Source organism: Ruegeria sp. AH3, assembly GCF_056536265.1.
Genome location: NZ_JBQFJL010000001.1, coordinates 2358074 through 2411846, shown reverse-complemented (window position 1 = coordinate 2411846; position 53773 = coordinate 2358074). Strand labels below are relative to the sequence as shown.

Annotated in this window: 60 protein-coding genes (2 of these 60 cut by a window edge); 32 read left to right on the top strand and 28 right to left on the bottom strand. The window is 59.8% G+C overall.

Features of this window, described 5'->3' with window-relative positions; all coding sequences use genetic code 11:
• From ACR3EM_RS12175 to ACR3EM_RS12145, 7 genes are all read left to right on the top strand, one after another.
• Nucleotides 1-1677, top strand: the 3' portion of a protein-coding gene (locus ACR3EM_RS12175; RefSeq protein ID WP_480470952.1) for an acyl-CoA dehydrogenase family protein. It extends 27 nt beyond the left edge of the window; 1677 of the gene's 1704 nt are visible here — the last part of the coding sequence; its start codon lies beyond the left edge, outside the window; it ends in the stop codon at nucleotides 1675-1677.
• Nucleotides 1677-2723 carry an MBL fold metallo-hydrolase gene (locus ACR3EM_RS12170; RefSeq protein ID WP_480470951.1) on the top strand — a complete coding sequence of 349 codons (1047 nt, stop codon included), beginning with the start codon at nucleotides 1677-1679 and terminating at the stop codon, nucleotides 2721-2723. Before ACR3EM_RS12175 ends, ACR3EM_RS12170 begins: the two co-directional genes overlap by 1 nt.
• 4 nt (nucleotides 2724-2727) lie before the next feature.
• Nucleotides 2728-3180, top strand: a complete 453-nt coding sequence (locus ACR3EM_RS12165) for a DUF6173 family protein (protein WP_480470950.1) — start codon at nucleotides 2728-2730, stop codon at nucleotides 3178-3180.
• Nucleotides 3181-3244: 64 nt separating this feature from the next.
• Nucleotides 3245-5083 carry a glycerophosphodiester phosphodiesterase family protein gene (locus ACR3EM_RS12160; RefSeq protein ID WP_480470949.1) on the top strand — a complete coding sequence of 613 codons (1839 nt, stop codon included), beginning with the start codon at nucleotides 3245-3247 and terminating at the stop codon, nucleotides 5081-5083.
• Nucleotides 5070-5624 (top strand): hypothetical protein, encoded by a 555-nt coding sequence (locus tag ACR3EM_RS12155; protein WP_480470948.1) that lies wholly within the window; start codon nucleotides 5070-5072, stop codon nucleotides 5622-5624. The genes ACR3EM_RS12160 and ACR3EM_RS12155 overlap by 14 nt, the downstream gene beginning before the upstream one ends.
• 68 nt (nucleotides 5625-5692) lie before the next feature.
• The gene (locus ACR3EM_RS12150; protein ID WP_480470947.1) at nucleotides 5693-5827 is read left to right on the top strand and encodes an aa3-type cytochrome c oxidase subunit IV; all 135 of its coding nucleotides are present in this window, start codon (nucleotides 5693-5695) and stop codon (nucleotides 5825-5827) included.
• A gap of 21 nt (nucleotides 5828-5848) precedes the next feature.
• The gene (locus ACR3EM_RS12145; RefSeq protein WP_480470946.1) at nucleotides 5849-6481 is read left to right on the top strand and encodes a hypothetical protein; all 633 of its coding nucleotides are present in this window, start codon (nucleotides 5849-5851) and stop codon (nucleotides 6479-6481) included.
• On the opposite strand, the gene ACR3EM_RS12140 is transcribed toward ACR3EM_RS12145, so the two are convergent.
• Both ACR3EM_RS12140 and ACR3EM_RS12135 read right to left on the bottom strand, forming a co-directional pair.
• Complete coding sequence (locus tag ACR3EM_RS12140; RefSeq protein WP_480470945.1) at nucleotides 6470-6802, bottom strand: AzlD domain-containing protein; 333 nt, start codon at nucleotides 6800-6802, stop codon at nucleotides 6470-6472. The genes ACR3EM_RS12145 and ACR3EM_RS12140 overlap by 12 nt on opposite strands.
• The gene (locus tag ACR3EM_RS12135; RefSeq protein WP_480470944.1) at nucleotides 6799-7509 is read right to left on the bottom strand and encodes an AzlC family ABC transporter permease; all 711 of its coding nucleotides are present in this window, start codon (nucleotides 7507-7509) and stop codon (nucleotides 6799-6801) included. The genes ACR3EM_RS12140 and ACR3EM_RS12135 overlap by 4 nt, the downstream gene beginning before the upstream one ends.
• Between ACR3EM_RS12135 and ACR3EM_RS12130 the strand changes: the two genes are divergently transcribed.
• From ACR3EM_RS12130 to ACR3EM_RS12115, 4 genes are read left to right on the top strand one after another with little or no spacing between them, the layout of a single operon-like run.
• Entirely contained in the window at nucleotides 7508-8449 is a 942-nt protein-coding gene (locus ACR3EM_RS12130; protein WP_480470943.1) for a formate dehydrogenase accessory sulfurtransferase FdhD, read from the top strand. The two genes, ACR3EM_RS12135 and ACR3EM_RS12130, sit on opposite strands and share 2 nt — an antisense overlap.
• Complete coding sequence (gene mobA, locus ACR3EM_RS12125; protein WP_480470942.1) at nucleotides 8442-9098, top strand: molybdenum cofactor guanylyltransferase MobA; 657 nt, start codon at nucleotides 8442-8444, stop codon at nucleotides 9096-9098. The genes ACR3EM_RS12130 and mobA overlap by 8 nt, the downstream gene beginning before the upstream one ends.
• The gene (gene mobB / locus ACR3EM_RS12120; protein WP_480470941.1) at nucleotides 9095-9586 is read left to right on the top strand and encodes a molybdopterin-guanine dinucleotide biosynthesis protein B; all 492 of its coding nucleotides are present in this window, start codon (nucleotides 9095-9097) and stop codon (nucleotides 9584-9586) included. Before mobA ends, mobB begins: the two co-directional genes overlap by 4 nt.
• Nucleotides 9583-10848 carry a molybdenum cofactor synthesis domain-containing protein gene (locus ACR3EM_RS12115; RefSeq protein WP_480470940.1) on the top strand — a complete coding sequence of 422 codons (1266 nt, stop codon included), beginning with the start codon at nucleotides 9583-9585 and terminating at the stop codon, nucleotides 10846-10848. Before mobB ends, ACR3EM_RS12115 begins: the two co-directional genes overlap by 4 nt.
• 5 nt (nucleotides 10849-10853) lie before the next feature.
• On the opposite strand, the gene ACR3EM_RS12110 is transcribed toward ACR3EM_RS12115, so the two are convergent.
• From ACR3EM_RS12110 to ACR3EM_RS12100, 3 genes are all read right to left on the bottom strand, one after another.
• On the bottom strand, nucleotides 10854-11846 hold the full coding sequence (locus ACR3EM_RS12110; protein ID WP_480470939.1) for a hypothetical protein: 993 nt from the start codon (nucleotides 11844-11846) through the stop codon (nucleotides 10854-10856).
• Between the two features lie 16 nt (nucleotides 11847-11862).
• Nucleotides 11863-12333 (bottom strand): transcription elongation factor GreA, encoded by a 471-nt coding sequence (gene greA, locus ACR3EM_RS12105; RefSeq protein WP_480470938.1) that lies wholly within the window; start codon nucleotides 12331-12333, stop codon nucleotides 11863-11865.
• Between the two features lie 237 nt (nucleotides 12334-12570).
• Entirely contained in the window at nucleotides 12571-12951 is a 381-nt protein-coding gene (locus ACR3EM_RS12100) for a VOC family protein (protein WP_480470937.1), read from the bottom strand.
• Nucleotides 12952-13036: 85 nt separating this feature from the next.
• On the opposite strand from ACR3EM_RS12100, the gene soxR reads away from it, so the two are divergent.
• From soxR to ACR3EM_RS12080, 4 genes are all read left to right on the top strand, one after another.
• Complete coding sequence (soxR, locus tag ACR3EM_RS12095; protein ID WP_480470936.1) at nucleotides 13037-13492, top strand: redox-sensitive transcriptional activator SoxR; 456 nt, start codon at nucleotides 13037-13039, stop codon at nucleotides 13490-13492.
• 136 nt (nucleotides 13493-13628) lie between these two features.
• Nucleotides 13629-15275, top strand: coding sequence for an electron transfer flavoprotein-ubiquinone oxidoreductase (locus tag ACR3EM_RS12090; protein WP_480470935.1), 1647 nt, complete (start codon nucleotides 13629-13631; stop codon nucleotides 15273-15275).
• 154 nt (nucleotides 15276-15429) lie between these two features.
• The gene (locus tag ACR3EM_RS12085) at nucleotides 15430-17085 is read left to right on the top strand and encodes a tetratricopeptide repeat protein (RefSeq protein ID WP_480471922.1); all 1656 of its coding nucleotides are present in this window, start codon (nucleotides 15430-15432) and stop codon (nucleotides 17083-17085) included.
• On the top strand, nucleotides 17075-17896 hold the full coding sequence (locus ACR3EM_RS12080) for a 4-(cytidine 5'-diphospho)-2-C-methyl-D-erythritol kinase (protein ID WP_480470934.1): 822 nt from the start codon (nucleotides 17075-17077) through the stop codon (nucleotides 17894-17896). The genes ACR3EM_RS12085 and ACR3EM_RS12080 overlap by 11 nt, the downstream gene beginning before the upstream one ends.
• Here the strand turns inward: ACR3EM_RS12080 and ACR3EM_RS12075 are convergent.
• On the bottom strand, nucleotides 17889-18887 hold the full coding sequence (locus tag ACR3EM_RS12075; RefSeq protein WP_480470933.1) for a polyprenyl synthetase family protein: 999 nt from the start codon (nucleotides 18885-18887) through the stop codon (nucleotides 17889-17891). The two genes, ACR3EM_RS12080 and ACR3EM_RS12075, sit on opposite strands and share 8 nt — an antisense overlap.
• A gap of 56 nt (nucleotides 18888-18943) precedes the next feature.
• Here ACR3EM_RS12075 and ACR3EM_RS12070 point away from each other — a divergent pair, with 56 nt between their 5' ends.
• The 3 genes from ACR3EM_RS12070 to ACR3EM_RS12060 all read left to right on the top strand — a co-directional run bounded on the left by ACR3EM_RS12070 (nucleotide 18944) and on the right by ACR3EM_RS12060 (nucleotide 20212).
• A complete protein-coding gene (locus ACR3EM_RS12070; RefSeq protein ID WP_480470932.1) occupies nucleotides 18944-19159 on the top strand; it encodes a putative signal transducing protein in 216 nt (71 codons plus the stop codon).
• Nucleotides 19156-19923 (top strand): tRNA1(Val) (adenine(37)-N6)-methyltransferase, encoded by a 768-nt coding sequence (locus ACR3EM_RS12065; protein WP_480470931.1) that lies wholly within the window; start codon nucleotides 19156-19158, stop codon nucleotides 19921-19923. Before ACR3EM_RS12070 ends, ACR3EM_RS12065 begins: the two co-directional genes overlap by 4 nt.
• 124 nt (nucleotides 19924-20047) lie before the next feature.
• Nucleotides 20048-20212, top strand: coding sequence for a YdcH family protein (locus ACR3EM_RS12060; protein WP_010443648.1), 165 nt, complete (start codon nucleotides 20048-20050; stop codon nucleotides 20210-20212).
• On the opposite strand, the gene yddG is transcribed toward ACR3EM_RS12060, so the two are convergent.
• From yddG to ACR3EM_RS12010, 10 genes are all read right to left on the bottom strand, one after another.
• Nucleotides 20209-21075, bottom strand: coding sequence for an aromatic amino acid exporter YddG (yddG, locus tag ACR3EM_RS12055; RefSeq protein ID WP_480470930.1), 867 nt, complete (start codon nucleotides 21073-21075; stop codon nucleotides 20209-20211). The genes ACR3EM_RS12060 and yddG overlap by 4 nt on opposite strands.
• The gene (locus ACR3EM_RS12050; protein WP_480470929.1) at nucleotides 21072-22019 is read right to left on the bottom strand and encodes a transcriptional regulator GcvA; all 948 of its coding nucleotides are present in this window, start codon (nucleotides 22017-22019) and stop codon (nucleotides 21072-21074) included. The genes yddG and ACR3EM_RS12050 overlap by 4 nt, the downstream gene beginning before the upstream one ends.
• 303 nt (nucleotides 22020-22322) lie before the next feature.
• On the bottom strand, nucleotides 22323-23045 hold the full coding sequence (phbB, locus tag ACR3EM_RS12045) for an acetoacetyl-CoA reductase (protein ID WP_170353550.1): 723 nt from the start codon (nucleotides 23043-23045) through the stop codon (nucleotides 22323-22325).
• A 187-nt stretch (nucleotides 23046-23232) separates the two neighbouring features.
• Complete coding sequence (locus tag ACR3EM_RS12040) at nucleotides 23233-24408, bottom strand: acetyl-CoA C-acetyltransferase (RefSeq protein WP_480470928.1); 1176 nt, start codon at nucleotides 24406-24408, stop codon at nucleotides 23233-23235.
• Nucleotides 24409-24598: 190 nt separating this feature from the next.
• Nucleotides 24599-25432, bottom strand: coding sequence for an EAL domain-containing protein (locus ACR3EM_RS12035; protein WP_480470927.1), 834 nt, complete (start codon nucleotides 25430-25432; stop codon nucleotides 24599-24601).
• 94 nt (nucleotides 25433-25526) lie between these two features.
• Nucleotides 25527-25709 carry a hypothetical protein gene (locus ACR3EM_RS12030; protein WP_480470926.1) on the bottom strand — a complete coding sequence of 61 codons (183 nt, stop codon included), beginning with the start codon at nucleotides 25707-25709 and terminating at the stop codon, nucleotides 25527-25529.
• A gap of 91 nt (nucleotides 25710-25800) precedes the next feature.
• A complete protein-coding gene (locus ACR3EM_RS12025) occupies nucleotides 25801-26772 on the bottom strand; it encodes a sterol desaturase family protein (RefSeq protein WP_480470925.1) in 972 nt (323 codons plus the stop codon).
• Nucleotides 26769-27155, bottom strand: coding sequence for a hypothetical protein (locus tag ACR3EM_RS12020; protein WP_480470924.1), 387 nt, complete (start codon nucleotides 27153-27155; stop codon nucleotides 26769-26771). Before ACR3EM_RS12020 ends, ACR3EM_RS12025 begins: the two co-directional genes overlap by 4 nt.
• Before the next feature lie 60 nt (nucleotides 27156-27215).
• The gene (locus tag ACR3EM_RS12015) at nucleotides 27216-27545 is read right to left on the bottom strand and encodes a hypothetical protein (RefSeq protein WP_480470923.1); all 330 of its coding nucleotides are present in this window, start codon (nucleotides 27543-27545) and stop codon (nucleotides 27216-27218) included.
• A 90-nt stretch (nucleotides 27546-27635) separates the two neighbouring features.
• Nucleotides 27636-28202: a TlpA disulfide reductase family protein gene (locus tag ACR3EM_RS12010; RefSeq protein WP_480470922.1), complete on the bottom strand. Its 567-nt coding sequence runs from the start codon at nucleotides 28200-28202 to the stop codon at nucleotides 27636-27638.
• A gap of 21 nt (nucleotides 28203-28223) precedes the next feature.
• Between ACR3EM_RS12010 and argH the strand changes: the two genes are divergently transcribed.
• From argH to ACR3EM_RS11990, 4 genes are all read left to right on the top strand, one after another.
• Nucleotides 28224-29612 carry an argininosuccinate lyase gene (gene argH / locus ACR3EM_RS12005; RefSeq protein ID WP_480470921.1) on the top strand — a complete coding sequence of 463 codons (1389 nt, stop codon included), beginning with the start codon at nucleotides 28224-28226 and terminating at the stop codon, nucleotides 29610-29612.
• Nucleotides 29612-29794 carry an argininosuccinate lyase gene (locus ACR3EM_RS12000; RefSeq protein WP_170395762.1) on the top strand — a complete coding sequence of 61 codons (183 nt, stop codon included), beginning with the start codon at nucleotides 29612-29614 and terminating at the stop codon, nucleotides 29792-29794. Before argH ends, ACR3EM_RS12000 begins: the two co-directional genes overlap by 1 nt.
• 295 nt (nucleotides 29795-30089) lie before the next feature.
• Nucleotides 30090-31355 (top strand): diaminopimelate decarboxylase, encoded by a 1266-nt coding sequence (lysA, locus tag ACR3EM_RS11995; protein WP_480470920.1) that lies wholly within the window; start codon nucleotides 30090-30092, stop codon nucleotides 31353-31355.
• 35 nt (nucleotides 31356-31390) lie between these two features.
• Nucleotides 31391-33928 carry a TIGR02302 family protein gene (locus ACR3EM_RS11990; RefSeq protein ID WP_480470919.1) on the top strand — a complete coding sequence of 846 codons (2538 nt, stop codon included), beginning with the start codon at nucleotides 31391-31393 and terminating at the stop codon, nucleotides 33926-33928.
• A gap of 5 nt (nucleotides 33929-33933) precedes the next feature.
• Here the strand turns inward: ACR3EM_RS11990 and ACR3EM_RS11985 are convergent, their stop codons facing one another.
• Nucleotides 33934-34638, bottom strand: a complete 705-nt coding sequence (locus ACR3EM_RS11985; protein ID WP_480470918.1) for a zinc-ribbon domain-containing protein — start codon at nucleotides 34636-34638, stop codon at nucleotides 33934-33936.
• Between the two features lie 182 nt (nucleotides 34639-34820).
• Here ACR3EM_RS11985 and ACR3EM_RS11980 point away from each other — a divergent pair, with 182 nt between their 5' ends.
• Genes ACR3EM_RS11980 through ACR3EM_RS11965 form a run of 4 tightly spaced genes read left to right on the top strand, consistent with a single transcriptional unit; the run spans nucleotide 34821 to nucleotide 37726 of the window.
• Nucleotides 34821-35498 (top strand): cell division ATP-binding protein FtsE, encoded by a 678-nt coding sequence (locus tag ACR3EM_RS11980; RefSeq protein WP_480471921.1) that lies wholly within the window; start codon nucleotides 34821-34823, stop codon nucleotides 35496-35498.
• Nucleotides 35495-36394, top strand: a complete 900-nt coding sequence (locus ACR3EM_RS11975; protein WP_480470917.1) for a cell division protein FtsX — start codon at nucleotides 35495-35497, stop codon at nucleotides 36392-36394. The genes ACR3EM_RS11980 and ACR3EM_RS11975 overlap by 4 nt, the downstream gene beginning before the upstream one ends.
• Nucleotides 36394-37134 carry a lysophospholipid acyltransferase family protein gene (locus ACR3EM_RS11970; RefSeq protein WP_480470916.1) on the top strand — a complete coding sequence of 247 codons (741 nt, stop codon included), beginning with the start codon at nucleotides 36394-36396 and terminating at the stop codon, nucleotides 37132-37134. The genes ACR3EM_RS11975 and ACR3EM_RS11970 overlap by 1 nt, the downstream gene beginning before the upstream one ends.
• Nucleotides 37121-37726, top strand: a complete 606-nt coding sequence (locus ACR3EM_RS11965; protein ID WP_480470915.1) for a pyridoxamine 5'-phosphate oxidase family protein — start codon at nucleotides 37121-37123, stop codon at nucleotides 37724-37726. The genes ACR3EM_RS11970 and ACR3EM_RS11965 overlap by 14 nt, the downstream gene beginning before the upstream one ends.
• A 150-nt stretch (nucleotides 37727-37876) precedes the next feature.
• Here ACR3EM_RS11965 and lpdA read toward each other — a convergent pair whose 3' ends face one another.
• From lpdA to mdh, 10 genes are all read right to left on the bottom strand, one after another.
• Nucleotides 37877-39265 carry a dihydrolipoyl dehydrogenase gene (gene lpdA / locus ACR3EM_RS11960; protein ID WP_480470914.1) on the bottom strand — a complete coding sequence of 463 codons (1389 nt, stop codon included), beginning with the start codon at nucleotides 39263-39265 and terminating at the stop codon, nucleotides 37877-37879.
• 49 nt (nucleotides 39266-39314) lie between these two features.
• On the bottom strand, nucleotides 39315-39707 hold the full coding sequence (locus tag ACR3EM_RS11955) for an MAPEG family protein (RefSeq protein ID WP_480470913.1): 393 nt from the start codon (nucleotides 39705-39707) through the stop codon (nucleotides 39315-39317).
• A gap of 131 nt (nucleotides 39708-39838) precedes the next feature.
• Nucleotides 39839-40108: a hypothetical protein gene (locus ACR3EM_RS11950; RefSeq protein ID WP_480470912.1), complete on the bottom strand. Its 270-nt coding sequence runs from the start codon at nucleotides 40106-40108 to the stop codon at nucleotides 39839-39841.
• Nucleotides 40109-40110: 2 nt separating this feature from the next.
• A complete protein-coding gene (gene odhB, locus ACR3EM_RS11945) occupies nucleotides 40111-41628 on the bottom strand; it encodes a 2-oxoglutarate dehydrogenase complex dihydrolipoyllysine-residue succinyltransferase (RefSeq protein ID WP_480470911.1) in 1518 nt (505 codons plus the stop codon).
• Between the two features lie 3 nt (nucleotides 41629-41631).
• Complete coding sequence (locus ACR3EM_RS11940) at nucleotides 41632-44589, bottom strand: 2-oxoglutarate dehydrogenase E1 component (protein ID WP_480470910.1); 2958 nt, start codon at nucleotides 44587-44589, stop codon at nucleotides 41632-41634.
• Nucleotides 44586-45125: a DUF805 domain-containing protein gene (locus ACR3EM_RS11935; protein ID WP_480470909.1), complete on the bottom strand. Its 540-nt coding sequence runs from the start codon at nucleotides 45123-45125 to the stop codon at nucleotides 44586-44588. Before ACR3EM_RS11935 ends, ACR3EM_RS11940 begins: the two co-directional genes overlap by 4 nt.
• 91 nt (nucleotides 45126-45216) lie before the next feature.
• On the bottom strand, nucleotides 45217-45936 hold the full coding sequence (locus tag ACR3EM_RS11930) for a hypothetical protein (RefSeq protein ID WP_480470908.1): 720 nt from the start codon (nucleotides 45934-45936) through the stop codon (nucleotides 45217-45219).
• The gene (gene sucD, locus ACR3EM_RS11925) at nucleotides 45936-46823 is read right to left on the bottom strand and encodes a succinate--CoA ligase subunit alpha (protein ID WP_480470907.1); all 888 of its coding nucleotides are present in this window, start codon (nucleotides 46821-46823) and stop codon (nucleotides 45936-45938) included. The genes ACR3EM_RS11930 and sucD overlap by 1 nt, the downstream gene beginning before the upstream one ends.
• 83 nt (nucleotides 46824-46906) lie before the next feature.
• Nucleotides 46907-48100: an ADP-forming succinate--CoA ligase subunit beta gene (gene sucC, locus ACR3EM_RS11920; protein ID WP_480470906.1), complete on the bottom strand. Its 1194-nt coding sequence runs from the start codon at nucleotides 48098-48100 to the stop codon at nucleotides 46907-46909.
• A 310-nt stretch (nucleotides 48101-48410) separates the two neighbouring features.
• Nucleotides 48411-49373 (bottom strand): malate dehydrogenase, encoded by a 963-nt coding sequence (mdh, locus tag ACR3EM_RS11915; RefSeq protein WP_010442827.1) that lies wholly within the window; start codon nucleotides 49371-49373, stop codon nucleotides 48411-48413.
• Between the two features lie 161 nt (nucleotides 49374-49534).
• Between mdh and ACR3EM_RS11910 the strand changes: the two genes are divergently transcribed.
• Nucleotides 49535-50290 carry a sulfite exporter TauE/SafE family protein gene (locus ACR3EM_RS11910; protein WP_480470905.1) on the top strand — a complete coding sequence of 252 codons (756 nt, stop codon included), beginning with the start codon at nucleotides 49535-49537 and terminating at the stop codon, nucleotides 50288-50290.
• On the opposite strand, the gene ACR3EM_RS11905 is transcribed toward ACR3EM_RS11910, so the two are convergent.
• Nucleotides 50287-50586 (bottom strand): hypothetical protein, encoded by a 300-nt coding sequence (locus tag ACR3EM_RS11905; protein ID WP_480470904.1) that lies wholly within the window; start codon nucleotides 50584-50586, stop codon nucleotides 50287-50289. The genes ACR3EM_RS11910 and ACR3EM_RS11905 overlap by 4 nt on opposite strands.
• 177 nt (nucleotides 50587-50763) lie before the next feature.
• Between ACR3EM_RS11905 and ACR3EM_RS11900 the strand changes: the two genes are divergently transcribed.
• The 5 genes from ACR3EM_RS11900 to ACR3EM_RS11880 all read left to right on the top strand — a co-directional run.
• Nucleotides 50764-51621 carry an HpcH/HpaI aldolase/citrate lyase family protein gene (locus ACR3EM_RS11900; protein WP_480470903.1) on the top strand — a complete coding sequence of 286 codons (858 nt, stop codon included), beginning with the start codon at nucleotides 50764-50766 and terminating at the stop codon, nucleotides 51619-51621.
• A gap of 7 nt (nucleotides 51622-51628) precedes the next feature.
• Nucleotides 51629-52183, top strand: a complete 555-nt coding sequence (locus tag ACR3EM_RS11895) for an NnrU family protein (protein WP_480470902.1) — start codon at nucleotides 51629-51631, stop codon at nucleotides 52181-52183.
• Nucleotides 52184-52195: 12 nt separating this feature from the next.
• Nucleotides 52196-52402 (top strand): DUF1737 domain-containing protein, encoded by a 207-nt coding sequence (locus ACR3EM_RS11890; protein WP_480470901.1) that lies wholly within the window; start codon nucleotides 52196-52198, stop codon nucleotides 52400-52402.
• Nucleotides 52402-53430 (top strand): MaoC family dehydratase, encoded by a 1029-nt coding sequence (locus ACR3EM_RS11885; protein ID WP_480470900.1) that lies wholly within the window; start codon nucleotides 52402-52404, stop codon nucleotides 53428-53430. The genes ACR3EM_RS11890 and ACR3EM_RS11885 overlap by 1 nt, the downstream gene beginning before the upstream one ends.
• Before the next feature lie 63 nt (nucleotides 53431-53493).
• Nucleotides 53494-53773 carry the 5' portion of a DUF1194 domain-containing protein gene (locus ACR3EM_RS11880; protein WP_480470899.1) on the top strand. 395 nt of this gene lie beyond the right edge of the window, so 280 of the gene's 675 nt are visible here — the first part of the coding sequence; its start codon is at nucleotides 53494-53496; its stop codon lies off the right edge, out of view.

Below are 53773 nucleotides of genomic sequence, written 5' to 3'. Positions count from 1 at the left end.
TATGAATTCCTGTTCCGCAACGTGATCGGATTTGACCAGATCGCCGCGACCGAGAAATTCTTGGAAGCCAGCGAGGACGTGGTCAGCGCCATCCTGACCGAAGCGGGGAAGATGTGCGAAGAGATCATGGCACCGCTTCAACGCCCCGGTGATCTGGAACCCGCCCGGTTGGAGAACGGTGTATTGCGCACCTCTCCGGGCTACGCGGAAGGGTGGAAAGCAATCGCCGAAGGCGGTTGGATCGGGATGAGCGGTGACCCCGAATATGGCGGCATGGGCCTGCCCATGACCATGACCACCGCCGTGAATGAGATGATGAGCGCCGCCTGCCTGTCGCTGCAGCTGGCTCCGTTGATGACCCAGGGCCAGATCGAAGCGTTGGAGCATCACGCAAGCGACGCGTTGAAAGCGCTCTATCTGCCCAAGATGATGGCGGGCGAATGGTCAGGTACCATGAACCTGACCGAACCGCAGGCCGGATCGGATGTCGGCGCGCTGACCTCGAAGGCCGAGGATAACGGTGACGGCACCTATTCGGTGACCGGCCAGAAGATTTACATCTCATGGGGCGACAACGACTTTACCGAGAATGTCTGCCATCTGGTTCTGGCCCGCCTGCCGGACGGCGTGCCGGGGACCAAAGGCATATCGCTGTTTCTGGTGCCCAAGTACATCCCTGATGAGAACGGCAATCCCGGCGTGGCCAATGACCTGAAGGTGGTTTCGCTGGAACACAAGATGGGTCTGCACGGCTCGCCCACCTGCGTGATGCAATATGACGGGGCCAAAGGCTGGCTGGTCGGTAAAGAGCATGGCGGGATGGCCGCGATGTTCACCATGATGAATAACGCGCGCCTTGGCGTCGGCGGGCAAGGCGTGGGGGCCGCCGAAGGAGCCTATCAGCACGCGCTGGCCTATGCGTTGGAACGCAAGCAAGGCAAGACGCCCTCAGGCACGATTATTGACCACGCAGATGTGCGACGGATGTTGATGAGCATGCGGGCAGATGTATTTGCGGCGCGGGCGATCATGTTGGCCAATGCCGCCGCGATCGACATGGCGCAGGCCACCGGTGAGGCCGATTGGGCAGCACGAGCGGCGCTTCTGACGCCGATCTGCAAGGCGTTCGGCACCGAGACCGGTATGCGCGTATCCGAGACCGGGGTGCAGGTGCATGGCGGTATGGGGTTCATCGAAGAAACCGGTGCGGCACAGTATTACCGCGATGTCCGTGTGACCGCGATCTATGAAGGCACCAACGGCATTCAGGCCATGGATCTTGTGGCGCGCAAGATGATAGACGGGGGTGAGGCGGCCTCGAACCTTCTGGATGAGATCGAGGATCAGGCCGAAAAAGCCCGCGCCACCATGCCGGAACTCGCCGGTCCGGTGTGGGAGGCCACTGAGTCACTGCGTGAAGCCACCGAGTGGATCGTCGCGCAATCAGACATGAACAACCGCTTTGCCGGGGCGGCGGCCTATCTCAAGGCTTTCGCGCGGGTGTTGGGTGGGCACTACCATTTGTCTGCCGCTTTAGCCGACCCCGATGGACCGCGCGCCAAACTGGCAAGGTTCTACATCAACGCGTTGCTACCCGAACATACCGGCCTTCTGGCACAGGCGCAGAACGGGGCGGATGACCTATACGCACTTAGCGCAGAGGAGTTGGCGGTCTGATGGATGGCGAGGCTCCAAAAGTGATGCGATACCCGTGGGAGGAACCACCTGCTCCCGGCGAATGGGTCGAGGTTGCCGAGGGGGTTTTGTGGATCAGGCTGCCTCTGCCTATGGCGCTGGATCATGTGAATGTCTACGCGCTGGATGATGGTGACGGTTGGACAATCGTCGATACCGGGCTTTCTTCGAAGAAAACGCGTGCCATCTGGCAGAACCTGATGGCAGGGCCTCTGGCCGGTAAGCCTGTCCACAGGGTTGTGGTCACCCATCACCACCCCGACCATGTGGGCAACGCGGGCTGGTTCCAGTCCGAACATAGCGCCGAACTGGTTACCAGCCGCACCGCCTGGCTGTTCGCCCGAATGCTGACGCTGGACGTGCAGGAGAACTGGCCGAAGGAAACGCTCGATTACTATCGCAGCGCCGGAATGGACGCGGATGTGTTAGCGGGTCGGATGGCCGAGCGGCCCTTCAACTTTGCCGACACCGTCTACCCTATGCCGCTGGGCTTTACCCGGATCAAACAGGGTGATGTGATCCGCATGGGGGGGCGTGATTGGGATGTCCACATGGGCAATGGTCATGCGCCGGAACACTGCACGTTCTGGAGCCGCGACGACAATCTGGTGCTGACCGGCGATCAGATTCTCAGCTCGATCAGTTCCAATCTGGGCGTCTATGCGACCGAGCCCATGGCCGATCCGGTGGCCGACTGGTTAGAGGCCTGCGAACGCCTGCAACCATTGGCCCGGCCTGATCATCTCGTTCTGGGTGGTCACAAGCTGCCGTTCACCGGATTGCCCACCCGCATGCGTCAGTTGATCGACAATCACCACGGCGCATTGGAACGTTTGCTAAACGACCTCGACCACCCCAAAACCGCCGCCGAGTGCTTTCCCCCGCTGTTCAAGCGCCAGATCAAGGGCGGTGAATACGGCCTCGCGCTGGTCGAAGCGGTTGCACATGTGAACCATCTCTACCACATTGGAGCTGTCACCCGGACGCGCCGCGCGGACGGGGCGTGGGAGTATCAGCGCAAAGGGTAGAGCGATGCAGGACCAGATCGAAACCTCGGCCGAAGCGGCGGAATCCGCAGCTTTACCACGATGCTACGAGGTGCATGCCAACCCCGAGGCGGCCTCGGGCAACAAGGATCTGCCCAAAACTTTGCAAGCGCCGGTCGAAACCAAAAGCCCGGCGCAATGGGCCTATGAGCGGCTGATCATGTATATCCAGAACTTCGAAAAGACGCTGGATGGCGATCAAGAGGTCGCCATGGGCTTTACCGGCGGCGATGCCGGTGTGATGCGGATTGAAGGCATGGGTTATTTTGATCCCGATGTGATCACCTTCTATGGCTCGGATGGCGGTGGGGCGAAGACCCAGCTTGTTCAGCATGTCAGCCAGTTGAACGTGATGCTGCGCGCTCTGCCCAAAACGGTCGAGGATAAACCGGCCAATCGCATCGGGTTCCGACTGGCGGCTGATCTGGAAGACAACTAACGCACACTCTTGCAATTCATGCTTTCGCAGCCTTGAATGAGATCATCATTCAGGAGGGTGCTGCGTGACCAATTTCTCAGCCGTTACAACCGCCTATCGCGGCGCATGGGCGCGGCGGCGCGTCTTTGTGCCGATCTATCTGGCGGTGCGGTTGCTGCTGGTGGCTTTGATCGCGCCGGGGGTGGCCATCGCGGTCAATCTGGCCGTCTCCCTGTCGAATCAATCGGCGCTGACCGATCAGGACATCGCCATGTTCCTGCTGTCGCCTGCGGGCTTCATCGCGGCAATTGCGGTGCTCAGCCTGTTTCTGCTGGCCGAAGTCTTTGTGTTCTCGGTTATGGCCGGTTCATTGCGGATGGGTGAGAGCGATCCGTGGCGGGCAGGCAGTGCCTCCATCCGTTTGATCCTGACCCGCTTGCCTGCGCTGTTCGGCTTTGCGGCGCGTTTCATCCTGCGCGTTTTGCTTCTGGCGCTGCCTTTCGTGCTTGTGGCCGGAGCAATAGCGTGGTGGACGCTGACGGAATACGACATCAATTATTACCTCACATTCCACCCACCTTCATTCTGGGTCGCGGTGGTCCTGATCGGCTTCGTGGTTCTCTGTCTGGCGTGGGTTCTGATCCGCAAGCTTTCGGCCTGGGCCTTGGCGCTGCATCTGGTGCTGTTCGAAAGCTGCACGCCGGCGCAGGCCTTTGATCGCAGCGCCGAGCGGATGGAAGGGCGCCGTGGCCGCCTCAAGATCGAACTTGCCCTGTGGCTGGTCCTGCGTATCGTCATCGCATCGCTGATCGCAATCGTTGCCGGGTTCTTCTTCGATCTGGTGCCGCTACAAGAGGGTACGAACCTGCGCCTCGCCCTGATCCTCAGCCTGATCGTTGCTGGTCTCTGGTCGCTGGCCGGGTTGGTGCTGGCCGCGATCGCGCTGGGCGCGCTGGCGGTTCTGTTGGATGGGTTCTTTGATGCAAAGGGCAAAGAAGTGCCCCATCCCGAACCCGGTAATCTGCGTGCGCCGCTATATGCCGTGGTTGGGGGCGCGGTCGCCGCTCTGCTCATCGGGCTCTGGTTCGGGCAGGAACTGCTGGAACGGGTGCAGGCTCCGGATCATGCGGATGTCATTGGCCATCGGGGCGCGGCGGCGTTGCGACCCGAGAACACGATGGCGTCGGTTCTGAAAGCGATCGAGGATGGCGCCGACTGGGTTGAGATCGACGTGCAGGAAACCGCAGACGATGTGGTCATTATCGCCCATGACAGCGATTTCATGAAACTGGCGGGCGTGCCGCTCAAGGTTTGGGACGCGACCATGGAAGACGTGGCCGAGATCGATATCGGCAGTTGGTTCGGCCTGGAATATGCCTCGGAACGTACGCCCACGCTGCGCGATGTTCTGGAAGCTGCTAAAGGCAAATCCAAGGTCATCATCGAGTTGAAATACTATGGTCACGACGTTGATCTGGAAAATCGCGTTGCTGCGATTGTCGAAGAGCTAGGGATGCAGGACGACATCGCCACCATGTCGCTGAAATACCCGGCAGTGCAGAAGATGAAAGCGCTGCGCCCCGATTGGCGGGCGGGGGTTCTGGCGGCAACAGCGATTGGCGACTTGTCGGGGCTGGAGGGCGATTTCGTGGCCGTGAACGCGGCAACTGTTTCGCCAGGCCTCATCCGCTCGGTCCACGAGGCGGGCAAAGATATCTATGTGTGGACGGTGAATGATCCGCTGCAAATGTCGGCCATGGCTTCAATGGGGGTCGACGGGCTGATTACCGACCGTCCGGCGATAGCCCGCGAAGTGCTGCGTGTTCGGTCCGAGATGGGACCGGGTGAACGGCTCATGCTGTGGCTGGCGACCACCTTTGGTCTGTCGGTTGACACTGCCGAGATGCGCGATGAAAGCCCTTAAGCTTGCCACCTTTCTGGCCTGCTGCGCGCTGCCCGCTGCCGGACAGGACCTGATGCGCAACGTGGAAATGCCAGCGCACCGGGTGTTGATGAGCTCCATCGAAGGGGCCGAACTGATCCCGTTCGAAACCGATGGCTGTTCGGGCGGGTTATCATCAAGCTGGCGTCTGGTCGCCGAGACTTTCCCCAAGTTCAGCCTGCTCTATGAAGAGCATCCGCCCTGGGAATATTGCTGTGTCACCCATGACCGCGCCTATCACAACGCAGGCGGCGCATCACAGGCCGAGGCCAGCTTTGACGCCCGCCTCGCGGCTGATGACGCCCTGCGTGCCTGCGTCAAAGCCCACGGTGTGACCCATGCCAAGGACTATGCCGAACGCTACGACATGACACCGGAGCAGATCAAATCCGTCCATTCCATCACCTCCGAGGCGATGTTCCTGGCGGTGCGTTTTGGGGGCGGTCCCTGCAGTGGGTTGCCCTGGCGCTGGGGGTTCGGTTATCCGGGCTGCACGATCTTTGGTTCAACTGCGCGCGATTGACGTCGTGACAGGCCCTGAATTTTGCATTATCCAACATCTCAAACACGCGAATTGGGATTCTTACGAACATGGCTGATCACAAGCACGGCGAGATGGACATCACCGTTCAGACCAAAACCTTCGATGGTTTCGTCAAATTCACCACCTGGTGCGTGGTGGCGATTGTCTTCCTTTGCATTTTCCTGGCGGTTTTTGCGTCCTAATCGGTCCCCGAGGCGCGTTCCGTGTTCAGGTTTCTGATAGCCTGCCTGTTGGCGGTGACCGTCGCGGGTTGCGCCGGTTCGCAGCGCCCGCAGGCAGATTCGTCTGAGATTGTGGCCCGATCCTATCGTGATCCGGGGCCATCGACGTTGACGCTCTATACCATGATCAGCACGCGCACCGGGTCAGGCGCGCATACATCGTTGATGATCAGCGGCAGCGAACGCGTGATCTTCGATCCTGCCGGGTCCTTCCGGGCGGATGTGGTTCCGATCAAGAACGATGTGCTTTATGGCATCACCCCGAATGTCGAACGGGCCTATCGCAGCAGCCATGCGCGCGAAACCCATTATGCCCGCATCCAGACCATCGAAGTGACCCCGCAACAAGCCGAGATTGCGCTGCAACTGGCCAAACAGATGGGGCCAGTGGCAGGGGCGTTCTGCGCGAACTCAACCTCGCAGCTGTTGCAGCAGGTACCGGGATTCGAGCAGATCAGCACGACCTTCTATCCGGTGAAACTGTCGGACCAATTCGGGCAGGTCCCGGGGGTTGTCACCACCGAGTATCGTGAGAGTGACTCGGCTGATCTGCAGCAGGGGCTGGCAGAAAACAACGCGCGGCTCAATCAGCTCGAAGCGACCTCAACCAACTAGATAAAGCAGACCATAGAGCGTGGCTGCGCCGGTAAAGATCGCCGCCAGCACATTCTTGGTAACGTACCCGACTGTCAGCGCCACTGCGGCTGCGGCCATGCGCGGCAAGTCCGGTTGCCCGTCGGTTGCCGATGGCCAGACCACAAGCGGCGCGATCAGGGCAGGGATAATCGCAACGGCGGTGTAACGCAGGTGGCGCAGCAGCCAGGGCGGCATCGGGCGATCTCCGACTAACCCGATGAAGGTGAATCGCAGAAGATAGCTTCCAACTGCCAGACCGATGATGATGATCCAGATAGTCACGTTGTCGATCTGGGTCATGGCTTGCTCCGCTCCAGCATCAGTTCGGCTTGCGCGCCGGCAATCATCCCGGCGGCACCTGCGATCAGAAGGCCAAGGTTAAACGGCACTGCGACGGTGAGCAGAGCAACCACAATCGCAACAAGTGCGGCAACCACATGCGCAAAGGTGCGCATCATCGGCCCGATCATGGCCAGAAACGTGATCGGCAAGGCAAAGTCCAGGGCCCAGCTTTCCGGGATCTGCGTGCCCAGCACCGCCCCCAGATAGGTGCCCAGAATCCAAAGTGGTGTGATCGGTGTGACCGAACCGACGAAATAGATCATGCGTTGGGGCACAGACATATCAGGTTCTTTTTCAAACCGGACCATCGAGCAGGCATAGGATTGATCGACAATCAGATAGGCTGCACAGGCGCGCTGCCACAATGGTGCCGCGCCCAAGTAAGGCGTCAGCGAGGCCGAATACATCGCGACCCGCAGGTTCACAGCCAGCGCTGAGATCAGGACGATCATTGTGGGGGTATTGTCCTGCAGCAATTGCAGCGCCGTGAATTGCGCCGCCCCGGCAAAGACGGTGGCGGAAAAGGCCAGTGTTTGAACGACATTAAACCCCGCCTCGGTCGCGAAAACGCCGAACAACAGACCAAAGGGCATCGCGACAAAGACAAACGGCGTTCCGTCGCGAAAACCTTTCCAGAAGTATGACTTGGATGTGGCAGAGGTCATGGCTAAATCCTATGGTGTTGCGAGCAGCAGTAGCCGTCTTGGGAAGGGGTTGCAATTGGCCACGGAATTGGACCTGTCAGACTATCTCATCGCGCCCGATCCGGGATCGGCCCGCCTGACCCGTGCCGTGGAAGGCGTGGATCAGAATGGTGAGGTCAGCCAGATCTCGGTGGTCGAGGAACGCCCGCTGACGATCTTTCTAAACTCGCAGGAAATCGTGACGGCGATGACCATTGGCGACTATCCCGAATATCTTGCGCTGGGGTTCCTGCGCAATCAGGGCATGCTGCTTGCGGATGATGAGATCACTCAGGTCGACTATGACGACGATCTGGAAACTGTGGTTGTGCGCACCGCGCGTGAAACCTCGTATGAAGACAAGCTGAAGAAAAAAACCCGCACGAGCGGATGTGCCGTGGGCACGGTCTTTGGTGACATGATGGAGGGGCTTGAGGGCGTGCGTCTGCCGCAGGTCTCGGTGCGCACTTCGTGGCTGTATGATCTGGCCGCCAAGATCAATCGCACTCCGTCGCTGTACCTTGAGGCCGGGGCGATTCATGGCACCGTGCTGTGCCGTGAAAACCGCCCGCTGGTCTATATGGAAGATGTGGGCCGCCACAACGCCGTCGACAAGATCGCGGGCTGGATGTTGTCCGAGGGTGAGGGGGCCGCGGACAAGATCCTTTATACGACCGGTCGTTTGACCTCGGAAATGGTGATCAAAACGGCGATGATGGGCATCCCGGTTCTGGCCTCGCGTTCCGGCTTCACCGCTTGGGGCGTCGAGATCGCGCGCGAGGTCGGCCTGACTCTGATCGGTCGGATGCGCGGGCAGCGGTTCGTGTGTTTGTCGGGTGAGGATCGTCTGGTGCGTGATGTGGACCCGGCGACTGTAGCGGTCGAGGATAAGAAACATCGCAGGAAGAGTGCCAATGGCTGAACAACTGCAAAAGCCGTTGGGCGTTATTCTGGCTGGTGGCCTCGCGACCCGCATGGGAGGAGGCGATAAGGGACTGTTGCAGATCGGCGGAATAAGCCTGCTGGATCGCGTGATAGACAGGCTGCGGCCTCAGGTGGACGGTCTGTCGCTCAACGCGAACGGGGACGCCTCTCGGTTCTCCGAGTTGGGCTTGCCCGTGATCGCAGATTCGATTGAAGGGTTCGCAGGACCGCTGGCCGGTGTTCTCGCAGGTCTCGATTGGGCCACTGAACAAGGCGCGCAATCCATCGTGACGGTTGCCGCGGATACACCGTTCTTTCCGCGTGATCTGGTGAGACAGTTGGTACGGGCTTCCGATGGGCAGAAATATCCCCTTGTACTTGCCACAACTCCGCGCACTGGCGATGAAGCATTGAAATCCGGCGGCGGCAAACGCGTGAACCGGCACCCGACCTTCGGCCTCTGGCCCGTCGCGTTGCGCGATGATCTGCGGGCGGCGCTGAAGGACGGGCTGCGCAAGGTGGTGCTTTGGACCGATCAGCACGATGGGCGCGAAGCCCTGTTTCCGGCCGAGCCCTTTGACCCCTTCTTCAACGTCAACACTCCCGATGATCTTGCCCGCGCCGAGACACTGTTGGAGCAGGCATGAGGATCTACGGCGTCACCGGCTGGAAAAACGCGGGCAAAACCGGGTTGATGGAGCGGTTGGTGGCTGAAATCACCGGTCGTGGTCTCACCGTTTCCACCGTGAAACACGCGCATCATTCCGTTGACGTCGACCAACCCGGCACCGACAGTTATCGCCACCGCGCGGCAGGCGCATCAGAGGTGCTGCTGGCCTCGGGGCAGCGCATCGCAGTGATGCAGGAACTGCGCGGCGCGCCGGAGCCGTCTTTGGCAGATCTGCTGGGCCGCCTCTCGCCGGTTGATCTGGTATTGATCGAAGGCTTCAAACGCGAATCCCATCCCAAGGTCGAGGCGTTTCGCGCTGTTGCGGACAACCCGCTGATCGCCCCCGGTGATCCATCCATTCGAGCGATTGCAAGCGATACTCTATTGGACACGGATCGTGTGGTTTTCGATCTGAACGACACCACCGCCATCGCGGATTTCATACTGAAAGAGGTCGGGTTATGAGCAAACCGGATATCACGCCTCCGCCCCTGCGCGACGATTGTTTTGCGCTGCCCGCCGGGGTGAAATGGACACCGGTCGATGACGCCTTGGCGCTATTGCGCGACCGTTTGACGGTGGTGACCGGGGTAGAAACCGTGCCTTTGATGCAGACCGTTGGGCGCATTCTGGCAGAAGATGTGATTGCCAAACGCTCCAATCCCCCGCTGCCGAATACGGCGGTGGATGGCTATGGCTTTGCCGGGGCCATACCCGAAGGCCCCTGCGTTATGCCGTTGATTGAAGGGCGGGCGGCCGCAGGCGTTCCGTTCGAAGGGGTAGTGCCGCAGGACCACGCGATCCGGGTTCTGACCGGGGCCGCTCTGCCAGAGGGTGTGGAGACAGTCATTCTGGAAGAGGACGTGACGGTTCAGGACGGTCACATTGCCTTTCACGGCCCGCTGAAACAGGGGGCCAATGCGCGAAAGGCGGGCGAAGACGTCGCCGAGGGTGACGTCGCGTTGGCCGCGGGGCGGTATGTCACGCCGGCGGATCTGGCGTTGATGTCGGCGGTAGGCATTAATGAGGTCCCGGTCCGTAAGGTCCTTCGCGTGGGTATTCTGTCCACAGGCGATGAATTGGTCGAACCGGGCGGCGCTGTGGGACCCGGGCAGATTTACGATGTCAATCGCCCGATGTTGCTGTCTCTGATGGCGCGTATGGGCTTCGATGCGGTCGATTTAGGGCGTGTGCCCGATGACCGGGACGCGTTGAAACAGCGACTGGACGACGCAGCGACGCAAGCTGACGTGATCCTGACCAGCGGCGGGGCTTCGGCGGGGGATGAGGACCATGTCTCGGCCCTGCTGCGTGAGGCGGGGGCGATGCAGGAATGGCGCATCGCGTTGAAACCGGGGCGGCCTTTGGCGCTGGGTATGTGGCAGGAAACTCCGGTATTTGGTCTGCCCGGCAACCCCGTGGCCGCGCTGGTCTGCACGCTGATCTTCGCCCGCCCCACATTAAGCCTGATGGCTGGTGCAGGATGGCAGGAACCGCAGGGCTTTGATGTGCCCGCCGCGTTCGAGAAACGCAAGAAACCGGGCCGTCGCGAGTACTTGCGCGCGCGAATTCGAGAGGGCCGAGTCGAGGTGTTCCGGTCCGAAGGCTCTGGCCGGATCAGCGGGCTCAGCTGGGCCGAGGGGCTGGTCGAGATCGAAGACGGCGCGCGCCATATTCAGCCGGGTGATCCAGTGCGGTTTTACCCCTACGGAAGCTTCGGTCTCTAAACGCCTTAGTCAAACGTCCCCGCCACGCGACCAACCAGCATGAAGGCTCGCGCCGTTCGGGTCTCACCCAGTGCAGTCAGTTCGGCGTCGCTGGCCTCGGGTTCGAAATCGGCGATCATGTGATCGAATCGGCGCAGGAAGTGATGGGCCGCATCGCGAAAGATCGGGTCCTGCTTCATCCGCGCCGCCGTCAGCGCCAGCGAGGACCGGTCGCGGATGCCGCCCAACGTGGCCACCGCCCGCCCGCGCTCGCCATGCGCAAACTGTCGCCAGACTTCAGGCCGGGCCATGTCGGGGCGCAAATCGTCCATATAGATCCCCTCCTGGCTGAGGAGGGTCAGAACGTCTTGCGAGGCCTGCACCAGCTTTGCCGCCTTGCGATCCTTCAGCGCAACGCGCAGAGCGTTGAAGCCTTCCTTGTCATCCTGGGTTTCCGGAAAGTTCAACGCACGGATGAATACATCCCGGGCCAGCGGCGGCGTGATCTCTTCCGCCGATGTGCCCAGCTCCAGCGAAGTCTGATTGGCAGGCTCAGACGATCGCTTGCCGGGCCGCGTCGGCTCGGCGCGGTTGGTCGAGAATGTGGCCAATGCACTTTCGGTTTTCTTGGCGGTCTCGGCAATTTCGTCCAGTTTTTTGCCAACCGTCGGCTCATAGGTGCTGGCCGCGCGCTGTTGCTGCGTGACATAGCTGTTGCGGATGGCATCGATCGCAGTCTGAAGCCGGGCGCTTTCCTCGCGCATGATCCGGCTGGCACGCATCGCCAGCGCCGCGACCCAGATCATCGCGACCGGCAGGAACACGGCCAGAGCCGTAACGATAAATCCGCCCTGTCCGGCGCCGGGCAGCACCAGAAACACCACGGCCACGACCAGCCACAACAGGCTGAGCGCACCTGCCGCGATTTCGATCCCGGTCACCGAAGGGGAACCGGGTCGGTCATAGATGCCCAGAGAGGTCGGTTTCTTATCTTCCGGATCAGGGTCGGTGTCGGACATGACGTGACGCTCCGGATCAGGCGTATTCGATGCTCAGAATTTCGTATGAGCGCACACCGCCGGGGGTGCGGACCTCGACGCTGTCGCCTTCATCCTTGCCGATCAGGGCGCGGGCGATAGGGGATTTGATATTCAGAAGGCCCGCTTCGATATTGGCCTCATATTCACCCACGATTTGCCAGGTCTTTTCCTCGTCGGTGTCTTCATCGACCAAAGTGACCTTGGCCCCGAACTTCACCGCGCCGGACAGCTTGGTCGGATCGATCACATCAACCAGCGACAGCACGCCCTCAAGTTCTTTGATGCGACCTTCGATAAAGCCCTGCTTTTCACGGGCCGAATGGTATTCGGCGTTTTCCTTCAGGTCGCCGAGTTCGCGCGCCGAGGCAATCGCCTCGATGATCGCCGGTCGCTCGACCGATTTGAGGTTCTTCAACTCTGCCTCGAGCGCGGCATTGCCCGCAGGCGTCATGGGGATTTTTTCCATAGTCTTGTCGTCCACGCAGAAATTGTGACGCCCCGCCGCAGGGTGATAGCGTCGGGGCGAAAGATGGGTCAGCAATTACCTGACCCAAATGAGGCGTGAATTGCAAGAGGGCAGGCGCGCCTTCTGGCGCAACCTGCAACTTAGCGCCGTTTTGGCGGCGGCATAGCTCGCCTATGACGGTGTCTCAGAAGGTCACCGCGCCGCCAGCGATGGGCGTCGGTTCCGAGCCAGAGCAGCTCAATCATACTGGACCACTTCGAATTCGATGCCATTGTCGTCGCGGAAATAGAACCTGCGGCCTGGCTCGTAATCGGCGTGATTGTGCGGCTCGAACCCGGCCTTTTTGACCTTCGCCTCGGTGGCATCCAGATCTTCGACCAGCACCCCCACATGGTTCAGGCCACCAACGATGTCATAGCTGCTGTTGTTCAGTGGCTTTGGATTGCCCGGGTTATAAAGCGCAAGGTAGGTGTGGGGCCCGCCCACATGCACGGTATAGCCGCCGGCTATGGCCGGACCCTCCCACCGCGTTTTCCAGTCAAAGACGTCCTGCATCCACGCCGCCGACGCCTTGGGGTCGCGGACCGTGAAGTTGGTGTGTTCAAGCGTTGCAATCATGGGAGCTCCTTTACGATTTGGCTTGTCCCGACTCACCGTAATTTCTAAACCTAACTTTAGGTCAAGGATTATTTATGAGGATGAGATGGCGGTTTCCGAGGGGCTTGCAATTGGCGCATTGGCCCGGCGCACTGGGCTGGCTGTTTCAGCTATCCGGTACTATGAGGCGCAAGGTCTGATCGCGCCCTGGCGCAATGCCGGAGGGCAACGCCGATACCAGCGGGCTGATATCCGGCGGCTGAGCTTCATTATGATTGCGCAACAGTTCGGCCTGACCCTGCCTGAGATACGTGAAGTGCTATCAGGCCTGCCGGGCAATCGAACACCCACACCACAGGATTGGAAAGACATCAGTCAGGGATTGCGCGCTCATCTCGACGCGCGAATCGATATTTTGATAAGGTTGCGCGACAATCTGGACGGATGCATCGGCTGCGGGTGTCTCAGCTTGCCCAAATGCAGGCTTTACAACCCCGATGACCGGGCCAAAACCCATGGCAGCGGCCCCAGATACCTGATGGGTGATGCGCCAGAGGCGTGAAGTGTCGAATAGAGGCATTGTTACGCCGTGTTTCGATTGACCTATGTCTTTCTCAGCATGTAATCAGCCGTGAAACAATATTGCGCCGACCACGCAGTGAAAGCGCCAATTCGGAAAGTTAGCTAGGGAGCCCGCGATGGCCGAGATTGAACGCGAAGCGATGGAATATGACGTGGTGATCGTGGGTGCAGGCCCCGCGGGCCTGTCAGCGGCCATCCGTCTGAAACAGCTGGATGCCGACTTGAATGTCGTGGTGCTGGAAAAAGGCTCGGAAGTGGGGGCGCATATCCTGTCGGGTGCGGTGCTGGACCCTTGCGGTCTGGACGCGCTGATCCCGGATTGGAAGGAAAAGGGCGCGCCGCTGAACGTGCCGGTGCATGAAGATAACTTCTACATGCTGGGTGAGGCCGGTAAGCTGCGCATCCCCAATTTCCCGATGCCGCCGCTGATGAACAACCACGGTAACTACATCGTGTCGATGGGCAATGTCTGCCGCTGGATGGCTGAACAGGCCGAAGAGCTGGGTGTTGAGATTTTCCCCGGCATGGCTTGCTCTGAAATGGTGTATGGCGAAAACGGCGAAGTCAAAGGCGTCGTGGCTGGTGTGTTTGGTCTGGAGCCCGATGGCTCCTACGGTCCCAACACCGAGCCGGGCATGGAGTTGCACGGCAAATACGTTTTCCTGTCGGAGGGCGTCCGGGGCTCTCTATCCAAGGAGGTTATCGCCAAATACGACCTGTCTGCGGGCAAAGAGCCGCAGAAATACGGCGTCGGCATGAAAGAGATCTGGGAGATCGACCCGGCCAAGCACAAAGAAGGCAGCGTCACGCACACCATGGGTTGGCCGCTGGGCAGCAATGCAGGCGGCGGGTCGTTCATCTATCATCTTGAAAACAATCAGGTCTATGTCGGTTTCGTGGTTCACCTGAACTACAAAAATCCGCATCTGTACCCTTACATGGAATTCCAGCGCTTCAAGCATCACCCGATGGTGGCCGAGCTGTTGAAAGGCGGAAAGCGCGTGGCTTACGGAGCGCGCGCAATCACCGAGGGTGGCTATCAGTCGATGCCGAAACTGGTTGCGCCGGGCGTGGCGCTGCTGGGCTGTTCTGCGGGCATGGTCAACGTGCCGCGCATCAAGGGCAACCACAACGCCATGCTGTCGGGTAAAGCCGCGGCTGAGGCCGCCTATGACGCCATCAAGACCGAGCGTTCGGGTGATGAGCTGACCGCTTATGAAACTGACGTGCGCGATGGTGCCATCGGCAGCGATCTGAAGAAGGTGCGCAACGTTAAACCGCTTTGGTCGAAATACGGCCTGACCGCCTCGCTAATGCTGGGCGGCATGGACATGTGGACCAACACGCTGGGCTTCTCTCTGCTGGGCACTCTGGGCCATGGCAAGAACGACGCGGAATCGACCGAGGATGCCAGCAAGCACCAGCCTATCGACTACCCGAAACCCGACGGCGTGTTGTCCTTCGACCGGCTGACCAACGTATCTTTCGCGGCGACCAACCACGAGGAAAGCCAGCCCTGCCATCTGCGGCTGGCCGACCCGGAAATCCCGGTCAAAGTGAACCTGCCCAAGTTCGATGAACCGGCGCAGCGTTACTGCCCCGCAGGCGTGTACGAGATGGTCGAGGATGAGAACGGTCCGCGATTCGTCATCAACTTCCAAAACTGCGTCCACTGCAAAACCTGCGACATCAAGGATCCCAGCCAGAATATCACCTGGACCACGCCGCAGGGCGGGGATGGCCCGAACTATCCCAACATGTAAGCGAAAAGACGGGCTCTGGCAGGGTCGTGAAGGCTCTGCCATTGCCTCTTGCCTGCCGAAGCCCTAGCTTATCGTACATTCAATGATAGCAAGGCAGATATCGGTGGTTTCCCTGGTTCGACGCACGGCACTGGCCGTGATCCTCAGCTCCGCAATGACGCTTCCCGCGATGGCGGATACGGGTTCGTATCTGGCCGGTCGGCAGGCGATCTATCAGAGCGACTATCCTGCGGCAGAACGCTATTATTCTCAGGCGCTGAAGACCGACCCCCAAAACGCCAAGCTGCTTGAGAATGTCGTGGTGGCACGGCTTGCTCTTGGCCAGATCAAGCGCGCGCTGCCCGTGGCAGAAACCATTGAGGCCAACGGCCTGCCGAGCCAGGCGGCGCGGATGGTCATTTCCGCCAACCTGATTGCAGATGGCGCGCTCGAAGAGCTTCTGGCCCGTGATCCCGAGACGCAAGGCGTTGGCCCACTGGTTGACGGGCTGATGGCCGCCTGGGCCTATATGGACCAGGGTGCCATGACCAAAGCGATGGAGCAGTTTGATCTTGTTTCAACGCAGGAAGGTCTGAAGGATTTCGCGCTTTATCACAAAGCCGTGGCGCTGGCATCGATTGGCGATTTCGAAGGGGCCGAGGCGATCTTTGCGGCCAATGACGGAACCGTCGCCCGGCTGTCGCGCCGCGCCGCGCTGGCACGGGCCGAGGTTCTGTCACAGCTGGATCGGAACACGGATGCGCTGCAATTTCTTGACGATGTCTTTGCTGCGGGAAGCGACCCAACCATTGAAAACTATGTCGCGCAGCTGACCGACGGGCAAACTCTGCCCTTTACCCATGTGGGCTCGGCGCAGGATGGCATGGCCGAGGTGTTCTTCTCGGTTGGCGCCGCGCTCAGCGCCGAGGCGTCGCCGGATTATGTCCTGCTCTATGCCCGTATCGCGATGTTCCTGCGCCCCGACCATATTGACGCCATTCTGCTGAGCGCTGAACTGCTGGACGGGCTTGAGCAATATGATCAGGCTGTTGACGTCTATCGTCAGGTGCCGCCGGAAAGCAGTGACTATCACGCCGCTGAGCTTGGTCGCGCCGAAGTGCTCAGCCGATCAGAGCGCAAAGACGCAGCTGCAGAGGTGCTGCAGAACCTGGCCGCGCAAAACCCCGATCTGCCCGGTGTACATGTAGCGCTGGCCGATTTGCGCCGTCAGCAGGAGGATTATGCTGAGGCGGTGACATCATATGACCGCGCGATTGACCTGACCGAGGATGGCATCAGCGGCAGCTGGTTCCTGCACTATGCCCGTGGAATCTCGCACGAGCGGCTCAAGAATTGGGACGAGGCCGAAACCGACTTCCGCCGCGCGCTGGAGCTGAACCCGGATCAGCCGCAGGTGCTGAATTATCTGGGTTACTCGCTGGTTGAGCGGCAGGAAAAGCTGGACGAAGCGCTTGAGATGATTGAACGCGCCGTCGCTGCACGCCCGGACAGCGGGTATATCGTCGACAGTTTGGGCTGGGTCCTGTTCCGTCTGGGGCGCTATGAAGAAGCGGTGGATCATATGGAGCGTGCGGTCGAACTGATGCCGGTCGATCCGGTGGTCAACGACCATCTGGGCGATGTCTACTGGGCCGTGGGCCGTGCCCGCGAAGCCGAATTCCAGTGGAAACGCGCCCTGTCCTTCATTGATCCCGAAGACACCGATGGCGAGGCCGATCCTGAACGCATCCGCCGCAAGATCGAGGCCGGGCTGGACGTGGTGTTGCAGGAAGAAGGCGCTGAGCCCCTGAAGGTAGCCAATGAAGGCTGAGGCGTTTGCGCCCGCCAAGATCAACCTGACCCTGCATGTGACCGGCCAGCGCGCGGATGGCTATCATCTGCTGGACTCGCTGGTTGTTTTCGCCGATGTCGGAGATCGTCTGACGCTAACTTCTGGGCCGGATTTGACGTTGGATGTCAGCGGAGAGTTTGCCGATGGCGTGCCCTGTGACGCGCGCAATCTGGTGTGGCAGGCGGCTGAAGCCGTCGGGTGGACAGGGCAAATCCAACTGGAAAAACACTTGCCCCATGGCGGCGGTATTGGCGGCGGGTCCACGGACGCAGCGGCGGTCCTGCGCAGTTTGACCGCCCAAGGGGCAAAAATGGCCGACACCGTTCCGGTTTCACTGGGTGCCGATGTTCCGGTCTGTGTCCAGGCCTCGGCGGCGCGAATGCGTGGGATCGGCGATCAGATCGAACCGATTACTTTGCCGCCCTTGCCCGCGCTTCTGGTCAATCCGGGTATTCCGGTTCCGACCGGGCCGGTCTTTTCCGCTCTGCAGAGGCGAGACAACGCGCCGATGCCTGCAATGATTCCCGCGTTTGCAACACCGGAAGACTGCGCTGAGTGGTTACTGGGTCAGCGGAACGATCTGGAGGCACCTGCGGCATCCGTGACACCCGAAATCCCGGATGTCCTTGATGCACTGAGCGAGACACGAGACGTGTTTCTGACGCGCATGTCAGGCTCAGGTTCGACCTGTTTCGCGCTTTATCCAACGCTGAAAGCTGCTCATTTTGCGGCCTATGAAATCGGCGCGGCGCACCCTGAATGGTGGTGCCGTGCCGTGACGCTTAGTTGAGGCGCGAAACAACGTAGTCTGCGAGATCACCCAACAAGCTGCGGATTTCATGATCGGGCAGTGCCGCAAGTGCTGCCTTGGCCTTGGCGGCCCAGCCAAAGGCATCAGCGCGCGTCGCGTCCAGCGTGCCGTATTTCGCCATCAGCGACAGGGCATGATCCAGATCGCCGTCTTCCTGACGTCCGCGACCAATCGTACGCTCCCAGAAGGCGTGCTCTTCGGCGGTGGCCTGCGCCACGGCCTTGATCACGGGCAGGGTCAGTTTACGTTCGCGGAAATCGTCGCCTACATTCTTACCCGTCGCCGCGCTATTGCCTTGATAATCCAGCAGATCATCAGCGATCTGGAATGCAATTCCCAGTGCATCTCCGTAGTCGTACAGCGCCTTGACCTGCGCTTCAGACGCGCCAGCGATGACGCCACCCACTTCGGTTGCAGCAGAAAACAACGCCGCCGTCTTGCCGCGCACCACTTGCAGATACACGCCCTCATCCGTGCCCAGATCAGTGGCTGCCGTCATCTGAAGCACCTCACCTTCGGCAATGGTCGCCGAGGCATTGGCCAGAATGTCCAGAACCCGCAATGATCCGGTTTCGACCATCAGCTGGAAACTGCGGGAAAACAGGTAATCGCCAACCAGTACGCTGGATTTGTTGTCCCACAGCAGGTTCGCGGTAGGACGCCCGCGCCGCTGCCCGCTTTCATCAACTACATCGTCATGTAGCAGGGTCGCGGTGTGAATGAACTCGACCGTTGCAGCAAGTTTGACATGATGATCGCCGGAATAGCCGAACAACTGCGCCGCAGCCAATGTCAGCATCGGGCGCAGGCGCTTACCGCCAGCTTCGACAAGATGGGCGGTCACTTCGGGGATGCGCGGGGCATGTTCCGACGCCATACGCGTCCGAATCAGCGTGTTGACCGCTGCCATTTCATCCGCCAGCATCTCTGCCAGACGTTCATGCGGTTTCGAGATTGTGCCGACGTCCATCACACTCCTGATACAAGGCTCGACTTCCGGCTCACCTTGCCCTTACATCCATCCCCATGAAAGAACTATTGCGCAGTACCGATCCGACAATCCTGGCTTTTGCAACGGCTCTCCTTGAAGGCGAGGATATAGACTGCTTTCAGATGGACGTAAATATGAGCATCCTCGAAGGTGGCATCGGAATCTTCCCTCGCCGCCTGATGGTGCGGGCCGACGATCTGAACCGTGCCGAGCGAGTCATGCGTGACAATGAGATCCCGCTGGGGCGATGAAGAGTTTTCCCGACAGCGATCTGACCTGCAATGATTTTTTGGGCGGCCGCGTACGGTTATGGCAACCGCGCTCGGGATATCGGGCGGGGGTTGATCCGGTCCTGCTGGCCGCGTCCGTCCCCGTGCATGCGGGCCAGACGGTGTTGGAGCTGGGCTGCGGGGCCGGTGCCGCCATTCAATGCCTGATGGCCCGCGTGCCGCAATTGCAGGCGACTGGGGTCGAGCTGCAGCAGGCATATGCGGAACTGGCGCGCCGGAATGCGGATGACAACGCTGCACTGACCGTGGTCGAGGCCGATCTGAATGCCTTGCCAGATGACCTGCGCCAGATGCAGTTCGATCACGTCATTGCCAATCCCCCGTATTATCGCGCCGGAGCGCACAGCCCGTCCACAGACCCGGGGCGTAGGGCCGCATTGGGCGAGGATACGCCGTTGCAGGATTGGATCGATGTTGCCGCCCGGCGGCTGGCTCCGCGCGGGTATCTGCACATGATTCAGAAAGCCGACCGTTTGCCCGATATTCTGGCAGGCTGTGCGGGTCGCTTGGGCTCGGTCGAGGTGCTGCCATTGTCGCCCCGCATAAATCGTGCGGCCGAGCTGGTGATCCTGCGCGCCAGAAAAGGTGGGCGCGCTGCATTCCGGCTGCATGCACCGCTGGTGCTGCATACGGGGGACCGGCATGTTCAGGATGGCGAAAGCTATACGCCTCAGGTCTCGGCCGTGTTGCGGGATGGGGCGGCTTTGACGGGGTTGTTCGACTGATCGGCAATGACCAGCCGAATTTGTCGGATTTATTACAGATTCTGTGCGACTGCAGCGTGACAGGCTGGAAATGATGTGATCAACTTCTTACGTGACACTTACAAACCAGAGAAGGAGGACCGCCATGAGCGTGAGCGCACATCTGACGGAGTTGAAGAAGAAACATGAAATTCTCGGTCTTGAAGTGGAAGAAGCGCAACGCTCACCTGGTATCGACGATCTCCATATCGCCCAGCTCAAGAAACAGAAGCTGAAGCTTAAAGAAGAGATCGAGCGCCTGTCGGCTTAAGCCTTCAGGCTGGCGCGGGCCGCGATGGCAGCGCCACCGGTGACAAACAAAGCCGCGGTCGCCAGACCCCAGGACGGGGCGGCGATCCCGGCCAGAACCAAGACCAGCGTGGAAAGCAAAGGGGCCGCGTACGAGGCGGTGCCAAGGATTTGAATATCCCCGCGCTTGACGCCGATATCCCATACATAGAACGCCAAGCCCACCGGCCCCAGCCCCAGCGCGAGGGTTGAGCCCCAGCCCAACGCGGTCTGTGGCCAGACGGTTTCTTCTACCGCGAAATGCAAGATCCATGAGGCAACAGCCGTCAATACGCAGAACACCGCGACCGAGCTTGTAGGGACATCGCCCAGACGACGCGACAGGACCGAGTAGCTTGACCATGTCAGTGCGCACAGCAAAGCCAACCCATAGCCGGGTAGGTGCTGTATCTGAAACCCCGCACTGCCCCCGCCGGTGATGATGACGGCGGCCCCGGCAAAGCCAAGGCATGCCCCGATCAGATGGCCAGGTTTCAGCTGCTCACCGGGTAGCAGGCCAGACAGCAGCACAATCAATAGGGGCCAGAGATAGGCAATCAGCCCCGCCTCGGCCGCAGGGGCCATGCGCAAGGCCGAGAAATAGAGCGCATGGTAGCCAAAAAGTCCAATCGTTCCGAATAGATAGGTGGTCCACGCGATCTGACGGAGCTGCCCGACGCCGCCACTCGCAACAGTCCAGATCAGGCCCAACGTACCGCCGATCGAAAAGCAGATTGCGTTCAGCAACAGAGGCGGAGTCGGGGCAGAGCCTACCGTGAACAGGGCCAGCAAGGACCAGAGCAACACAGCGACAAAGCCGATTGCAGTCGCAGCCATTTTACTCATTCAGTGGACACCTTCTCGACCGGGATGATTTCGAACTCATCGGATATATGCGCGGTCTTTTCAATCTCGGATATGAACCAGTCGCGGAACGCCGCGATCTGGGGTCGTTTTTCCGCTCCTTGCAGACACAGAAAGCGAAAGCGCCCGGCGGTTTCCAGCGCCACTTTGAACGGTGCCACCAAACGACCTTCGGTCAGGTCTTTCAGGATCATCGCGCGCCGCCCCAGCACCACGCCAACTCCAGCCACAGCGGCGTCGATGGCGTGATCCGCGTTCGAAAAATGCGCGCCATGGGTCGGCGTGAAATCCAGGCCTACGGCGCGGAACCATGCGGGCCAGTCGCAGCGCGGTTTTAGAAAACTGATCGAATCGTCGTGGATCAGAGGGGCGTCTCGCAGAGACTCGGGTGTCGAGAATTGTTCCGCCAGTTCCGGCGTCATCACTGGCGTCAGCCATTCCCTGCGGACGGGAACGGAATACAGGCCCTCATCGGGTCCGTATCCAAAGCGGATCGCCACGTCCACGTCATCGCGTTCCAGATCCATGTTGCGTAATGTGGCCGAGAACTTCAGGTCAATCCCAGGATTGGCCCGGGCGAATTCGTACAGGCGTGGTGCTAGCCACTTAGCCGTCAGGGCGGGGCCAGCGGTGACTGTCAGGCTGGTTTCATCCTGCAGTCGCCGCGTTGCCTGCCACGCGGCCTGCAGCGCAGCAAAACCATCCGCAGTTCCCGGAGCAAGCGTTCGCCCGGCCTCAGTCAGTTCCACTGCGCGGTTGAGGCGACGAAACAGGGGGTGACCCAGATGCTCCTCTAACGATTTGATCTGAAAGGACAGCGCGGCCGGGGTCACGTTCAACTCATCCGCGGCTTTGGCGAATGACATATTTCGTGCTGCGGCATCGAAGGCGCGCAAAGCGGTGAGAGGGGGCAGGCGGTCGGACATCTCGGTTAAATATTTCTGAACTGAAGTGGCGAAAACTCTCGTTTGTGCAGTTTAAAATCAAAGGTCATGTTGAAGGCAAGACAAATCCACCTTGATAGAGAAGGGTTCAACATGATCGAGATGACGACAAACCCAGCCATCCAAAGCGCCATTCACCGCGCACATGAAGAGCGTGGCAAGGCGGTTGTAGGGTTCTGGTCCTGGCTATTCGGTTCCCGCTGACCGCAGCGCGCGCGGTCTTACGGGATAAAAGAAGGGCCGGTCCTTGGTGGACCGGCCCGTTTTCATTCCAATGCCTTCGCTTTAGACGAAGAACTGTGCCCCGTTGGCCGAGATGGTCGAACCGTTGATAAACTGCGAATCGTCTGACGCCAGGAACGCCACACAACGCGCGATTTCTTCCGGTTCACCCAGACGACCCGCCGGGATTTGACCGATGATCGACTCGCGTACCTTCTCGGGGACTGCCATCACCATCTCGGTCGCGATATAGCCGGGGCAGATCGCGTTGGCGGTAATACCGGCCCGCGCACCCTCCTGAGCCAGTGATTTCACGATACCCAGATCGCCCGCTTTGGTCGCCGCATAATTCACCTGAGCGAATTGGCCCTTCTGACCGTTGATCGAGCTGATTACGATGATACGGCCAAACTTGCGCTCACGCATACCCGGCCAAACCGGGTGAACGGTGTTGAATACCCCGGTCAGGTTTGTGTCGATCACCTGATGCCATTGCTCGGGCGTCATCTTGTGGAACGGCGCGTCGCGGGTGATGCCTGCGTTGGCGACCACAATGTCGATCGGACCAACCTCGGCTTCGACTTTTTCGATGCCTGCTTTGGATTCGTCGTAATCAGCAACATTCCACTTGTAGGTGGCGATGCCGGTTTCCTCGGTGAATTTTGCTGCGGCTTCGTCATTGCCCGCATAAGTGGCGGCAACATTGTATCCTTCGGCCTTGAGCGCCTTGGAAATTGCTGCGCCGATGCCGCGAGAACCGCCGGTTACGAGTGCTGTACGTGCCATTTAGGATTCCTCCAATTTCAATCGTCTTGGTAATGTTGTTACTGTGCTGATTTGTGTTGCGCAATATTGTTTCGTGCCGTGTTTTTGAATTCCGGGTGGCAATATCGTCGCATCTTCGAGGCCAGGCCCCAGTGGTACAAAAAAGGCGCCCGGAGGGGGCGCCTTTATTATCTGGATGTCAAAACGCTTAGTCGCGCTCCACGCAGAGGGCGACACCCATGCCGCCACCGATGCAGAGGGTCGCCAGGCCCTTCTTGGCGTCACGGCGTTTCATTTCGAACAGAAGCGTGTTCAGAACGCGGCAGCCCGACGCTCCGATCGGGTGACCGATGGCAATCGCGCCGCCGTTCACGTTCACGATCGACGGATCCCAGCCCATGTCCTTGTTCACCGCGCAGGCCTGTGCGGCAAAGGCTTCGTTGGCCTCGACCAGATCCAGATCGTCAACCGACCAGCCCGCCTTTTCCAGCGCCTTGCGCGAAGCGTAGATCGGGCCGACGCCCATGATCGACGGGTCCAGACCGGCGGTCGCGTAAGATGCAATGCGGGCCAGAGGCTCGATGCCGCGCTTTTCGGCATTCTCAGCCGACATCAGCAGAGTCGCCGCTGCGCCGTCGTTCAGGCCCGAGGCGTTGGCTGCAGTGACTGAGCCGTCTTTGGTGAAGGCTGGGCGCAGTTTGGCCATCGCCTCCATGGTCGCGCCGTGGCGGATGTACTCGTCCTTGTCCATCACGATGTCGCCCTTGCGGGTCTTGATGGTGAAGGGCACGATCTCGTCGGCGAACTTGCCAGCGTTCTGTGCCGCTTCGGCTTTGTTCTGCGATGCGACAGCGAATTCGTCCTGCATGTCGCGGCTGATCTGCCACTTCTCAGCGACGTTCTCAGCCGTCTGACCCATGTGATAGCCGTTGAAGGCATCCCACAGACCGTCGCGGATCATCGTGTCGATATACTTCATGTCGCCCATCTTGTGACCGGCGCGCAGGGCGGCGGCGTGGGGTGACAGGGTCATGTTCTCTTGCCCACCAGCGGCAACGATCTCGGCATCGCCCAATTGGATATGCTGCGCACCCAGTGCAACGGCACGCAGGCCCGAACCGCAAACCTGGTTGATGCCCCAAGCCGCGCTTTCCTGCGGCAGGCCCGCATTGATATGCGCCTGGCGTGCAGGGTTCTGACCCTGGGCGGCGGTCAGGACCTGGCCCATGATGGTTTCGCTTACTTCGCCTTTGTCGATCCCGGCGCGGTCCACCACCGCTTCGAGGACCGCAGCGCCGAGGTCATGTGCAGGGGTGTTCGCAAACGAACCACCAAAGCTGCCCACACCTGTGCGGGCGGCGGATGCGATTACTACGTTGGTCATATAGTCAATCCTTTACCGTCATGGTCCAGCGGGATGTCTGACGGCGCAGGTCGAGAGGAACCCCTCGAAAACAAGAGCGCCTCGTGATCCCCCGCTCCAGTCTCTTTGCAATACCTTAATGCTGCATGTGCAGCAACGGTCAGCTTGTCTCAGTGCCGGATTCGGTGCGAAAAGACGCACCTTCAACTATTCAACTACCTGTTTTTGCCTGACTATCTGATGCCCACGGTGGCGCAACCGATGGCGCGCCAAACAGAAAGCCCTGCAGACAGTCGACTCCGTTAGCGACCAGAAAGGCGGCATCTTCGGGGGTTTCGACCGATTCGGCTGTTACGAGAATCTCAAATTCCCGCGCCACGGCGATCAGGGCACGCACCAGAGCCTGGTTGTCCCGGTTTTGAGCAATTCCGCGGATGAACTGACCATCAATCTTGGCCGCGTCGAACATAAACTCGCGAAAGTAGCGAAAGCTGAAATTGCTGGCGCCGAAATCATCCAGCGCAAAGGCGATGCCGCGCGCCTGCTGTCGGTCCATGAAATCCACCACCAGCTCGGGCACCTGCATGGCCGACCTTTCCGAGATCTCCAGAATCAACCTTTCCCCCAGGCTGTTGTCTTTTTTCAGAAACCTGTCCAGCACGCGGGACCATCCGGCATAGCCGATGGATCGGGCGGACATGTTGATAGACAAGCGAATACCGGGATTTCGGATCAGGGTGCGCAATCCCATCTCAAGCGCAACGCAATCCAGATCGCGCCCGATAGGAGTGTTTTCGACCTGCGGCATGAATTCTCGCGCCGGTATCACCCGACCGGTTTCGTCCAAAACGCGGATGAACCCTTCGTAAAAGGCAACATTCTGCGGCGGCTGTGCCTGCATGACCGGTTGAAAGGCCAGTTTGCATTGTTTGTGTTTCACCGCTTCGGTCGCCATTTGCACGACCGAACCATCCCGGGATGACACAGCCGCATTCAGCGGATTGTCCGAGCCTTCGGGCACGTCTGCCAGTTTCTTGTCCCGCATATCCAAGCCTGTCCACGAAAGGAATGGCTCTGATTTCAGGTCAAACAAGTGAATCTGCGGTTAAGAAAACTCAGTTTTCTGCGCGCACGTCAGATCAGCGTACCGATTGCCACGCGTATCCGGCGGCACCAACCACCGCGCCGATCATGCCAAGCGCGGTCATTGCAAATCCAAGCGCCAAAGCAACCGGAGATACGCCCGCACCCAGAGCTGCCAACATTGCCACTACCAGCCCTGCAAGGCCAATAAACGTCGAGATAGTGATGATGCGGGTCATAATGGCCTCAGGCTGCACGGATACAAAACTTCTGTCTCATATGGAGCTCTGAGCCCGGAAATCAACCAAGCTCGCGCAAATCCGCTTATGCTCAGGCTTGTTCTGCCTGTCCTTTGGGCACTGGCGGGTCCAGATGCTCAAATCCGGGCGTTCCGCGATCTTCCGGATGGCGGAGCAGGTGTTTGGCTTTGATCTGCCCGGAATTGTCCCGGCTGCCATCGTGGCTGTAGCCCGGCGGTGCAAAGCAATAGGCCAGACGCTGGCGCGGGGTCAGTCCGGGCTGTGTGGCATCGCGCCAGATGCTGACCCATTCGTGAAAGGCCACACGCAGCGGGTTGAACGTGCCGATATTGTGGACCAACCCATAATCGACACGGTCATCTTCCTGCTCGGGTACAAACGTTCCGAACAGCTTGTCCCAGATGATGAAGACACCAGCATAGTTGCAATCCAAATACCGCGCGTTGCGCCCGTGATGGGCGCGATGGTGGCTTGGCGTGTTCATCACGGCCTCAAACCAGCGGGGCATCTTGCCGATGGCTTCGGTGTGAATCCAGAACTGATAGATCAGATTCAGCCCTCCGACGAACAGCACCATGGCCGGGTGGAAGCCCAGCAGGATCAGCGGTGCGCGCACAACCATCATGAAGGTGAACGTATAGGTCCAGGTCTGCCGCAGCGCCGTCGTCAGGTTGTAGTGTTGCGAGCTGTGGTGGTTCACATGGCTGGCCCAGACCCAGCGGATGCGATGCCCGAACCGATGCACCCAGTAATACCTCAGGTCGTCCAGCACGAAGCACAGGATGATCACCGGAATCGAAGTGCCCAGGTTCAGCGGCGTGATTTGCCATAGCCACATGAAGAACGCGTAGGCGATGAAGCCCAGCAGGAAACCGGACGCAATATTGCCTGCACCCATGATCAGAGATGTCACCGCATCGCGGGTCTCATAACGCCCGCCTCGGCCCTTGACGGCAATCCAGAGGAACTCGGCCAGAATGGCAGCAATGAAGAAGGGCACGGCCCATTGCACCGCGTCGGGAAAGCTCACTTGGTCGGTCATGTGGGGTCCATCAAATTCTGCCAATGCGGGCGTTCAAAATCATCGAGGTGAATGAGAACCTTGGGTGTACCGAATTCATGAAACTGAACCTCCAGCCCGTCCGAATGGTTGATCCAGTCGAAGTCCAACAGGTGCCGCGCCACGGTATCGGCACCAAAGGACCACAACAGCCCGTTTCCGGTTTCAGTGCGGATCAGGGCGGTGCGTTTGTCATGTGCGATGGTGATATCAATGATGAAATCATCTGGTGCATGGCGCAGCCATTCGGACGCGGCTGTTTCAGGCGTCAGATCGCGCACGCGCGATCGCCCTGTCAGGTGCAGCATCAGAGTGATCCCGGCGATACCTCCGACCACCAGAACCAGCAGTATTTCAAGCGGCATTGCGTCCTCCCACCCGGCAGAGTGCAGAGCGGCAAAGGTACTGTCAAAGGTGGCGTGGCGTCAGTCGGCCTCGAGCGTTTCCGGAAGCTCGTGCTGCACGACCCGCTCAACAAACGGCACCAACCCTTCAGGGCCGGAAGCCCGGTCTTTGAGGTGGATGCAGATATCGGGCCTGCGCGCGGCGATGATACCCACCATTTCACCGCGAATCTTGTCGTCGAGGCCGGCGCCCATGATCGCACAGACGATGCGCGGTTCGGCATCGAGTTGCCGTTTTACCTCATCCTGATCATGCGCACCCAGCCATTGGATCGGCATGTGATCCAGCTGCCGCGCCACGTCGCCGATGACATTTGGCAAACGGCCAATCAATAAAACCACCGGTTTCATCGCCGTCTCCCTTCTCTCAGGTTACAAACGAAAACCGGCCCATCGGGGCCGGTTCCAGTCTAACACAAATTGACCGCAATGGCGTGTGCGTTAGCTTTCGGCACCCACCAGCGCCCCTACAATCGCCTTGGCGCTATCCGAGTTCCACTCGGCATCGCCAATCAGACGGGCGATTTCCTGACCTTCGGGATTCAGGATCACGGTGATCGGCAGGGCAATAACGCCAAATTCACGCGCAGTAGCAGAACTTGGGTCCTGATGGCGTGGCAGGTTCTCGATGCCGTTCTCATCGAAGAACTTCTTGATCCCGGCAGGCGTGTTGCGCCCGGTGGCCAGGGTGAGCACCTCAAACTTGTCGCCACCGAATTCTTCCTGAAGCTCGGCAATCTGAGGCATCTCTTTGCGGCAGGGGGCGCACCACGTGGCCCAGAAATTTATCAGCACGTATTTGCCGCGATAGTCCTCAAGCGTGCCAACGCCGCCATCATCTTCCAACTGGAATTCGATAGTCTTGGCCTCCTTAGGCTCCTTATGCAGGATCAACCGTTTCAGAGTTCCGTCACGCAACGGGCCGAGGGTCTCGGCATCAGCAGCCAAAGCCGCGTTTGCACCCAGCGCAAGGGCCATATAAAGGGGGATCAGACGAAATAGGCGCATATCAACTCCGGGTTTTCTTACATGACCGATCAATCCTCGAACCAGATGTGGGGCGGCCGCTTTGCCGCCGGTCCAGACGCGATCATGGAGGCAATCAACGCCTCGATCGGGTTCGATCAGCGGATGGCAGCCCAGGACATTGCAGGCTCGCGCGCCCATGCCGCCATGCTGGCGGCCACAGGCGTTATAACTGATAGTGATGCGCAGGCCATTCGGGAAGGGCTGCTCACCGTTTTGTCAGAAATCCAGAACGGAGAATTTCAGTTCTCGACCGCGCTGGAAGACATCCACATGAATGTCGAGGCGCGCCTGAAAGAGGTAATCGGTGAGCCCGCAGGCCGATTGCACACGGGCCGGTCGCGGAATGACCAGGTGGCAACCGATTTCAAACTCTGGGTCCGCGATCAGTTTGACGCAGCCGAAACCGGCCTTCTGGCCCTGATCCGCGCGCTTTTGGCGCAGGCAGAGGCCGGGGCGGATTGGGTCATGCCGGGCTTTACCCACCTTCAAACCGCGCAGCCGGTGACATGGGGTCATCACATGATGGCTTATGTGGAAATGTTCGGGCGTGATCTGTCCCGCGTCCGCGATGCACGTGCCCGGATGAACGAATCCCCTCTCGGCGCAGCCGCGCTGGCCGGGACCTCGTTTCCCATCGACCGGCAGATGACGGCTGAGGCGCTGGGTTTCGACCGCCCTGCCGCAAACTCTCTGGACGCCGTCAGCGACCGTGATTTTGCGTTGGAGTTCTTGTCCACTGCCTCGATCTGCGCCGTGCACCTGTCGCGCTTTGCCGAAGAACTGGTGATCTGGTCCTCGGCCCAGTTCCGCTTTGTGACACTCTCGGACAGGTTCTCGACCGGCTCATCGATTATGCCGCAAAAGAAAAACCCCGACGCCGCAGAACTGATCCGCGCCAAGGTGGGCCGCATATACGGAGCCAATACCGCGCTGATGATGGTGATGAAGGGTCTGCCGCTGGCCTATTCCAAGGACATGCAGGAAGACAAAGAACAGGTCTTTGATGCCGCCGACAACTGGATGCTCGCGCTGGCAGCCATGGAGGGCATGGTCAAGGACATGACCGCCAACCGCGAAAGCCTCGCCGCTGCTGCTGGGTCCGGTTTCTCAACTGCAACTGATCTGGCCGATTGGCTGGTCCGCGTGCTGGGCCTGCCGTTCCGCGATGCGCACCATGTCACCGGTTCGCTGGTTGCAATGGCCGAGAGCAAAGGATGCGATTTGCCCGACCTGACACTCGAAGACATGCAATCCGTCCATGCAAACATCACCGATAACGTCTATTCTGTTCTTACGGTCGAAAACTCGGTAAACTCGCGCCAATCCTATGGCGGCACCGCACCGGATCAGGTGCGGGCCCAGATCAAGCGATGGAAGGCGCTGGTGTAATGCAGATACGACGCGTGGTGCTCTTGATTGCGGTTGCAGCGGCTCTGGCTGGCTGCGGTGCAGATGGCGAACCCATCCAACCAACGATGAGCGCAAGTGTCGGTGTGGGCAGCAGTGGCACCTATGGTGGTGTTGGCGTTGGTCTTAGACGCGGTGGGCTGGGCGTTTATCTCGGGCTCTGAAATCCGAATTTGCAATCTACGGATCGTGCACCCATTTGCATCAGACACGTTCTGAATGACAAAGAGAAATAGCATGAGACCTGTCGGCCTGATCCTCTGCCTCGCTGTGCTAGCAGCTTGCGACCCGTCAGGTACACCCCGAACGGAGTCATCGGCCGCACCCAGCGGATCCGGAATCTCGGTTTCAGGATACGCACGGGTTGGCGCGTCAAAGACCTTCTGAACCGCGACGGGTGATCACAACCCCACCGGAATCATTTGATCCACATGCCTCTTTTGGTCTAAGCGCGCTTTCATGGATCATTTTCTCTACCGCGACGGCGCGCTTTTCGCCGAGGACGTCCCCGTATCCGAAATCGCAGCCGTGGTCGGAACCCCGTTCTATGTATACTCGACGGCGACTCTGTTGCGGCATTTCAAGCTGTTCGACGATGCGCTTGAGGGTACCGATCACCTTGTCTGTTACGCGATGAAGGCCGCCAGCAATCAGGCGATCCTGAAGACGCTGGCGCAGGCAGGCGCGGGGATGGATGTGGTCTCGGGCGGGGAATATCTGCGCGCTAAGGCTGCCGGAGTACCCGGAGACAAGATCGTGTTTTCGGGCGTCGGCAAGACTGCGGACGAGATTCGCACGGCCCTGACGGGTGGCATCCGCCAGTTCAACGTCGAATCCGAACCTGAGATGCAGGTGATCAACGCGGTCGCGCTGGAACTTGGCAAGGTTGCGCCGATCACCGTGAGGGTCAACCCGGATGTGGACGCAAAGACCCACGCCAAGATTGCCACCGGCAAATCCGAGAACAAGTTCGGCATCCCGATCTCGCGCGCCTCTGAGGTCTATGCGCTGGCAGCGAGCTTGCCGGGGCTCGAAGTGATCGGGATTGACGTCCATATCGGCTCTCAGCTGACCGAGCTCGAGCCGTTTGAGCTGGCCTACAACAAGGTCGCTGACCTGACCGAGCGTCTGCGCGCCGAGGGCCACAATATCCGCCGTCTTGATCTGGGCGGCGGTTTGGGCATTCCCTATACGCGTTCCAATGACGCGCCTCCGCTCCCAGTGGAATATGGCGCGATGATCAAGAAAACATTGGGTCATTTGGGCTGTGAGATCGAGATTGAGCCCGGCCGCCTGATCGCAGGCAATGCGGGCCTGATGGTGTCCAAGGTCATCTATGTTAAATCCGGCGAAGACCGCGATTTCCTGATCCTCGACGGCGCGATGAATGATCTGATCCGCCCTGCGATGTATGAGGCGCATCATGACATCGTGGCGGTCAAGGAACCTGCCGCCGGGGTTGAACAAAGACCCTATGATATTGTCGGCCCGGTCTGCGAATCTGGCGATACATTTGCCAAGCAACGCAACATGCCGCCTCTGAAATCGGGCGATCTGATCGCCTTCCGCAGTGCGGGGGCATATGGCGCGGTGATGTCCAGCGAGTACAATACAAGGCCCCTGATCCCCGAAGTTCTGGTGAATGGGGATCAATTTGCCGTAATTCGTGAACGGCCAAGCTTTGACGAAATCATAAACCGCGATACCATACCAGAGTGGCTCTGACGCGATAGGCGCGCGGGCCGATCAGGAGGCCCGCCTTGCGCGATAACCAGACCCCGCCGATTCCGAGATTGTCTCTGTGGCTGACGCATGGGGGCATGCTGGCCGAGCAGGTTTTGCGCGCTTTCTGGCCGTTTTTCTCGATCCTGATGGTTCTGCTGGCGGCCCTGATGCTTGGGCTTCAAGATCTTTTGCGCATCGAAACCGTCTGGATTTGCGCTGCTGTCGGCGTGCTGGGGCTGGTCGCGACTGCGATTCTCGGCATTCGACGCATCCACTTGCCGACCCGTGCCGAGGCGCTGGTTCGGCTGGATGAAACCCTGCCGGGGCGACCGATTCAGGCGTTGATGGATGATCAGGCGATCGGTGCAATGGATGCGGATTCGGTGGCCCTGTGGCAGGCGCATCAGTCGCGCATGGCTGCGCGTGCTGCGCAGGCCGATCCGGTAAAACCCGATCTGCGGCTGGCCTCTCGCGATCCTTATGCCTTGCGCTATGCCGCCTTGCTGGCTTTGGTCGTAGCAGCACTGTTCGGGTCGTTCTGGCGGATCGGATCGGTGGCGGACATGACACCGGGCACGGCGCAGGCCGGGCAGGGGCCCAGCTGGGAAGGCTGGGTTGAACCGCCGCGTTACACTGGATTGCCGACGCTTTACCTGGCGGATCAGACCGATCCCACGCTGACGGTGCCCGAAGGCAGTCGGATCACATTGCGGTTTTACGGAGAGGTCGGAGCGCACAGCCTGACAGAAACCTCGACACCTCTTGGCACCGAAGCTGCGACAGAACCGGAGCAGGAATTTGTCGCCGAACGGTCCGGTCAGCTGCGGATCGACGGTCCGGCGGGGCGCGAATGGGCGTTGAACATTTTGCCTGACACCGCCCCTCAGATCGCTGCGGCGGGTACGGCAGAGGCCGAGGCCGGTGGTCAGATGAAACTGCCCTTCGCGGCAGCGGACGACTATGGCATCGTTTCGGGCACGGCCCGGATCGAACTGGACTTGACGGCGGTCGACCGCCAATACGGGCTGGCCACCGAGCCGGAACCGCGTGAGACGATCGCGGTTGAGCTGCCGATGCCGATCACCGGTGACCGAACCGATTTCACCGAAGACCTGATTGAGGATTTCTCGCAGCATCCCTGGGCGCATCTGCCGGTAAAGATCACCCTCATGGCCACCGACGCATCGGATCAGGAGACGGTGGCAGAGCCCTATCTGACAGACCTGCCCGCACGGCGTTTCTTTGACCCGCTGGCCGCAGCTGTGATCGAACAGCGGCGCGATCTGCTCTGGTCGCGCGAAAATGCGCTGCGCGTATCGCAGCTGCTGCGCGCGGTTTCGCATTTGCCCGAGGACCTGTTCCGTTCGGACACGGCATATCTCCGTTTGCGGGTCATCCTGCGCCGGTTGGAGACCTTTGACCGACATGGTGCACTGAACGCCAAACAGCAGGAAGAAATCGCGCAGGCCCTGTGGGATCTTGCCGTTCTGATCGAGGATGGAACGCTGGCTGATGCGCTGGAGCGGATGCGGCGCGCGCAGGAACGTCTGACCGAGGCGATGCAGAATGGTGCCAGCGACGAGGAAATCGCCGAGCTGATGCAGGAATTGCGCGAGGCGACGCAGGATTACATGCGGCAACTGCAGCGACTGGCGCAGGAAAACGGTGAGACGCAGCAGGGTCAGCAAGGCCCCAACGGTGAAACTCTGCAGATGACGCAGGATGACCTGCAGCGGATGATGGACCGTATTCAGGAGCTGATGGAACAGGGCCGCATGGCCGAGGCGCAGCAGGCGTTGGAAGAGTTCCAGCAAATGATGGAAAACATGCGTGTCACCCAAGGGCAGGGCCAAGGTGGCCAGTCCGAGGGTCAGCAGGCCATGGAAGGGTTGGCGGAAACCCTGCGTGAACAGCAAGGCCTCAGCGATCAGGCGTTCCGTGATCTGCAGGAACAGTTCAACCCCGGTGCTCAAGCAGGCGAAAGTCAGGGCAACGAAGGCCGCTCGGGAGGTCAGGGCCGGGGGCAGAGCCATGATGGTCAGGGTCAGGGCTCGGACGAACCCGGCGATGGCGACTCTGGTCAGCCGTCACTGGCCGACCGGCAACAGGCGCTGCGCGACGAGTTGCAACGTCAGGAACAGGGTCTGCCCGGTGGTGGCACCCCCGAAGGCGAAGCCGCGCGCGAGGCACTGGGCCGTGCGGGCCGCGCCATGGACGAGGCGGAGGATGCCCTACGCAGCAATGATCTGGCCGAGGCCATAGACCGCCAGTCCGAGGCGATGGAAGCATTGCGGGAAGGCATGCGCTCATTGGGTGAGGCGATGGCGCAGAACCAGCAGAACCAGCCGGGTCAAGGGACCGAGGCAGGTGACATGGAGGCCAACAACCGTGACCCGCTGGGTCGTACGCCGGGTTCGGCGGGATCGATCTCGACCGATGATAACCTGCTGCAGGGCGAAGATGTCTATCGTCGCGCGCGGGAACTTCTGGACGAAATTCGCCGCCGCACCGGCGAAACGGATCGACCCCAGATCGAACTGGAATACCTCAAGCGTTTGCTAGAACGGTTCTGAGTGCCTCAGTTCTGAGCACCGCCCGTCTGTGTTTCAAGCCAGATACGGGCCTGATCGATCACAGAGACATAGGATTTCAGAACCGGATCGGCCTGCGGGATCGCTTCGCTGATCTGGTTGGCGTTGCCGTAGATCATCAGAAGAATAATTCCGATGACGACAATGATGGTAAAGCCACGTAGGAAGCCACCGGATTTGCGCACCGGGGCAGCTGCTTCGGTAGCATCAGAAGTCAAATCGCTGCGCAGGCCCGAATTGATCGCCTCGACATCCGGCAACGCCTCTTTCTGCCCTGAGTCAGAGGCCGTCTCGGTCGCGGCAGGCCGTTTGGGTTTGACCTTGGGTTCCTCTGGCGGATCAAGCGCCAGATCGGGCTGGCTTTCCAGATTGCTGCCTTCGCGTTCGCGCAGTTCGGCCTCGCGCGCAGCTTCTTCCTTGAGGATGTTGGCAACCGCAGGGTCCACGTTCCCGTTGTCCTCTGATGCCTCAGGCTCGCTATCGGCGGCCTCGGGCGCGGCGGTCTCCTCCACCTCCTCTGCAACCTCTTCAACCTCTGGCGCAGGGGGGGCTTTCGGCGCTCCGGCCTCTGGTGTCTTGGCCTGGAACCAGGTCTGTTCGCAATTCGAACACTGAACGTCGCGACCACCTTCCGGGATCACCTCGTCGGGAACCTCATATTGGGCACTGCAATTCGGACACGTTAAACGCATTCTGCCTCCTGCCCGGACAAGCGGGCCTGATAGTAGTTTTTTCAGGGATGATATTCCGTTAAGACCCAACAGCAAAGCGCGTTTTCGTCATCGCGGGCCAAGTGTCGCCAATTGGACCCGCCCGAGGCATTGAAACCGCGGCTGCGCTCGGGCAAGAGGTGAGCATAACAAAGGGGGCAGGCGTGATCGAGCTGGAAAATATCAGCTACAGCTATGGCGGCGGTGAATTGCTGAGCGACGTGTCGTTGCGATTGCAACCGGGGTCGTTCCATTTCCTGACCGGGCCGTCGGGCGCGGGCAAGACCACATTGCTCAAGCTTTGTTATGGCGCATTGTTGCCAACCTCGGGGCGGCTCAGCGCATTTGGTGAGGACATCGCACGGCTGGACCGCGATCAGATGGCTCTGTTGCGGCGCCGGATCGGTGTCGTGCATCAGGATTGCCGGTTTCTGGATCACATGACCGTTGCCGAAAACGTCGCGCTTCCGTTGATGGTATCGGGACGCGGAGATGCCGGCGAACAGGATGATCTGAACGAACTTCTGGGCTGGGTCGGGTTGGGCAACCGCCTTGGGGCGCTGCCGCCTGAGCTATCTGGCGGTGAGCGTCAGCGCGCCGCCTTGGCTCGCGCCGTCATTCTATCACCCGACGTTGTGCTGGCGGATGAGCCCACCGGCAATGTCGACTGGGAGATGTCGCAACGTCTGCTGCGTCTGCTGGTCGAGCTGAACCGGATGGGCAAGACCGTGCTGATCGCCACCCACGATCTGAGCCTGATCCGCGCCGCCAAAAGTCAGGTTCAGGCGCGAGTCTTGCGGATCTCGCAACGCCGGCTGCAGCTTGCGGGGGCAGACCTATGAGCAAGGGAGACATCCGCAACCTGCTGCGCCGCGACGCACGTGCTGACCGGGTGGTGCCTCCTACGGGGTTTACCGCGCAGCTGACGCTGTTCGTCTCGGGTGCGATGGCGTTTCTGGCGGTGTTTGCGCTGGCCTTGTCGCTGGCCTCGGGCCGTCTGGCGGATCGCTGGGCCTCGGAACTGGCAGGGGCGGCCACGCTGCGGATCAATGCACCGGCTGACCAACGCGCGGCACAAACCGAGGCCGCGCTGACCGTGTTGCAACAAACCCCCGGTGTCGCATCGGCCCGCGCGCTGACAAGTGAAGAACAGGCGGCACTGCTGTCTCCCTGGTTCGGTCCTGATCTGCCGCTGGACACTCTGCCCGTGCCGCAGCTGATCGAGATCATCGAAGGTCCGCCGGGTCTGGACGCCGCTGGCCTGCGTTTGCGGCTTGGTGCCGAGGTCCCGGGCGCGGTGCTGGACGATCACACGCGTTGGCGCGAACCTTTGGTGGATGCGGCCATGTCGCTGCGGCGGCTGGGCTGGATCTCGATCTTGCTGATCGGCGGCGCAACCGCTGCCATGATCACCCTCGCCGCCAATGCCTCGCTTGCCGCAAACGCTCAGATTATCGAGGTTCTGCGTCTGGTTGGCGCGCGTGACCGTTTCATCGCCGGAGCCTTCGTGCGAAGGTTTACCTTCCGCGCATTGTTTGGGGCCGTCGTCGGTACTTTGCTGGGAATGACGGGCGTTTTGCTGTTGCCCGAGGCGTCTGATACGGGTGGATTTCTGACTGGACTGGGATTTCAGGGTATCGGCTGGCTGTTGCCTGCGCTGATCCCCGTTCTGGGGGCTGCGGTCGCCTTCCTGGCCACATGGTCGGCAGCGCGTCGCAAGTTAAAGGAGCTTTCGTGATGTTCATGGCCTTTCAATGGGTTCGCTCGCTGATCTTCATGATCACAATCTATGCCTGGATGCTGATCCTCGGGATTGTCTTTGCACCCTATGCCCTGTTCACCAAACGCGGTGCCTTGCAGGCGTGCAAAACCTATGCCCGCAGCACCATGTGGCTGGCACGCTGGATGGTGGGCATTCGCTGCGAAGTGCGTGGGACGGTTCCGGATACCGAGGTGGTCGTGGGTGCCAAGCACCAGTCATTTCTGGACATCATCATAATTTTCGCTGCGGTCCCCCACGGCAAGTTCATCATGAAACGCGAACTGCTGTTTACGCCCGTGATCGGCATGTATGCGCGTCGTCTGGGCTGTATCCCGGTCAATCGCGGCAAGCGCGGGGCTGCGGTGGCCAAAATGGTGAAAGATGTCGCGAAAGAGTTCAGCGAACCCGGTCAGTTGGTCATCTATCCACAAGGCACGCGCGTCGCACCGGGTGCGCAGAAACCCTACAAAGTGGGCACTGCGGTTCTTTACGAAGGGTTGGGCTTTCCCTGCGTACCGGTTGCCACGAATGCAGGTGTATTCTGGCCGCGGACGGGCATCCTGCGTAAGCCCGGTACCGCAATTGTCGACTTCCTTGATCCGATCGAGCCCGGAGTGACCCGCGATGCTTTTCTTGAGAGGCTGGAAGATGTCATCGAGACACGATCGAATGCGTTGATGCGGGAAGTAGGGTTTGATCCAGATGCAGTACATTGACGATATCGCCACGCTTGAAGGTCTCTATGGCACGCCCGGGGCGCCGTCCTTGCGCAAGGTTGCCCACCAGCTGACGCCGCTTTATCGCAAATGGATCATGACCTCACGGCTCTGTATCCTCAGCACAGTTGGCCCTGAAGGCGTCGATGGCAGTCCGCGCGGCGATGACGGCCCCGTCGTGCTGGAACTCGATCCCGGCACATTGGCCTTGCCGGATTGGCGTGGCAACAACCGACTGGACAGCCTGAGAAACATCGTGCGTGACCCGCGGGTGGCGCTGTTGTTCATGGTTCCCGGCTCGAACACAGTGGTCCGGGTGAATGGCTCAGCGCGTCTGACAGCGGATGAACTATTGCGCGACCGCTTTGAGAAACGCGGCAAACGCCCCGCAACGGTTATCGTTATTGAAATTGCCGAGATCTACACCCAATGCGCCCGGGCGTTAATGCGCGCGCAGACGTGGAAGGGTGGTAGTGAAGCAGAGACCCTGCCAAGCGTCGGGGAAATTCTCGCAGAAATGACCGCTGGCGAAGAAGGAGGCGCACAATATGATCAGGAATGGGGCTCACGTGCCGCCAAAACCATGTGGTAGAAAGGGGGCTCTGCCCCCGCCGCGGCAAGCCGCGACTCCCCCGGGATATTTTTTGGCCAGATGAAGCAGGGGATCCGGTCTTCATCTGGCCAAAAATGCATCGGAGCGCGAGGCAGAGCCTCGCACCCTTAGCGTGAGACACGCGCAGGTTCAGGAATGAATCGGGCCGTCACCGCAAGCCAGAGCCGCCTCGCGAACCGCTTCCGAATAGGTCGGATGTGCGTGGCAGGTCAGCGCCAGATCCTCGGCTGAGGCACCAAATTCCATGGCGACGCAGACCTCGTGGATTAGGTCTCCGGCTGCTGGGCCGATGATGTGGCAGCCCAGAATGCGGTCGGTTTCTTTATCCGCCAGGATTTTCACAAACCCATCCGCCGCGAAGTTCGCCTTGGCACGACCGTTGCCCATGAACATGAACTTGCCGACCTTGTAGGCGCGACCCTGTTCCTTCAGCGTCGCCTCGGTCTCGCCTACATTGGCGACCTCGGGCCATGTATAGATCACACCCGGAATGACGCCGTAATTCACGTGGCCGTGCTTGCCCGCGACCTGCTCGGCGGCGGCCATGCCTTCGTCTTCTGCCTTGTGGGCCAGCATGGGCCCCTCGATAACGTCACCGATGGCGTAAATGCCCGGCACGTTGGTCTGCCAGTCGGCACCCACCTTGATCTGGCCGCGCGGTGTCATCTCAACGCCCAGGGCGTCCAGGCCCAGACCATCTGAGTAAGGCTTGCGCCCCGTGGCGACCAGAACAGTGTCGGCGTCGATCACGTGCTCGCTGTCATCCTTGAGCAGTTTGTAAGTGACTTTGGCTTTGGTTTTGGTCGCCTCGGTCTTCTGCACCGCTGCGCCCATGACGAAATTCAGGCCTTGCTTCTTGAGTATGCGCTGGAAGGTCTTCTGAACCTCAGGGTCCATGCCCGGCGTGATCTCCTTGAGGAATTCGATCACCGTCACCTCGGCGCCCAGTCGGCTGTAGACCGAGCCCAGCTCCAGCCCGATCACGCCAGCACCGATCACCACCATCTTTTTCGGGATCTTGCCCAGCGACAGCGCGCCGGTCGAGGTCACGACGACTTTTTCGTCCACTTCGACACCCGGCAGCGCCGAAGGCTCGGACCCCGATGCAATGATGATGCTCTTGGCCTCATGCACGTCGTCCCCGACCTTGACCTTGCCAGCGGCGGGGATCGAACCCCAACCCTTCAGCCAGTCGATCTTGTTCTTCTTGAACAGGAACTCGATGCCCTTGGTGTTGCCCTCGATCACCTCGTCCTTGTAGGCCTGCATCTGCTTCCAATCGACCGAGGGGCTTTTGCCCTTCAGGCCCATCTTGGCAAAATTATGCTCGGCCTCGTGCAACTGGTGCGAGGCATGCAGCAACGCTTTCGACGGGATGCAACCCACGTTCAGGCAGGTGCCACCCAGCGTTTCACGCCCTTCGACAACGGCGGTCTTCAGCCCCAGTTGGGCGCAGCGGATAGCGCAGACATAGCCGCCGGGGCCGGCTCCGATTACGATGACGTCATAGCTGGACATTCGGGCACTCCTTGGTGTCTTGACCGCGTTCTGACGCAGCCTTTTTTGCTTATAGGGCTAGCAGATAAAGATAAACCGTCGCAACAAATCCTGCGACCCAGACGATGGTGCGCAGGAAAGGTATAGAGATGGCGAAGGCATAGATGGGAACGAAAGCAATACGCGCAATCAGGAAGATCTGAGCTGCCAGCAATGATCCGGATGTGAATCCGTCCTTGGCGGACAGGATCAAAACGGCAGGTGCAAACAGCGCCATCGCGACGACCGAGTTGTTCAAGGTACGTTCAACCCGCGCGGCGACGCCGGTCAGCGGCGGCATATCATCCCGCGCACCCCCCAGCGTCATCAACCCGACCTGAGACATGGCAGTCAGGACGTTCAGCAGGATGATTACCACGACCAGCAGGCCATAGAGCGCCAAAATCGAAAGTTCCGAAGACATGTTCACATATCCTTTTCAGCGGGTGTGTGGACTTGGGTTTAATATCTCGCGGGCTCAGGGGCAGGCGGGTTTCACGCGCAATTGCTGTTATGTGTGCAGGGTCGACCCTGCACACCGGCTTTGTTAGCAGGCTAGACCGGTTCCAGCAGCTTGACTTGAATATGGGCCACGCCGCCACGCTCGTGATGCATGGCAAGCTCTTCCGAGTCGAAGAACTTACGCGCCCTTTCAAGATCCGCCACTTCGAACATCGCGACGGCGTGATCGCGCTGATCAGGGTCTTTCCAGACGTGAAGGTCACGGATACCCGAAGCCTCTCGCATCTTGCGATCTTCTCGGAAGACCTTCAGCCAGGCGTTGAAATCGGCCACATCGGCCTGCCAGAGTACATGCGTTGCCATGGTTACAGATCCATCAGCAGGCGGCGGGGGTCTTCGAGCGCCTCTTTCACGCGGACAAGGAAGGTCACCGCGCCTTTGCCGTCCACGATCCGGTGATCATAGGACAGGGCCAGATACATCATCGGGCGGATCTTGATCTCACCGTTGATGACCATCGGACGGTCCTGGATCTTGTGCATGCCCAAGATGCCCGATTGCGGCGGGTTCAGGATGGGTGAGGACATCAGCGAGCCATAGACACCACCGTTCGAGATGGTGAAGGTGCCGCCCTGCATCTCGGCCATCGACAGCTTGCCGTCACGGGCACGTTTGCCTTTCTCGGCGATGGCTTTCTCGATCGCTGCAAAAGACATCGAGTCTGCGTCCCGAATAACCGGAACCACAAGACCCTGAGGCGTACCGGCGGCGACACCCATATGCACGAAGTTCTTGTAGACGATGTCATTGCCATCGATCTCGGCATTCACTTCCGGAACCTCTTTAAGTGCGTGACAGCAGGCCTTGGTGAAGAAGGACATAAAGCCCAGTCGCACGCCGTGCTTCTTCTCGAACTGGTCCTTGTACTGGTTCCGCAAGGCCATCACCTCGGTCATGTCCACCTCGTTATAGGTGGTCAGGATGGCGGCCGTGTTCTGCGCATCCTTCAAACGCTTGGCGATGGTCTGGCGCAGACGGGTCATGCGCACGCGTTCCTCGCGGCTTGCATCTTCGGCGGCGACAGGCGCACGTGGAGCCTGGGCAGCGGGGGCGGGCACAGCCGCCGCAGGCGCTGGGGCCGTAGCCGCTGCGACCGCTTTCGCCACGTCTTCTTTCATGATGCGACCGTCACGGCCAGTGCCGGTGACCTGATCCGCTGACAGGCCGACTTCGGCCATCGCCTTTTCGGCTGATGGGGCGTTTGCCACGTCCTTGCCGGTGCTTGCTGCTGCAGCCGGGGCCGCCGCCGCAGCAGCCGGAGCGGGTGCAGCACCCGCAGCCGCGCCCGAAATCACCGCCAGTTTGGCGCTGGCATCGACCGTGCTGCCCTCGGGGGCAACGATCTCGGCCAGAACGCCTGCTGCCGGGGCCGGAACCTCGACCGAGACCTTGTCGGTCTCCAACTCGCACAGCATCTCGTCTTGCGCAACGCTGTCACCAACCTGTTTGAACCATGTCGAAACGGTCGCCTCGGTGACGGACTCGCCCAGCGTCGGCACCATCACGTCCACGCTGCCGCCGGATGCAGCCGGAGCCGCCGCCGCAGGCGCTGCAGCCGCAGCGGTCGGAGCAGGAGCGGCGCCTTCACCAGCTGCGATTGTGGCCAGCAGGGCGTCGACGCCCACGGTTTCACCTTCGGCTGCGACGATCTCGCCCATCACGCCAGCGGCGGGAGAGGGCACTTCAACGGTGACCTTGTCGGTCTCCAACTCACACAGCATTTCATCCACGGCTACGGCGTCACCGGGTTTCTTGAACCATGTCGCAACCGTGGCTTCGGTTACGGATTCGCCAAGCGTAGGTACACGAACTTCAATCGTCATCGCTTACTTTCCTTTGATGCTCAGCGCTTCGTTCACCAGCGCTTCTTGTTGGGCTTTGTGTTGGCTGGCCAGACCCGTCGCGGGCGAGGCCGATGTGGCGCGACCGGCATAAACCGGACGTGTGTGTTTTGCGCCGATGCGGGTCAGGACCCATTCGATATTGGGCTCGATAAAGGACCAGGCCCCCTGGTTCTTGGGCTCTTCCTGACACCAGACCATCTCGGCGCCTTTGAAGCGCTCAAGTTCATTGATCAGCGAATGCGCCGGGAAGGGATAATATTGTTCGATCCGCATCAGGTAGACGTCATCGATACCACGCGCGTCGCGCTCCTCCAGCAGGTCGAAATAGACCTTGCCCGAGCACATGACGACCCGCTTGATCTTGTCATCCGCCACCAGCTTGGTGTCGGAGTTCCCTTTCTGCGCGTCATCCCAAAGCACCCGGTGGAAGCTGGAGCCCGTGGTGAAGTCTTCGGTGCTGCTGACTGCCAGCTTGTGGCGCAGCAACGATTTCGGTGTCACCAGGATCAGCGGCTTACGGAAGGTACGGTGCAACTGACGGCGCAGGATGTGGAAGTAGTTCGCGGGCGTGGTGCAGTTCGCCACGATCCAGTTGTCCTGACCGCACATCTGCAGGAACCGCTCCAGTCGCGCGGATGAGTGTTCGGGGCCTTGCCCCTCGAACCCGTGCGGCAGCAGGGTGACCAGACCGGACATCCGCAGCCATTTGCTTTCGCCAGAGCTGATGAATTGGTCGAACATGATCTGCGCACCGTTGGCAAAGTCGCCAAACTGCGCCTCCCACAGAACCAGTGCGTTGGGTTCGGCCAGCGAATAGCCATATTCAAAACCCAACACCGCATATTCGGACAGCATTGAGTCGATCACTTCATACTGAGACTGCCCTTTGCGGATGTTGTTCAGCGGGTAATACCGCTCTTCGGTTTCCTGATGAACAAAACCCGAATGGCGCTGGCTGAAGGTTCCGCGCGTGGCGTCCTGACCGGACAGGCGCACCGGATAGCCCTCGGTCAGCAGGGACCCAAAGGCCAGCGCTTCACCCGTGGCCCAGTCAAAGCCTTGACCCGTTTCGAACATCTGCTTTTTGTGTTCAAGCAGACGGGCAACCGTTTTGTGAACCGCAATGTCGTCTGGCGCATGAGTCAATGCATTGCCGATTTCGCTCAGCGTTTCGGGCGTGATCGCCGTCTCGCCGCGCATATACTCTTCTTTGTTCTTGTCCAGATGTGACCAGCGCCCATCCAGCCAGTCGGCCTTGTTGGGTTTGTAGTCTTTCCCGGCATCGAACTCTTCGTTCAGATGCGCCTGGAAAGCCGCTTTCATATCCTCGATCTCGCCTTCGGGGATCAGGCCGTCCTTGACCAGACGCTCGGTGTACAGAGACAGCGTGGTCTTATGCGTCTTGATCTTCTTGTACATGATCGGGTTGGTGAACATGGGCTCATCGCCCTCGTTATGGCCAAACCGACGATAGCAGAAGATGTCCAGAACCACGTCCTTGTGGAACTTCTGACGGAACTCGGTCGCCACCTTGGCGGCGTGCACCACCGCTTCGGGGTCGTCGCCGTTGACGTGGAAGATCGGGGCTTCAACCATCAGTGCGATATCGGTCGGATACGGGCTGGAGCGTGAGAAGTGCGGCGCGGTGGTAAAGCCGATCTGGTTGTTCACCACGATATGCATGGTACCGCCGGTCTTGTGACCGCGCAGGCCCGACAGGCCAAAGCCTTCGGCCACGACGCCCTGACCGGCAAAGGCCGCGTCGCCGTGCAGCAGGATGCCCATGACCTTGGTGCGATCCGTGTCGTTCAGCTGATCCTGCTTGGCGCGGACCTTGCCCAGAACCACCGGGTTCACCGCCTCAAGGTGCGACGGGTTCGCGGTCAGCGACAGGTGTACGCTGTTGCCATCGAATTCGCGGTCGCTGGAGGCGCCGAGGTGATATTTCACGTCGCCCGAGCCATCCACATCTTCAGGTTTGAAGCTGCCGCCCTGGAATTCGTTGAAGATCGCGCGATAGGGTTTGCCCATAACATTGGCCAGAATGTTCAGACGCCCCCGGTGCGGCATGCCGATGACAATATCGCTCAGCCCCAGCGCACCACCGCGCTTGATGATCTGTTCCATCGCCGGGATCAGCGCCTCGCCACCGTCCAGACCGAACCGCTTGGTGCCCATGTATTTGACATGCAGGAACTTCTCGAAGCCCTCGGCCTCGACCATCTTGTTCAGGATCGCCTTGCGGCCTTCCTTGGTAAAGGCGATTTCCTTGCCATAGCCCTCGATCCGTTCCTTCAGCCACGCGGCCTCTTCCGGGTTCGAGATGTGCATGTATTGCAGCGCAAACGTGCCGCAATAGGTCCGCTTCACGATCTCGACGATCTGCCGCATGCTGGCCATCTGCAGGCCCAGCACGTTGTCGATGAAGATCGGTCGATCCATGTCGGCATCGGTGAAGCCGTAGGTCTTGGGGTCCAGCTCGGGATGCGTACTGGCTGCGCGCATTCCCAACGGATCAAGATCAGCGGCCAGATGGCCCCGGATGCGATAGGCCCGGATCAGCATCAGCGCCCGCAGGCTGTCCAACACCGCGCGCTTGATCTGGTCATCGCTGACCTCGACCCCTTTGGCCTCCGCCTTGTCCTTGATCTTCTTGCCCGCCGCCTTGGCGTCAATCTCGGCCCACTCTCCGGTCAGCGCGCCCGTCAGATCGTCCGCCGGCATCGGAGGCCAGTCGCTCCGCGCCCACGAAGGCCCCTCGGCCTCGCGCTGCACATCCGGCGCGTGATCGCCCATGGCCTTGAAAAACTCCACCCAGGCGGCATCAACCGCGCCTGGGTTCTTGGTGTACTGGGCATATAACTGCTCCAGATATTCGGCATTATGCCCCTGCATGAAGCTTGAGGCATGAAAGGCTGAGTTGGGCGAGTGTTCGGTCATGGGACTACCTCATATGGGTTGGGACCGTATTGGTTGGTGCCTGGCTGGCTGGGGCGGGAGAGCCACCACAGAACCAGGAGGGGCGACACAAACAGAACGATAAGTGTCGGAATGACGATAAGAAGTGTGGCGCGGGTGAACAGGATGTCGAGCGTGCCACCATGGAACTGACTGGCAAGGCCGATACCAAAGATCAGAACGGCGAGCGCACCAAGGATCAGCAGGATCGGCAGCAGAGCGTAAAGTCCGCTGCGCCCGGTGTCATGCATCCGCCGCCACGCGACGGCGAGGTGCGGGAAAAACACGATCAGGTTGACGATACTCTGTACCGGGCCCGTTGAGGTGGCCGCGACGGATTTGGACGTCTCGGTCTCGGTTACCGCGACCTGAGTGAAGAACTGCAGGTCAATGACCCCGGCGATGATGCTCCAGATCAAGATGAACAGGAAAAAGAACCAGTATTCAGGCCGCGAGGCACGACCCGAGAAGGTGAAGAATTTGGAGAAACAGGTGCGGATGGCGTCAGAGAAGGTCATGGCGCGAACTCCATAAAAGATCGCGAAACCTTAGGTAGACTAAAAAAGTACGAACTGGTCATAGCTTCAATTCTAACTCCAAGCCGACAAACTAATGAAGACGTTCGCTTTTTTCATACCGGTACAAAGCACCAATTTCAGCGAGCTCTAGTTGAGGTAATAGTTTGCCGGGAAAGCGTTCTCGCGCGAATTCAATTATGTACGGATCTCTACCACTTTTGGCGATCCGACCATATTGCGATCCCCCTTCGCCTCGGTCTTCCCATTTATGCTGAAGCCCGCGCCAATTTCCAACAGGGGTGAAAAAAGTTGAAGAGTTGCCATTGAATTTTTCCCGAAGACTTTCTGTTTCAATCAGCGTGACGTCTCTCGGAACAAATGCCCACACGCCAATCGAAAACCCAGACGAAGCCTTTTCTTCGCTGCAGGTTCGAGCCAAAACAACCTTTGCATCCGGCCAGTTGTCGTTGCGTAGCACATCCGTTCGAACCGCAAGAGAGCCATCTATGTGGCGCAGGAAACTTGGGCTACGAGTCCCCATTGGGATGCGCATATGACGATAAAAGTTGAAAATGCTTCGGAACCCCCTCGGGTCCAAAATTCCAAAACTCATGCCAAGTTGATTGAGCGTTACTCTCCGCCTCAAACGAACCAAATTGGTTGTTCCAACGCGGTACCAACCCGCTTCCGACAATGTTTCGGCAAGAAACTCGCCCCCTTGTTTTGGAAATTCTTCGAAACACGCGCAAAGACTGGCTTTGGCGTGTTCCGTGGTTACCGAATCCGGCAAGGAGGCGGGTAGGTTTTGCATCAGCCGTTCTGTATCGCTTCCAGCACAGCCTCACCCAGCTGCGCCGGGCTTTCGGCCACGACGATACCGGCTGAGCGCATGGCTTCGATCTTGTCCTCGGCACCGCCCTTGCCGCCGGCGACAATCGCGCCTGCATGGCCCATGCGGCGGCCCGGAGGGGCTGTGCGGCCTGCGATGAAACCGGCGGTCGGCTTCTTGCGGCCTTTCTTGGCCTCATCCGCCAGGAACTGCGCGGCTTCTTCCTCGGCCGAGCCACCGATCTCACCGATCATGATGATCGACTCGGTTTCGTCGTCGGCCAGGAACCATTCCAGCACGTCGATATGCTCGGTGCCCTTGATCGGGTCGCCGCCGATGCCCACGCAGGTGGACTGGCCCAGACCCACATCGGTGGTCTGCTTGACGGCCTCATAGGTCAGGGTGCCCGAACGCGACACAACGCCGACCGAGCCGCGCTTGTGGATGTGACCGGGCATGATACCGATCTTGCAGGCGTCGGGCGTGATGACACCGGGGCAGTTCGGGCCGATCAGTCGCGAGCTTGAACCTTCCAGCGCGCGCTTCACCTTCATCATGTCCAGAACCGGAATGCCTTCGGTGATGCAGACGATCACTTCCATCTCGGCATCAATCGCTTCGAGGATCGAGTCAGCCGCGAAAGGCGGTGGAACATAGATCACCGAGGCGTTCGCTTCGGTCACGTGCTTGGCCTCGTGGACCGAGTTGAATACGGGCAGGTCAAGATGTGTCATCCCGCCTTTGCCAGGGGTCACGCCGCCAACCATCTTGGTGCCATAGGCGATGGCCTGTTCAGAGTGGAATGTGCCCTGCGAGCCGGTAAAGCCCTGACAGATCACTTTGGTATTTTCGTCGATGAGGACTGCCATCTGGCGTTCTCCTTTGTAGGGCGGGCTTCAGCCCGCCAAAATCTTCGGAAAGGTGGGCTGAAGCCCACCCTACGGGATGACACTCAGCCTTTGACGGCCTTCACGATCTTCTCGGCACCGTCTTTAAGGTTGTCCGCTGCGATCACGTCCAGGCCAGAGGTGTTGATGATCTCTTTGCCTTTCTCGACATTCGTGCCTTCCAGACGCACGACCAGCGGAACCTGCAGGCCGACCTCTTTCACCGCGGCGACAACGCCCTCGGCAATCACATCACAGCGCATGATGCCACCGAAGATGTTGACCAGAATGCCTTTGACCTGCGGGTCCGAGGTGATGATCTTGAACGCCTCGGTCACTTTCTCTTTGGTCGCACCGCCACCAACGTCGAGGAAGTTGGCAGGTTCGGCACCGTAGAGCTTGATGATGTCCATCGTCGCCATTGCCAGACCGGCACCGTTGACCATGCAGCCGATCTCACCATCCAGCGCGATGTAGTTCAGGTCGTATTTCGAGGCTTCCAGTTCCTTGGGGTCTTCTTCGGTCGTGTCGCGCAGCTCGGCGATGTCGGGGTGGCGGTAGACCGCGTTGCCGTCAAAGCCGACCTTGGCGTCCAGCACTTTCAGATCGCCCTTGTCCGAGATGATCAGCGGATTGATTTCCAGCATCTCCATGTCCTTCTCGACGAAGGCGTTATAGAGCTGGTTCATCAGCTTGACGCATTGCTTGACCTGCGCGCCCTGCAGACCCAGAGAGAAGGCGATGCGGCGGCCGTGATAAGCCTGATAGCCGGTGGCAGGGTCGACCGAGAACGAAAGGATCTTCTCGGGCGTGGCGGCGGCCACTTCCTCGATATCCATGCCGCCTTCGGTCGAGCAGACGAATGAGATGCGGCTGCTCTGGCGATCCACCAACAGGGCCAGGTACAGTTCGCGCTCGATGCCGGAGCCGGCTTCGATGTAGATGCGGTTCACCTGCTTGCCTGCGGGGCCTGTCTGATGCGTGACCAGCGTGCGGCCCAGCATCTTCTTGGCTTCTTCGGCGGCTTCTTCCACCGATTTGGTCAGACGGACACCGCCTTTTTCACCAGCGTCGGCCTCTTTGAAAGAGCCCTTGCCGCGTCCACCCGCATGGATTTGTGCCTTGACGACCCACAGGGGGCCATCCAGTTCACCTGCTGCGGTTTTGGCTTCCTCGGCGCGCAACACGGCGCGACCATCGGAGACCGGAGCGCCATAGCTGCGAAGAAGCGCTTTGGCCTGATATTCGTGAATGTTCATCGAAATATGTCCCGTCTGACTACGATTGCCCTGTTATAGGGGTGTCTAAGGGTCAAATTTAAAGAGTTTTTTGACGTGTCACGGGAAATTGTCGAAGATTTTCGGTATTTGTGATCACAGGTTTTTGGGGTGTGATCACAAAATTTGTGAGCTATGGGATTTGATTCGATGATCCTGCAACATGCTTGCAAAACACATTCATAGATGAGTTTTGCGACGTTTGCGCGAACATCTTCAAACCCGTTAGGCATCGCGCAAAAGAAAACCGGCCCGCGAAGGGGGCCGGTTCATTGGTTCTAAGCTTTGTGAATTAGGCCAGCGAGCTGTCGATGCCCTTACATGCCTCGATCAGGCCCTTCACGGCGTTGACCGAGTTGTCGAAACCGGCCTGCTCTTCTTCGTTCAGCTTGATGTTGACCACACGTTCGACACCACCAGCACCGATTACGGTGGGCACGCCGACATACATGCCCTCGACGCCCAGCTCGCCATCGCAATAGGCGGCGCAGGGCAGCACGCGTTTTTGGTCTTTCAGATAGGCTTCGGCCATTTCGATCGCCGATGTGGCGGGTGCATAGAACGCCGAGCCGGTTTTCAGCAGACCGACGATCTCGGCACCACCGTCACGGGTACGCTGAACGATGGCGTCCAGTTTTTCTTGCGTGGTCCAGCCCATCTCAACCAGATCGGGCAGCGGGATACCGGCAACGGTCGAGTAACGAACCGACGGAACCATGGTGTCGCCATGACCGCCCAGAACGAACGCTGTCACATCGCGCATCGAAACGTTGAACTCTTCCGAGAGGAAGTGTGCGAAACGGCCTGAGTCCAGAACACCCGCCATGCCGCAGACTTTGTTGTGCGGCAGGCCCGAGAATTCGCGCAGGGCCCAGACCATCGCGTCCAGCGGGTTGGTGATGCAGATGACGAACGCGTCGGGCGCGTTGGCGGCGATGCCTTCACCGACCGATTTCATGACCTTCAGATTGATGCCCAGCAGGTCATCGCGGCTCATGCCCGGTTTGCGCGGGACACCGGCGGTGACGATGCAGACGTCAGCGCCTGCGATGTCCTCATAGGACTGGGTGCCTTTCAGCTTGGCGTCAAAGCCTTCCGAAGGGCCGGATTCGGCGATATCCAGCGCCTTGCCTTCCGGGGTGCCTTCGGCGATGTCGAACAGGACAACGTCACCCAGTTCTTTCATTGCTGCGAGGTGGGCGAGCGTGCCGCCGATCTGACCTGCGCCGATCAGCGCGATCTTGGGTCTGGCCATTTGGAATATCTCCGGTCGGTTTTGAAATCGCGGTTGTGCTAGTCGCAAAAGCGGCGTCACGCAAGCCTTCTGCGGCGCGGCATGCCACCGCATACCGTTTGCACACACCCCGCCGATTGCGCTAAACCGCCTGTGAATCATGCCTATTTCCGGGACGCCCCATGTTCGAGATGAACCTGATGTTTTTTGCCGTGGCGATCCCTGCGGTGATCTTTGCGGGCATCTCGAAAGGCGGGTTCGGCTCGGGCGTGGCTTTTGCGTCCTCGTCGATTCTGGCCCTGATCCTGACGCCCGGGCAGGCACTGGCGCTGATGCTTCCGATCCTGATGGTGATCGATTTGGCCACGCTGGGGCCCTATTGGAAACGCTGGAGCTGGTCGGATTCACGCCTGCTGATCCTTGGTGCCGTGCCGGGTGTCGCGCTGGGCGCGTGGCTCTATCGTGCCACCGACGACGATATGTTGCGCCTGTTGATCGGCGGGATATCGGTGGGGTTCGTGATCTGGCATGTTGCCCAGACTAAGGGCTGGGTGCGCGGCTTCGCCAACCGGCTGCCACCATCGGCGGGCCTGTTTGCCGGGCTGGTCGCCGGGTTCACCAGCTTCGTCAGCCACGCAGGCGGCCCGCCCGCCGCCGTTTATCTGCTGTCCCAACGCCTGACGAAGACCGAGTTTCAGGCCTCGACCGTGCTGGTCTTCTGGGTGATCAACGCGGTGAAATTCGTGCCCTTCGCCTATCTGGGCCTCTTCACCTGGCACACGGCGTTGGCCGATCTGTTGCTGATCCCATTCGCGATCCTTGGGGCCTGGCTGGGCGTCCGGGCACATTTCATGCTGTCCGAACGCGTGTTCTTTTGCATCTCTTATGTTCTGCTCAGTCTGACCGGCAGCAAACTGATCTGGGATGCGCTGGTTTAAGTATTGGGCGGCAAACTCTCGGCCAGCGGCTCAAACGACTGGCCCGAAGCGATCAGGCAGGTCACGCCTTCGGGCAAGGTCACAACAATCGTCCAGCTGCCGGTCTGGTCCGAGGCAAACATCTCCATCACCGCACCCTGACGCGCGATGCCGATACCCCGGCGGGTTTCACCGTAGGTTTTCGCCAATCGTTTGATCACATCTTCGCGCGGAGCGCAGTTCTGCGCGCTGACCTGCTGCGCTGCTAGCACCATGATGCCCAGACCTATCGTCATTTTCAGCAATATTGTCTTCATCGGTCACCCCTTTCGATTCCTTTCGGAAAACAGCGTGCTGCAGCCAGAAAGAGATCGCGTTAAGGCAACGCACGTTGCGTCGCTTGCCGCAAATGCTGCGCTGCGGCGTTTTTGTCCTTGAACTTTCCGTCAAAAAATGCCCCATTCCGCGCAACATTATTTCAAAGGGAGAGTCCCGTGGACCCGCGTCAACGCCCCTATCGCTCTGTTCTCTATATCCCCGGCTCGCGCGAGCGGGCATTGGATAAGGCGCGCACGCTGCCAGTGGATGCGATCATCTTTGATCTGGAAGACGCGGTTTCAGCCGACGAAAAGAACAATGCACGCGAGACGCTCAAGGCGGCTCTGGCCACCGGGGGCTATGGTGCGCGGGTCAAGATCGTGCGGATCAACGGGCTGGACACCGAATGGGGGCGCGCCGATGCCGAGGCCGTGCGCGAGATGGATGCGGATGCAGTATTGCTGCCTAAGGTCAGCTCTGCCGTTGACGTGGACGCGCTGGCGGCGATTACCGGAGACCTGCCGATCTGGGCGATGATGGAAACGCCGCGCGGAATGCTGAACGCCGCGGAAATTGCCGCACATCCGCTGATGGCAGGCTTTGTGATGGGCACCAATGATCTGGCGAAAGAACTGCAAACCCGCTTCCGCCCTGACCGCCTGCCGATGATGACCTCACTGGGCCTGTGCCTGTTGGCCGCAAAGGCCGAAGGTCTGATCATCGTCGACGGCGTCTACAACGCCTTCAAGGATGCCGACGGTCTTCAGGCCGAATGTGCCCAGGGCCGTGATATGGGTTTTGACGGTAAAACGCTGATCCACCCTGCTCAGGTCGACATCGCGAATACGGCCTTTGCGCCCTCGGAAGATGAGATTGATCTGGCCCGACGCCAAATCGCCGCCTTTGAAGAGACCGAGGCACAGGGGCAGGGCGTCGCAGTGGTCGATGGCAAGATTGTTGAAAACCTGCACGTTGTAACTGCCCGTGAAACTCTGGCAAAAGCAGAGGCGATAGTAGCTTTGCAAGCGGGGTAAGCCAGCAATGGGCTTTGTTCTTCTGATCCTTGGTGTGGCGCTTTGGTGGGCCGCACATCTGTTCAAACGTGTGATGCCGGAACGCCGTGCCGCCATGGGCGATGCAGGCAAGGGCGCCGTGGCGCTCGCCTTGGTGGTCTCGATATTGCTGATGATCTTCGGCTATCGGATGACCGATTTCATCTATGTCTGGGCACCTCCGACCTTCCTGATTCACGTCAACAACCTGCTGGTCTTGATCGCGATATTTCTGTTGAGCCCCGCCGGAACCAAAGGTCGCCTGCTGAACAAGGTCCGTCACCCAATGCTGGGCGGCTTCAAGCTCTGGGCCTTTGCGCATTTGCTGGTGAATGGTGATCTGGCGTCGATCGTTTTGTTTGGCGGCTTGCTGGCCTGGGCCATTGTCGAAGTGATCGTGATCAACAAGTCCGAGCCTGACTGGACCCCGGGCGAGCCCGGAACTTACGGCAAGGATGCGATGTTCTTTGTGGGGTCCATCGTGCTGATGGGCATCATCGGCTATATTCACGGGCTGGTTGGCCCATCTCCGTTCGGCGGATAAGGGGCTGAGGCAATGGCGAAACTTTATCGTTTGTTGACAGAAGAAGACACGTCGGCCTTCTGCCACAAAGTCTCGGATGCATTGGCAAAAGGATGGGAGCTCTATGGCGACCCCTCCTATGCCTTTGACGCCGCCACCAATGTGATGCGCTGCGCGCAGGCCGTGACCAAAGAGGTCGACGCCGACTATTCCCCCGACATGAAACTGGGACAGCAATAATGGCAAAAACCAATCCGGGTAACTTTTTCGAGGATTATTCCGTCGGGCAGGTGCTGCACCACGCCGTGCCGCGCACCGTGACGGATGGCGAGCGTGCTTTGTATCACGCACTCTACCCAGCGCGTCACGCGCTCTACTCCTCGGACGAGTTTGCCCGGAATTGCGGCTTGCCCCAAAGCCCGATTGACGATCTGGCCGCCTTCCACGTTGTGTTCGGAAAAACGGTTCCCGATATCTCACTGAACGCGGTTGCCAATCTGGGTTATGCCGAGGGACGCTGGCTGCAACCTGTCTACCCCGGCGATACCCTGCGCGCTGAATCCGAAGTGATTGGTCTCAAGCAGAATTCAAACGGCAAAACCGGGGTGGTCTGGGTCCGCACACGCGGCCTAAACCAGCGCGACGAAGTGGTCATCGAATATGTGCGCTGGGTGATGGTGCGCAAATCGAACCTCGACGCGCCCGCGCCCGAGACAGTCGTGCCCGAGTTGAAGAAGGCGTTGGATGTCAGCGATCTGGTGGTGCCGAAAGGCCTCGATTTCTCCAATTACGATTTTGTACAATCCGGCGAAAACCATCGCTGGGATGGGTACAACACGGGAGAAACGATTGATCACGTCGATGGTGTGACCGTCGAAGAGGCCGAGCATATGCTGGCCACCCGCTTGTGGCAGAACACCGCCAAAGTGCATTTCGACCTCACCTTCCGCCCCGAAGGTCGGCTGATCTATGGCGGCCACGTGATCTCGATGGCGCGTACCTTGTCGTTCAACGGTCTGGCAAACGCACAGATGATCGTCGGCCTGAATGGTGGCGCCCACGCCAACCCCTGTTTCGCAGGCGATACGATCAAGGCTTGGTCCGAGGTTCTGGACAAGGCCGAGACCGGAACGCCGGGTGTCGGAGCATTGCGTCTCAGGCTGGTGGCCACCAAAGGTGGTGAGCCTTTTGCCTTGCGTAATGACGACGGGAAATACCTGCCAAACGTCCTTCTGGATCTCGATTACTGGGCCTTGATGCCCATGTAAGGCAAACCCGCCCGTTGACATTGAAGTGATCGCGGTCCGGGAATTCCGTGCTACGTTTGCCTTATGATGATGTTGCGCGCGATCACTGCCAGCCTGTGCCTGGCCTCGCAGGCACATGCCTGTGATCTGGCTCTGGCTTTGGCGGTGGATGTTTCGGGCTCGGTCGATTCCGAGGAATATCGGATACAAATGGATGGCCTTGCCGCCGGTCTGCGCGATCCGGTTGTGTCTGAGGCGTTGGTGCGCGGACAGGCTCAATTGATGCTGGTGCAATGGACCGGCAGTTCGCGTCAGCGCGTCACGCTTCCATGGACCCGGATCGACAGTTTCGCCACCCTCGATA

What these genes read in the sequence shown, in the direction of transcription:
- ACR3EM_RS12030 (WP_480470926.1), bottom strand. Translation starts at nt 25,709, where the DNA reads ATGACCCGCATCATCACTATCTCGACGTTTATTGGCCTTGCAGGGCTG.
- ACR3EM_RS12025 (WP_480470925.1), bottom strand. Translation starts at nt 26,772, where the DNA reads ATGACCGACCAAGTGAGCTTTCCCGACGCGGTGCAATGGGCCGTGCCC.
- soxR (WP_480470936.1), top strand. Translation starts at nt 13,037, where the DNA reads ATGGCGGTTTCCGAGGGGCTTGCAATTGGCGCATTGGCCCGGCGCACT.
- ACR3EM_RS11930 (WP_480470908.1), bottom strand. Translation starts at nt 45,936, where the DNA reads ATGCAAAACCTACCCGCCTCCTTGCCGGATTCGGTAACCACGGAACAC.
- ACR3EM_RS12040 (WP_480470928.1), bottom strand. Translation starts at nt 24,408, where the DNA reads ATGACCAACGTAGTAATCGCATCCGCCGCCCGCACAGGTGTGGGCAGC.
- ACR3EM_RS11975 (WP_480470917.1), top strand. Translation starts at nt 35,495, where the DNA reads ATGAGCAAGGGAGACATCCGCAACCTGCTGCGCCGCGACGCACGTGCT.
- ACR3EM_RS11950 (WP_480470912.1), bottom strand. Translation starts at nt 40,108, where the DNA reads ATGGCAACGCATGTACTCTGGCAGGCCGATGTGGCCGATTTCAACGCC.
- sucD (WP_480470907.1), bottom strand. Translation starts at nt 46,823, where the DNA reads ATGGCAGTCCTCATCGACGAAAATACCAAAGTGATCTGTCAGGGCTTT.
- sucC (WP_480470906.1), bottom strand. Translation starts at nt 48,100, where the DNA reads ATGAACATTCACGAATATCAGGCCAAAGCGCTTCTTCGCAGCTATGGC.
- ACR3EM_RS11965 (WP_480470915.1), top strand. Translation starts at nt 37,121, where the DNA reads ATGCAGTACATTGACGATATCGCCACGCTTGAAGGTCTCTATGGCACG.
- ACR3EM_RS11885 (WP_480470900.1), top strand. Translation starts at nt 52,402, where the DNA reads ATGGCAAAAACCAATCCGGGTAACTTTTTCGAGGATTATTCCGTCGGG.
- ACR3EM_RS12080 (WP_480470934.1), top strand. Translation starts at nt 17,075, where the DNA reads ATGAAGGCTGAGGCGTTTGCGCCCGCCAAGATCAACCTGACCCTGCAT.
- ACR3EM_RS12170 (WP_480470951.1), top strand. Translation starts at nt 1,677, where the DNA reads ATGGATGGCGAGGCTCCAAAAGTGATGCGATACCCGTGGGAGGAACCA.
- ACR3EM_RS11890 (WP_480470901.1), top strand. Translation starts at nt 52,196, where the DNA reads ATGGCGAAACTTTATCGTTTGTTGACAGAAGAAGACACGTCGGCCTTC.
- argH (WP_480470921.1), top strand. Translation starts at nt 28,224, where the DNA reads ATGACCGATCAATCCTCGAACCAGATGTGGGGCGGCCGCTTTGCCGCC.
- ACR3EM_RS12065 (WP_480470931.1), top strand. Translation starts at nt 19,156, where the DNA reads ATGAAGAGTTTTCCCGACAGCGATCTGACCTGCAATGATTTTTTGGGC.
- ACR3EM_RS12150 (WP_480470947.1), top strand. Translation starts at nt 5,693, where the DNA reads ATGGCTGATCACAAGCACGGCGAGATGGACATCACCGTTCAGACCAAA.
- ACR3EM_RS11935 (WP_480470909.1), bottom strand. Translation starts at nt 45,125, where the DNA reads ATGACCTTCTCTGACGCCATCCGCACCTGTTTCTCCAAATTCTTCACC.
- ACR3EM_RS12000 (WP_170395762.1), top strand. Translation starts at nt 29,612, where the DNA reads ATGCAGATACGACGCGTGGTGCTCTTGATTGCGGTTGCAGCGGCTCTG.
- ACR3EM_RS12090 (WP_480470935.1), top strand. Translation starts at nt 13,629, where the DNA reads ATGGCCGAGATTGAACGCGAAGCGATGGAATATGACGTGGTGATCGTG.
- ACR3EM_RS11985 (WP_480470918.1), bottom strand. Translation starts at nt 34,638, where the DNA reads ATGCGTTTAACGTGTCCGAATTGCAGTGCCCAATATGAGGTTCCCGAC.
- ACR3EM_RS12130 (WP_480470943.1), top strand. Translation starts at nt 7,508, where the DNA reads ATGGCTAAATCCTATGGTGTTGCGAGCAGCAGTAGCCGTCTTGGGAAG.
- mobA (WP_480470942.1), top strand. Translation starts at nt 8,442, where the DNA reads ATGGCTGAACAACTGCAAAAGCCGTTGGGCGTTATTCTGGCTGGTGGC.
- mobB (WP_480470941.1), top strand. Translation starts at nt 9,095, where the DNA reads ATGAGGATCTACGGCGTCACCGGCTGGAAAAACGCGGGCAAAACCGGG.
- yddG (WP_480470930.1), bottom strand. Translation starts at nt 21,075, where the DNA reads ATGAGTAAAATGGCTGCGACTGCAATCGGCTTTGTCGCTGTGTTGCTC.
- ACR3EM_RS12165 (WP_480470950.1), top strand. Translation starts at nt 2,728, where the DNA reads ATGCAGGACCAGATCGAAACCTCGGCCGAAGCGGCGGAATCCGCAGCT.
- ACR3EM_RS12100 (WP_480470937.1), bottom strand. Translation starts at nt 12,951, where the DNA reads ATGATTGCAACGCTTGAACACACCAACTTCACGGTCCGCGACCCCAAG.
- ACR3EM_RS12010 (WP_480470922.1), bottom strand. Translation starts at nt 28,202, where the DNA reads ATGCGCCTATTTCGTCTGATCCCCCTTTATATGGCCCTTGCGCTGGGT.
- ACR3EM_RS12020 (WP_480470924.1), bottom strand. Translation starts at nt 27,155, where the DNA reads ATGCCGCTTGAAATACTGCTGGTTCTGGTGGTCGGAGGTATCGCCGGG.
- ACR3EM_RS11955 (WP_480470913.1), bottom strand. Translation starts at nt 39,707, where the DNA reads ATGTCTTCGGAACTTTCGATTTTGGCGCTCTATGGCCTGCTGGTCGTG.
- ACR3EM_RS11910 (WP_480470905.1), top strand. Translation starts at nt 49,535, where the DNA reads ATGTTCGAGATGAACCTGATGTTTTTTGCCGTGGCGATCCCTGCGGTG.
- ACR3EM_RS12140 (WP_480470945.1), bottom strand. Translation starts at nt 6,802, where the DNA reads ATGACCCAGATCGACAACGTGACTATCTGGATCATCATCATCGGTCTG.
- lysA (WP_480470920.1), top strand. Translation starts at nt 30,090, where the DNA reads ATGGATCATTTTCTCTACCGCGACGGCGCGCTTTTCGCCGAGGACGTC.
- ACR3EM_RS12115 (WP_480470940.1), top strand. Translation starts at nt 9,583, where the DNA reads ATGAGCAAACCGGATATCACGCCTCCGCCCCTGCGCGACGATTGTTTT.
- ACR3EM_RS12035 (WP_480470927.1), bottom strand. Translation starts at nt 25,432, where the DNA reads ATGCGGGACAAGAAACTGGCAGACGTGCCCGAAGGCTCGGACAATCCG.
- ACR3EM_RS12050 (WP_480470929.1), bottom strand. Translation starts at nt 22,019, where the DNA reads ATGTCCGACCGCCTGCCCCCTCTCACCGCTTTGCGCGCCTTCGATGCC.
- ACR3EM_RS12085 (WP_480471922.1), top strand. Translation starts at nt 15,430, where the DNA reads ATGACGCTTCCCGCGATGGCGGATACGGGTTCGTATCTGGCCGGTCGG.
- ACR3EM_RS12135 (WP_480470944.1), bottom strand. Translation starts at nt 7,509, where the DNA reads ATGACCTCTGCCACATCCAAGTCATACTTCTGGAAAGGTTTTCGCGAC.
- phbB (WP_170353550.1), bottom strand. Translation starts at nt 23,045, where the DNA reads ATGGCACGTACAGCACTCGTAACCGGCGGTTCTCGCGGCATCGGCGCA.
- ACR3EM_RS12110 (WP_480470939.1), bottom strand. Translation starts at nt 11,846, where the DNA reads ATGTCCGACACCGACCCTGATCCGGAAGATAAGAAACCGACCTCTCTG.
- ACR3EM_RS12075 (WP_480470933.1), bottom strand. Translation starts at nt 18,887, where the DNA reads ATGGACGTCGGCACAATCTCGAAACCGCATGAACGTCTGGCAGAGATG.
- ACR3EM_RS11905 (WP_480470904.1), bottom strand. Translation starts at nt 50,586, where the DNA reads ATGAAGACAATATTGCTGAAAATGACGATAGGTCTGGGCATCATGGTG.
- greA (WP_480470938.1), bottom strand. Translation starts at nt 12,333, where the DNA reads ATGGAAAAAATCCCCATGACGCCTGCGGGCAATGCCGCGCTCGAGGCA.
- odhB (WP_480470911.1), bottom strand. Translation starts at nt 41,628, where the DNA reads ATGACGATTGAAGTTCGTGTACCTACGCTTGGCGAATCCGTAACCGAA.
- mdh (WP_010442827.1), bottom strand. Translation starts at nt 49,373, where the DNA reads ATGGCCAGACCCAAGATCGCGCTGATCGGCGCAGGTCAGATCGGCGGC.
- ACR3EM_RS12060 (WP_010443648.1), top strand. Translation starts at nt 20,048, where the DNA reads ATGAGCGTGAGCGCACATCTGACGGAGTTGAAGAAGAAACATGAAATT.
- ACR3EM_RS11895 (WP_480470902.1), top strand. Translation starts at nt 51,629, where the DNA reads ATGGGCTTTGTTCTTCTGATCCTTGGTGTGGCGCTTTGGTGGGCCGCA.
- ACR3EM_RS11970 (WP_480470916.1), top strand. Translation starts at nt 36,394, where the DNA reads ATGTTCATGGCCTTTCAATGGGTTCGCTCGCTGATCTTCATGATCACA.
- ACR3EM_RS12015 (WP_480470923.1), bottom strand. Translation starts at nt 27,545, where the DNA reads ATGAAACCGGTGGTTTTATTGATTGGCCGTTTGCCAAATGTCATCGGC.
- ACR3EM_RS12155 (WP_480470948.1), top strand. Translation starts at nt 5,070, where the DNA reads ATGAAAGCCCTTAAGCTTGCCACCTTTCTGGCCTGCTGCGCGCTGCCC.
- ACR3EM_RS11940 (WP_480470910.1), bottom strand. Translation starts at nt 44,589, where the DNA reads ATGACCGAACACTCGCCCAACTCAGCCTTTCATGCCTCAAGCTTCATG.
- ACR3EM_RS12070 (WP_480470932.1), top strand. Translation starts at nt 18,944, where the DNA reads ATGAAAGAACTATTGCGCAGTACCGATCCGACAATCCTGGCTTTTGCA.
- lpdA (WP_480470914.1), bottom strand. Translation starts at nt 39,265, where the DNA reads ATGTCCAGCTATGACGTCATCGTAATCGGAGCCGGCCCCGGCGGCTAT.